This is a genomic window from Azospirillum soli (genome assembly GCF_017876165.1).
Classification (GTDB): domain Bacteria; phylum Pseudomonadota; class Alphaproteobacteria; order Azospirillales; family Azospirillaceae; genus Azospirillum; species Azospirillum soli.
This window is the reverse complement of record NZ_JAGINQ010000014.1, coordinates 114,283-170,006: the sequence shown is the minus strand read 5'-3', so window position 1 is coordinate 170,006 and position 55,724 is coordinate 114,283. Positions and strand designations below refer to the sequence as shown.

At 68.0% G+C, this 55,724-nt stretch carries 55 protein-coding genes (1 of these 55 running past the window's edge); 38 read left to right on the top strand and 17 right to left on the bottom strand.

The window, feature by feature from the left end:
* From J2852_RS21125 to tyrS, 9 genes are all read left to right on the top strand, one after another.
* Positions 1 to 568 carry the 3' portion of a Bug family tripartite tricarboxylate transporter substrate binding protein gene (locus J2852_RS21125; RefSeq protein ID WP_209879274.1) on the top strand. The gene continues 410 nt to the left of window position 1, outside the view, so only the last 568 of its 978 coding nucleotides appear in the window; its start codon lies off the left edge, out of view; the stop codon is at positions 566 to 568.
* A 70-nt stretch (positions 569 to 638) separates the two neighbouring features.
* A complete protein-coding gene (locus J2852_RS21120; RefSeq protein ID WP_209879271.1) occupies positions 639 to 1,121 on the top strand; it encodes a tripartite tricarboxylate transporter TctB family protein in 483 nt (160 codons plus the stop codon).
* 33 nt (positions 1,122 to 1,154) lie between these two features.
* Positions 1,155 to 2,684, top strand: a complete 1,530-nt coding sequence (locus J2852_RS21115; protein WP_209879268.1) for a tripartite tricarboxylate transporter permease — start codon at positions 1,155 to 1,157, stop codon at positions 2,682 to 2,684.
* A 20-nt stretch (positions 2,685 to 2,704) separates the two neighbouring features.
* On the top strand, positions 2,705 to 3,358 hold the full coding sequence (locus J2852_RS21110) for a TerC family protein (protein ID WP_209879265.1): 654 nt from the start codon (positions 2,705 to 2,707) through the stop codon (positions 3,356 to 3,358).
* 15 nt (positions 3,359 to 3,373) lie between these two features.
* Positions 3,374 to 4,204, top strand: a complete 831-nt coding sequence (locus J2852_RS21105; RefSeq protein WP_209879262.1) for a universal stress protein — start codon at positions 3,374 to 3,376, stop codon at positions 4,202 to 4,204.
* 23 nt (positions 4,205 to 4,227) lie between these two features.
* Complete coding sequence (locus J2852_RS21100) at positions 4,228 to 4,902, top strand: response regulator transcription factor (protein WP_209879259.1); 675 nt, start codon at positions 4,228 to 4,230, stop codon at positions 4,900 to 4,902.
* Positions 4,874 to 7,351, top strand: a complete 2,478-nt coding sequence (locus J2852_RS21095) for a sensor histidine kinase (RefSeq protein WP_209879342.1) — start codon at positions 4,874 to 4,876, stop codon at positions 7,349 to 7,351. The genes J2852_RS21100 and J2852_RS21095 overlap by 29 nt, the downstream gene beginning before the upstream one ends.
* Before the next feature lie 255 nt (positions 7,352 to 7,606).
* Entirely contained in the window at positions 7,607 to 8,476 is an 870-nt protein-coding gene (locus J2852_RS21090; RefSeq protein WP_343206793.1) for a transglycosylase SLT domain-containing protein, read from the top strand.
* Between the two features lie 226 nt (positions 8,477 to 8,702).
* Entirely contained in the window at positions 8,703 to 9,977 is a 1,275-nt protein-coding gene (gene tyrS / locus J2852_RS21085) for a tyrosine--tRNA ligase (RefSeq protein WP_209879253.1), read from the top strand.
* A 6-nt stretch (positions 9,978 to 9,983) separates the two neighbouring features.
* Here the strand turns inward: tyrS and J2852_RS21080 are convergent, their stop codons facing one another.
* The 4 genes from J2852_RS21080 to J2852_RS21065 all read right to left on the bottom strand — a co-directional run bounded on the left by J2852_RS21080 (position 9,984) and on the right by J2852_RS21065 (position 15,426).
* Positions 9,984 to 12,101, bottom strand: a complete 2,118-nt coding sequence (locus tag J2852_RS21080) for an ATP-binding protein (RefSeq protein WP_209879250.1) — start codon at positions 12,099 to 12,101, stop codon at positions 9,984 to 9,986.
* A gap of 6 nt (positions 12,102 to 12,107) precedes the next feature.
* A complete protein-coding gene (locus J2852_RS21075; RefSeq protein WP_209879248.1) occupies positions 12,108 to 13,127 on the bottom strand; it encodes a TRAP transporter substrate-binding protein in 1,020 nt (339 codons plus the stop codon).
* Positions 13,128 to 13,378: 251 nt separating this feature from the next.
* Positions 13,379 to 13,879: a c-type cytochrome gene (locus J2852_RS21070; RefSeq protein WP_209879245.1), complete on the bottom strand. Its 501-nt coding sequence runs from the start codon at positions 13,877 to 13,879 to the stop codon at positions 13,379 to 13,381.
* A 116-nt stretch (positions 13,880 to 13,995) separates the two neighbouring features.
* Positions 13,996 to 15,426, bottom strand: coding sequence for a tetratricopeptide repeat protein (locus tag J2852_RS21065; protein ID WP_209879242.1), 1,431 nt, complete (start codon positions 15,424 to 15,426; stop codon positions 13,996 to 13,998).
* A 157-nt stretch (positions 15,427 to 15,583) separates the two neighbouring features.
* Between J2852_RS21065 and J2852_RS21060 the strand changes: the two genes are divergently transcribed.
* A complete protein-coding gene (locus tag J2852_RS21060) occupies positions 15,584 to 15,802 on the top strand; it encodes a hypothetical protein (RefSeq protein WP_209879239.1) in 219 nt (72 codons plus the stop codon).
* Between the two features lie 8 nt (positions 15,803 to 15,810).
* Here the strand turns inward: J2852_RS21060 and J2852_RS21055 are convergent, their stop codons facing one another.
* Together J2852_RS21055 and J2852_RS21050 are read right to left on the bottom strand one after the other, a co-directional pair.
* Positions 15,811 to 16,461 (bottom strand): alpha/beta hydrolase, encoded by a 651-nt coding sequence (locus tag J2852_RS21055; protein WP_209879236.1) that lies wholly within the window; start codon positions 16,459 to 16,461, stop codon positions 15,811 to 15,813.
* A 99-nt stretch (positions 16,462 to 16,560) separates the two neighbouring features.
* On the bottom strand, positions 16,561 to 16,965 hold the full coding sequence (locus tag J2852_RS21050; RefSeq protein WP_209879233.1) for a four-helix bundle copper-binding protein: 405 nt from the start codon (positions 16,963 to 16,965) through the stop codon (positions 16,561 to 16,563).
* Positions 16,966 to 17,073: 108 nt separating this feature from the next.
* Here J2852_RS21050 and J2852_RS32260 point away from each other — a divergent pair, with 108 nt between their 5' ends.
* Both J2852_RS32260 and J2852_RS21045 read left to right on the top strand, forming a co-directional pair.
* On the top strand, positions 17,074 to 17,190 hold the full coding sequence (locus J2852_RS32260) for a hypothetical protein (protein ID WP_343206792.1): 117 nt from the start codon (positions 17,074 to 17,076) through the stop codon (positions 17,188 to 17,190).
* 374 nt (positions 17,191 to 17,564) lie between these two features.
* Complete coding sequence (locus J2852_RS21045) at positions 17,565 to 17,768, top strand: hypothetical protein (RefSeq protein WP_209879229.1); 204 nt, start codon at positions 17,565 to 17,567, stop codon at positions 17,766 to 17,768.
* A 136-nt stretch (positions 17,769 to 17,904) separates the two neighbouring features.
* Here J2852_RS21045 and J2852_RS21040 read toward each other — a convergent pair whose 3' ends face one another.
* Complete coding sequence (locus J2852_RS21040) at positions 17,905 to 18,561, bottom strand: XRE family transcriptional regulator (RefSeq protein WP_209879226.1); 657 nt, start codon at positions 18,559 to 18,561, stop codon at positions 17,905 to 17,907.
* Positions 18,562 to 18,725: 164 nt separating this feature from the next.
* Between J2852_RS21040 and J2852_RS21035 the strand changes: the two genes are divergently transcribed.
* The 16 genes from J2852_RS21035 (at position 18,726) to J2852_RS20960 (ending at position 33,367) form a co-directional block, all read left to right on the top strand.
* A complete protein-coding gene (locus J2852_RS21035; protein WP_209879222.1) occupies positions 18,726 to 19,553 on the top strand; it encodes a hypothetical protein in 828 nt (275 codons plus the stop codon).
* Positions 19,554 to 19,719: 166 nt separating this feature from the next.
* The gene (locus J2852_RS21030) at positions 19,720 to 20,361 is read left to right on the top strand and encodes a hypothetical protein (protein WP_209879219.1); all 642 of its coding nucleotides are present in this window, start codon (positions 19,720 to 19,722) and stop codon (positions 20,359 to 20,361) included.
* Between the two features lie 9 nt (positions 20,362 to 20,370).
* Entirely contained in the window at positions 20,371 to 20,550 is a 180-nt protein-coding gene (locus J2852_RS21025) for a DUF2635 domain-containing protein (protein ID WP_209879216.1), read from the top strand.
* A gap of 3 nt (positions 20,551 to 20,553) precedes the next feature.
* Entirely contained in the window at positions 20,554 to 22,044 is a 1,491-nt protein-coding gene (locus tag J2852_RS21020; RefSeq protein ID WP_209879214.1) for a phage tail sheath subtilisin-like domain-containing protein, read from the top strand.
* A 15-nt stretch (positions 22,045 to 22,059) separates the two neighbouring features.
* The gene (locus tag J2852_RS21015; protein WP_209879211.1) at positions 22,060 to 22,422 is read left to right on the top strand and encodes a phage tail tube protein; all 363 of its coding nucleotides are present in this window, start codon (positions 22,060 to 22,062) and stop codon (positions 22,420 to 22,422) included.
* On the top strand, positions 22,422 to 22,742 hold the full coding sequence (locus tag J2852_RS21010; protein ID WP_209879208.1) for a phage tail assembly protein: 321 nt from the start codon (positions 22,422 to 22,424) through the stop codon (positions 22,740 to 22,742). The genes J2852_RS21015 and J2852_RS21010 overlap by 1 nt, the downstream gene beginning before the upstream one ends.
* A gap of 188 nt (positions 22,743 to 22,930) precedes the next feature.
* On the top strand, positions 22,931 to 24,355 hold the full coding sequence (locus J2852_RS21005) for a hypothetical protein (RefSeq protein ID WP_209879205.1): 1,425 nt from the start codon (positions 22,931 to 22,933) through the stop codon (positions 24,353 to 24,355).
* A gap of 1 nt (position 24,356) precedes the next feature.
* Complete coding sequence (locus J2852_RS21000; protein ID WP_209879202.1) at positions 24,357 to 25,679, top strand: DNA circularization protein; 1,323 nt, start codon at positions 24,357 to 24,359, stop codon at positions 25,677 to 25,679.
* The gene (locus J2852_RS20995) at positions 25,676 to 26,746 is read left to right on the top strand and encodes a phage baseplate assembly protein (RefSeq protein WP_209879200.1); all 1,071 of its coding nucleotides are present in this window, start codon (positions 25,676 to 25,678) and stop codon (positions 26,744 to 26,746) included. Before J2852_RS21000 ends, J2852_RS20995 begins: the two co-directional genes overlap by 4 nt.
* Positions 26,746 to 27,240, top strand: coding sequence for a phage baseplate assembly protein V (locus J2852_RS20990; RefSeq protein ID WP_209879198.1), 495 nt, complete (start codon positions 26,746 to 26,748; stop codon positions 27,238 to 27,240). Before J2852_RS20995 ends, J2852_RS20990 begins: the two co-directional genes overlap by 1 nt.
* The gene (locus tag J2852_RS20985) at positions 27,237 to 28,151 is read left to right on the top strand and encodes a hypothetical protein (RefSeq protein WP_209879195.1); all 915 of its coding nucleotides are present in this window, start codon (positions 27,237 to 27,239) and stop codon (positions 28,149 to 28,151) included. Before J2852_RS20990 ends, J2852_RS20985 begins: the two co-directional genes overlap by 4 nt.
* Positions 28,152 to 28,319: 168 nt before the next feature.
* Positions 28,320 to 28,763 (top strand): phage GP46 family protein, encoded by a 444-nt coding sequence (locus J2852_RS20980; RefSeq protein ID WP_209879193.1) that lies wholly within the window; start codon positions 28,320 to 28,322, stop codon positions 28,761 to 28,763.
* Positions 28,756 to 29,811 carry a baseplate J/gp47 family protein gene (locus J2852_RS20975; protein WP_209879191.1) on the top strand — a complete coding sequence of 352 codons (1,056 nt, stop codon included), beginning with the start codon at positions 28,756 to 28,758 and terminating at the stop codon, positions 29,809 to 29,811. The genes J2852_RS20980 and J2852_RS20975 overlap by 8 nt, the downstream gene beginning before the upstream one ends.
* Positions 29,812 to 29,822: 11 nt before the next feature.
* Positions 29,823 to 31,127, top strand: a complete 1,305-nt coding sequence (locus J2852_RS20970) for a putative phage tail protein (protein ID WP_209879189.1) — start codon at positions 29,823 to 29,825, stop codon at positions 31,125 to 31,127.
* Positions 31,128 to 31,140: 13 nt separating this feature from the next.
* Complete coding sequence (locus tag J2852_RS20965) at positions 31,141 to 32,763, top strand: hypothetical protein (RefSeq protein WP_209879186.1); 1,623 nt, start codon at positions 31,141 to 31,143, stop codon at positions 32,761 to 32,763.
* Between the two features lie 13 nt (positions 32,764 to 32,776).
* Positions 32,777 to 33,367: a DUF4376 domain-containing protein gene (locus tag J2852_RS20960; protein ID WP_209879183.1), complete on the top strand. Its 591-nt coding sequence runs from the start codon at positions 32,777 to 32,779 to the stop codon at positions 33,365 to 33,367.
* Between the two features lie 38 nt (positions 33,368 to 33,405).
* On the opposite strand, the gene J2852_RS20955 is transcribed toward J2852_RS20960, so the two are convergent.
* Positions 33,406 to 33,990 (bottom strand): NAD(P)H-dependent oxidoreductase, encoded by a 585-nt coding sequence (locus J2852_RS20955; RefSeq protein WP_209879180.1) that lies wholly within the window; start codon positions 33,988 to 33,990, stop codon positions 33,406 to 33,408.
* A 167-nt stretch (positions 33,991 to 34,157) separates the two neighbouring features.
* Between J2852_RS20955 and J2852_RS20950 the strand changes: the two genes are divergently transcribed.
* The gene (locus J2852_RS20950; RefSeq protein ID WP_209879178.1) at positions 34,158 to 35,618 is read left to right on the top strand and encodes an FAD/NAD(P)-binding protein; all 1,461 of its coding nucleotides are present in this window, start codon (positions 34,158 to 34,160) and stop codon (positions 35,616 to 35,618) included.
* A gap of 103 nt (positions 35,619 to 35,721) precedes the next feature.
* Entirely contained in the window at positions 35,722 to 36,792 is a 1,071-nt protein-coding gene (locus tag J2852_RS20945) for a ParA family protein (protein ID WP_209879175.1), read from the top strand.
* A gap of 34 nt (positions 36,793 to 36,826) precedes the next feature.
* On the opposite strand, the gene J2852_RS20940 is transcribed toward J2852_RS20945, so the two are convergent.
* Positions 36,827 to 37,255, bottom strand: a complete 429-nt coding sequence (locus J2852_RS20940) for an Lrp/AsnC family transcriptional regulator (protein WP_209879172.1) — start codon at positions 37,253 to 37,255, stop codon at positions 36,827 to 36,829.
* Between the two features lie 137 nt (positions 37,256 to 37,392).
* Between J2852_RS20940 and rocF the strand changes: the two genes are divergently transcribed.
* The 3 genes from rocF to J2852_RS20925 are packed head-to-tail and all read left to right on the top strand — an operon-like array spanning position 37,393 to position 40,772.
* Positions 37,393 to 38,364 carry an arginase gene (gene rocF, locus J2852_RS20935; RefSeq protein WP_209879169.1) on the top strand — a complete coding sequence of 324 codons (972 nt, stop codon included), beginning with the start codon at positions 37,393 to 37,395 and terminating at the stop codon, positions 38,362 to 38,364.
* A 37-nt stretch (positions 38,365 to 38,401) separates the two neighbouring features.
* Complete coding sequence (gene rocD, locus J2852_RS20930) at positions 38,402 to 39,616, top strand: ornithine--oxo-acid transaminase (protein WP_209879166.1); 1,215 nt, start codon at positions 38,402 to 38,404, stop codon at positions 39,614 to 39,616.
* 40 nt (positions 39,617 to 39,656) lie between these two features.
* Positions 39,657 to 40,772, top strand: coding sequence for a succinylglutamate desuccinylase/aspartoacylase family protein (locus J2852_RS20925; protein ID WP_209879163.1), 1,116 nt, complete (start codon positions 39,657 to 39,659; stop codon positions 40,770 to 40,772).
* Positions 40,773 to 41,167: 395 nt separating this feature from the next.
* Here J2852_RS20925 and gabT read toward each other — a convergent pair whose 3' ends face one another.
* On the bottom strand, positions 41,168 to 42,454 hold the full coding sequence (gabT, locus tag J2852_RS20920; RefSeq protein WP_209879160.1) for a 4-aminobutyrate--2-oxoglutarate transaminase: 1,287 nt from the start codon (positions 42,452 to 42,454) through the stop codon (positions 41,168 to 41,170).
* Positions 42,455 to 42,492: 38 nt separating this feature from the next.
* Positions 42,493 to 43,953, bottom strand: a complete 1,461-nt coding sequence (locus J2852_RS20915; protein ID WP_209879157.1) for an NAD-dependent succinate-semialdehyde dehydrogenase — start codon at positions 43,951 to 43,953, stop codon at positions 42,493 to 42,495.
* A 170-nt stretch (positions 43,954 to 44,123) separates the two neighbouring features.
* Between J2852_RS20915 and J2852_RS20910 the strand changes: the two genes are divergently transcribed.
* Both J2852_RS20910 and J2852_RS20905 read left to right on the top strand, forming a co-directional pair.
* On the top strand, positions 44,124 to 44,693 hold the full coding sequence (locus J2852_RS20910; protein WP_209879339.1) for a cupin domain-containing protein: 570 nt from the start codon (positions 44,124 to 44,126) through the stop codon (positions 44,691 to 44,693).
* Positions 44,694 to 44,795: 102 nt separating this feature from the next.
* On the top strand, positions 44,796 to 45,782 hold the full coding sequence (locus tag J2852_RS20905) for a TRAP transporter substrate-binding protein (RefSeq protein WP_209879155.1): 987 nt from the start codon (positions 44,796 to 44,798) through the stop codon (positions 45,780 to 45,782).
* A gap of 49 nt (positions 45,783 to 45,831) precedes the next feature.
* On the opposite strand, the gene J2852_RS20900 is transcribed toward J2852_RS20905, so the two are convergent.
* From J2852_RS20900 to J2852_RS20880, 5 genes are all read right to left on the bottom strand, one after another.
* Positions 45,832 to 46,665 (bottom strand): ABC transporter permease, encoded by an 834-nt coding sequence (locus tag J2852_RS20900; RefSeq protein ID WP_209879152.1) that lies wholly within the window; start codon positions 46,663 to 46,665, stop codon positions 45,832 to 45,834.
* Entirely contained in the window at positions 46,662 to 47,924 is a 1,263-nt protein-coding gene (locus J2852_RS20895) for an ABC transporter permease (protein ID WP_209879149.1), read from the bottom strand. Before J2852_RS20895 ends, J2852_RS20900 begins: the two co-directional genes overlap by 4 nt.
* A gap of 164 nt (positions 47,925 to 48,088) precedes the next feature.
* Positions 48,089 to 49,135, bottom strand: a complete 1,047-nt coding sequence (locus J2852_RS20890; protein ID WP_209879146.1) for an ABC transporter substrate-binding protein — start codon at positions 49,133 to 49,135, stop codon at positions 48,089 to 48,091.
* Between the two features lie 62 nt (positions 49,136 to 49,197).
* Entirely contained in the window at positions 49,198 to 50,307 is a 1,110-nt protein-coding gene (locus J2852_RS20885) for an ABC transporter ATP-binding protein (protein WP_209879143.1), read from the bottom strand.
* Positions 50,308 to 50,570: 263 nt separating this feature from the next.
* Positions 50,571 to 51,500: a LysR substrate-binding domain-containing protein gene (locus tag J2852_RS20880; RefSeq protein ID WP_209879140.1), complete on the bottom strand. Its 930-nt coding sequence runs from the start codon at positions 51,498 to 51,500 to the stop codon at positions 50,571 to 50,573.
* 120 nt (positions 51,501 to 51,620) lie between these two features.
* Here J2852_RS20880 and J2852_RS20875 point away from each other — a divergent pair, with 120 nt between their 5' ends.
* The 3 genes from J2852_RS20875 to J2852_RS20865 all read left to right on the top strand — a co-directional run bounded on the left by J2852_RS20875 (position 51,621) and on the right by J2852_RS20865 (position 55,212).
* Positions 51,621 to 52,826 carry an acyl-CoA dehydrogenase gene (locus tag J2852_RS20875; protein WP_209879137.1) on the top strand — a complete coding sequence of 402 codons (1,206 nt, stop codon included), beginning with the start codon at positions 51,621 to 51,623 and terminating at the stop codon, positions 52,824 to 52,826.
* A 172-nt stretch (positions 52,827 to 52,998) separates the two neighbouring features.
* Complete coding sequence (locus tag J2852_RS20870) at positions 52,999 to 54,201, top strand: CaiB/BaiF CoA transferase family protein (protein WP_209879135.1); 1,203 nt, start codon at positions 52,999 to 53,001, stop codon at positions 54,199 to 54,201.
* A gap of 84 nt (positions 54,202 to 54,285) precedes the next feature.
* Positions 54,286 to 55,212: a DMT family transporter gene (locus J2852_RS20865; RefSeq protein ID WP_209879132.1), complete on the top strand. Its 927-nt coding sequence runs from the start codon at positions 54,286 to 54,288 to the stop codon at positions 55,210 to 55,212.
* Positions 55,213 to 55,243: 31 nt separating this feature from the next.
* On the opposite strand, the gene J2852_RS20860 is transcribed toward J2852_RS20865, so the two are convergent.
* Entirely contained in the window at positions 55,244 to 55,708 is a 465-nt protein-coding gene (locus J2852_RS20860) for a PRC-barrel domain-containing protein (RefSeq protein WP_209879129.1), read from the bottom strand.
* Positions 55,709 to 55,724 lie beyond the last annotated feature (16 nt).

Sequence of the window (55,724 nt, the reverse complement as noted above, 5' to 3'; positions counted from 1 at the left end):
CATCAAGACGTTCGACGACCTCATCAAGAAGTTCAAGGCCGACCCCGGTTCGGTCAGCTGGGGCGGCGGTTCGGCCGGCGGCAGCGACCAGATTCTGGCCGGCCTGATCGCCAAGGCGGTCGGCGTCGATCCGACCAAGGTCAACTACGTCGCCACGGCCGGCGGCGGCGAACTTCTGGCCTCCGCGCTCGGCGGGCATGTCACGCTGGGTATGGGCGGCTACAACGAGTTCGCCCCTCAGTTCCAGGCCGGCAAGCTGCGCGCCATCGCGGTGTCCGCGCCGCAACGTCTGCCGGGCACCGACACGCCGACCCTGAAGGAGCAGGGCGTAGACCTTGAGTTCGCGAACTGGCGAGCCGTCTTCGCCCCGGCCAACCTGAAGCCGGCCGAGCGCAAGGAGCTTGAGGAGGCCGTTGCCAAGACCGTCGCCAGCGACCAGTGGAAGCAGCTGCTGAAGCAGCGCGACTGGATCGACCTCTACCAGCCGCCCGAGCAGTTCGCCGCCTTCCTGAAGGAAGAGCGCGCCCGCATCGAAGGCACCCTGAAGGACATCGGGTTGGTGAAGTAACCAAAAACTCCCTCCCCCTCTCCCATCGGGGATGGGAGAGGGGGAGCCAAAACATCAGGGAGGACACCCGATGACCACGGGTCGGAGTTTGCGCATCGGCGAGGCGGTGCTTGGCGGCGGGCTGGTCGCGCTGGGCGGGTTGATCGCTTTCGAGACCTTCATAACGCCCACAGTCGGGCGGTCGGTCGTTGGTCCCGCCCTGTTTCCCTATCTGATCGCGGGCGGTCTGACGCTGGTCGGTCTGGCGATCCTGCGCGAAGCCTTTGCCGGCGCGATCGCCCACGCCGAGGGGCTGGAGATGGACGGCATGGCGGTCTTCCTCGTCGCCGCCGGCCTCGTCGTGGAATTCCTCGTGCTGGAGTTTCTCGGCTGGATCCCCGCCGCGACGCTGCTGTTCATGGCCGTGTCCCGCGCCTTCGGCAGCCGGCGCCTGTGGGTGGACGCGCTGTTCGGTCTGGCGCTGGCCGGGCTGACCTTCGTGGTCTTCAACTACGGGCTCGGCCTCAACCTGCCGGCCGGCAGCATCCTCGATCTGTTCGCCCCGGCCGAATAGTGGCCCGCCGAACACACGGAAAGCGATACGTCCATGGACACCCTCGCCGCTCTCGGCCACGGCTTCCTCGTGGCGCTCACGCCCTACAACCTGCTGTTCTCGGCGATCGGAGTCACGGTCGGCACCGCCGTCGGCGTGCTTCCCGGCATCGGCCCGGCGCTGACCGTGGCGCTGCTGCTGCCGGTCACCTACGGGCTGGAGCCGACCTCGGCCTTCATCATGTTCGCCGGCATCTATTACGGCGCCATGTACGGCGGCTCGACCACCTCGATCCTGCTGAACGCGCCGGGCGAGTCCGGCAGCATCGTCACCGCCATCGACGGCCACGCCATGGCGCGGCAGGGGCGCGGCGCACAGGCGCTGGCGACCGCCGCCATCGGTTCCTTCATCGCCGGCACCATCGGCACCGCCGCGCTGACCTTCGTGGCGCCGCTGATGGTCAAGCTGGCCCTGCTGTTCGGCCCGGCCGAGTATTTCGCTCTGATGGTGCTGGCGCTGACCACGGTGACCGCCGTGCTGGGCAATTCGCTGGCGCGCGGTCTGGCCAGCCTGTTCATCGGCCTTGCGCTGGGCCTCGTCGGCATCGACCTGCAAACGGGGCAGGCGCGGCTTGCCTTCGGCGTGCCGGAGCTGCTGGACGGCATCGACACCGTGGTCGTCGCGGTCGGTCTGTTCGCGGTTGGCGAGACGCTCTACGTCGCCTCCCGCCACCGGTTCGAGACGGAAGAGATCTACGCGCTGAAGGGCTCCAAGTGGATGAGCCGGGAGGACTGGTCGCGCTCCTGGAAGCCATGGCTGCGCGGCACGTTCCTGGGCTTCCCTATCGGCGCCCTGCCGGCCGGCGGCAGCGAGATCCCGACCTTCCTGTCCTACCTGATCGAAAAGCGCCTCGCCAAAAAGCCGGAGGAGTTCGGCAAGGGCGCCATCGAGGCCGTCGCCGGGCCGGAGGCCGCGAACAACGCGTCGGCTGCCGGCGTGCTGGCCCCGCTGCTGTCGCTGGGCCTGCCGACCTCGGCCACCGCCGCCATCATGCTGGCCGCCTTCCAGCAGTACGGGTTGCAGCCCGGCCCGACGCTGTTCGACAGCAACCCGGAGCTGGTCTGGGGCATGATCGCCAGCCTCTACGTCGGCAACGTGCTGCTGCTGGTGCTGAACCTGCCGCTGGTGGGATTCTGGGTGAAGCTGCTGCTGATCCCGCGCCCGTGGCTGTACGCCGGCATCCTGGTGTTCTCCAGCCTCGGCGCCTACACGCTGAACAACAACGTGGTCGATCTGGTCATCCTGTGGGTCATCGGTCTGCTCGGCTTCGGCATGCGCGTGCTGAACGTGCCGGTGGCGCCCTGCGTCGTCGGCCTGATCCTCGGTCCCCTGGCGGAGCAGCAGTTCCGCCGCGCGCTGGCCATCAGCCAGGGTGACGCGACCGTCTTCATCACCCACCCGATTTCGGCGGCGCTGCTGGGCATTGCCGTGCTGCTGGTGGTCGGACCGATGCTGCTGCGCCGTCGCCAGCGCAACGCCGAGGCGGCCGGCACGCCCCATTCCTCCAGCCATTCGACGGTTTGAGTTCAAGGACGGACAGGATTATGGAGAGCATGGATCTCTGGTCGCAGCTCGCGGCGCTGGGACAGGTCATCGCCATCGACCTCGTGCTGGCCGGCGACAACGCCATCGTGGTCGGCATGGCGGCGGCGGCCGTGCCGCTGGCGATGCGCCGCAAGGTCATCTTCTGGGGCATCGGGGCGGCCATCGCGCTGCGCATCTTCTTCGCGCTGATCACCACGCAGCTTCTCGCCATCATCGGCCTGACGCTGGCCGGCGGCGTGCTGCTGCTGTGGGTCTGCTGGAAGATGTTCCGCGAACTGCGTTCCCACGGCGAGGACGAGGTGGCCCCCGACGAGGCGCTGGCCGGCGCCGACTCCCCCGATCCGGCCCACGCCAAGAGCTTCGGCGCGGCCATCTGGCAGATCATCGTGGCCGACGTGTCCATGTCGCTCGACAACGTGCTGGCGGTGGCCGGTGCCGCGAAGGAGCACCCGACCATCCTGGTCATCGGCCTGCTGCTGTCGGTCGTGCTGATGGGTGCCGCGGCCAACATGATCGCGCACGTGCTGCACAAGCACCGCTGGATCGGCTGGTTCGGTCTGGCGATCATCACCTACGTGGCGCTCGACATGATCTGGCGCGGCGGCAATGAGGTTCTCACCCACGCCGGTCTCAGCCTTCCCTGGATTCTCTGACGGAGCGCCCTTTCCATGAAAAAGGTTCTTGTTCCCCTGACCGGACGCCCGCTGGACCGGCGCGCCGTCACTTCGGCCTTCCTGGTCGCCCAGCGCTTCGGCGCCCAGGTGGAGGGGCTCAGCGTCATGCCGCAGGTGGAAATCCGCACCTCCATCGAGAGCGCCGCCATCCCCGCCGCCCTGATGGAGCAGTTGGTTCGCATCGGTCAGGCCGATCAGGCCCAGGTGGTGGAGGGCGCGCGCCACCTGTTCGACGAGATCGCCGGCCGCTTCGCCGGTCTGACCGCCTCCTGGCGGCAGGCCACCGGCCCGCTGGCCGAGACCTTCAGCGAGGAGGCGCGTCTGGCCGACCTCGCGGTCATCGCCCAGGCGTCGGACGGCACCAACGCCATGGGTCCGGCGATCGAGGCGGCGCTGTTCGGCTCCGGCCGCCCGGTGCTGCTGGCGCCTTTGGCGGAGTCCACGTCGGTCGGCGGCGCGGTGGCGGTCGCCTGGGACGGCGGCTCGGCGGCGGCGCGGGCGGTCGGGGCGGCGCTGCCCGTCCTGCGCCGCGCGGAGAAGGTCGCGATCCTTTCCGCCGACAGCCCCGACGAGGGCCGCGCCGCCAATCCCGAACGGCTGTCCGAGTATCTGGCGATGCATGGAATCACCTCCACGGTGTGGAAAATTCCCGCATCCGGTCACGCCATCGCCAAGGCCCTGCTGGGCGCGGCGAAGGATGGCGGCTGCGACCTGCTGGTCATGGGCGCCTATGGTCACAGCCGCGTGCGGGAAATGGTGTGGGGCGGCGTGACGCTCAACGTGCTGCGCGAGCCGCCGCCGTTGCCCATTCTCATGGCACACTGAGCAGGCTCAACCGAGGGGCACCCATGCGCATTCTCGTCGTCGAAGACACCGAGGATCTCGCCGACGCCATCGTCCACCGGCTGCGCAAGCTGGGCTACGCCGTGGACTGGGTGGCGACCGGCGACGAGGCGGAGGAACTGCTGCGGCAGGAGGAGTACCAGCTTGTCCTGCTCGACATCATGCTGCCGGGCATCGACGGGCAGACCCTGCTGGCCAAGCTGCGCGGGCGGCGCAACCCCACGCCGGTGCTGGTGATGACCGCCCGGTCCCAGGTGGACGTGAAGATCGACCTGCTCGACCTCGGCGCCGATGATTTCATCGTCAAGCCCTTCGACCTCCGGGAGCTGGAGGCGCGCTGCCGCTCGCTGCTGCGGCGTTCCCACGGGATGGTGTCGTCCAAGGTGGCCTTCGGCAACCTGACCTTCGACACGGCGGCCAAGAAGGTCACCATCGGCGACCGCATGGTCGATCTCGGCGGGCGCGAATTCCGCCTGCTGGAGCTGTTCCTGACCAACCTCGACCGTGTCATGGCGAAGGAGGAGCTGATGGACCGCCTGTTCAGCCTCGAACAGTCCACGGCTCCGAACGCGATCGAGTTGTATGTTTCGCGTCTGCGCCGCAAGCTGGACGGTGCCTCGGTTGAGATACGGACGGTGCGGGGCCTTGGCTATGTGGCGGAACTTCGGCCGGCGGGGTAAAAGCTATTCCCTGCGGCGGCGCTTGCTGATCGGGCTGTTCGCGGCACTGGCGGTGCTGGCGGCGGTGCTGTACCTGTTCGTCGAGTCCTACGCCCGGCGCGCGGCCGACAGCGCCTTCGACCGGCTGCTGCTCGCCTCGGCCCTGTCCATCGCCGACACGGTGCGCGTGCAGGACGGCCGCTTTCAGGTCGATCTGCCCTATTCGGCCTTCGACATCCTGGCCATGGCCCGGCGCGACCGCATCTTCTACCGGATCTCGGCGCCGGACGGCACGCTCATCACCGGATATGACGACCTGCCGGTGGGCAAACCGCGCGGTGATGCCGCCGCCCCGCGTTTCGCCGACGCGAGCTACCGGGGCATGGCGCTGCGCGTCGCCGTGCTGACCCGCTTCGTCGCCCAGCCCGGCCTGTCCGGCCGCGTGACCATCGCCGTCGCCCAGACGCGGGAGGAGCGCAACGCGCTGGCCGGCGACATCCTGGTCAACGCCTTCCTGCCCATCGCTCTGGCCGTGCTGGCCGGGGCCGGGCTAATCTGGTTCGGCGTGCGCCGCGCGCTGGCCCCGCTGGGATCGCTGGAGCGGATCATCCGCGACCGCAACGCCCATGATCTGTCGCCCATCGCCATGCCTCCGCCGGAGGAGGTCTCTCAGCTCGTCCAGGCGATCAACCAGCTGATGGGGCGGCTGAAGACGAATCTCGACACCATGCAGATGTTCCTGGCCGACGCCGCGCACCAGATCCGCACCCCGCTGGCCAGCCTGCGGCTGCAAGCCGAGCTGGCCGCCGACGAGGAGGATCCCCAGGCGCTGCGCCGCATCGCCCTGCGCGTCCACCGCAACGCCGTGGAGGCGAGCCAACTGACCAGCCAGCTTCTCAACCACGCCATGGTCATGCACCGCAGCGAAGTGCTGGACCGCGAGCCCGTCGATCTCGGCGCTCTGATGATGCAGGTGGCCCAGCGCGCCCAGGCGGTGGCGGGAACCGCGATCCGGCTGGAGGTGGACGGCGCCGTCGTATCCCCGACCATTCAGGGCGACCCGATCACGCTGCGCGAGGCGCTGACCAACCTCGTGGACAACGCGGTGAAGTACGCCGGCCCGTCCGGTCCCATCGACGTCCGTCTGACTGCCGGCCCGGATGGGGAAGGACTGCGGGTCGAGATCGCCGACCATGGCCCCGGCATCCCCGACGGAGAAAAGGCCGCCGTGCTGGAACGCTTTGGCCGGGGCAGTTCCTCGACCGGGGTGAGCGGCAGCGGCCTGGGCCTTGCCATCGTGCGCTCGGTGGCGGAGGCGCACGGCGCCGCCCTTAGCCTGCTCGACCGCCCCGGCGGCGGCCTAATCGTCCGGCTGGACTTCCCCGTCACGGAGCCCGCCGCCCCGGCTTCCGCGCGCCCCGGCGCTGCCTATCCTGGTGCCGCCGTCTCCGTGGCCTTCGCCCTTCTGGCTCTCTTCTGGGGCACGACTGCCCAGGCCGGCTCCACGACCCTCTACCCGGCGCCCGGTGGCGAGCGGCTGCGCCTCAGCATCCTCGGCGCCACCGACCTTCCGGCCATGGAGCCGCTGATCCTCGACTTCCAGCAGACGCGGCCCGAGGTCGCCATCCACTACACCGACCTGAACTCGTCGGAGCTGTACACAGCCATCGCCGAGGGGCAGCGGACCGATGCCGACCTGCTGATCTCCTCGGCGGTCGATTTGCAGGTGAAGCTGGTCAACGACGGCCACACGCGCCCCCACAGGTCGGAGGTCACCGTGATGCTTCCGGATTGGGCCAACTGGCGCGACGAGGCGTTCGGCTTCACCTTCGAGCCGGCGGTGATCGTCTACAACCGCGCCCTGGTGCCGGAAACGGAGGTGCCGCATTCCCGTGACGCGCTGATCCGTCTGCTGCGCGAGAAGGGGGCCGATTACCGCCGCCGGGTCGCCACCTACGACGCCAGCTTCAGCGGCATCGGCTACCTGTTCGCCACCCAGGACTCCGTCCTGTTCAGCCAGTTCTGGCAGCTGGTGGCAATGCTGGGGCAGGTGGACGCGCGGCTGGCCTGCTGCACCGGCGACATTCTCGATCTGGTGGAACGGGGCGAGGTGCTGATCGCCTACAACATGCTGGGCTCCTACGCGAAGGCGCGGGCGGCAAGCGGCGCGCCCATCGGGATTGTCCTGCCGGAGGACTACACCCAGGTCATCTCCCGCGTCGCGGTCATCCCCCGTGCGGCGCCCCGGCCCGATCTGGCCGGCGACTTCATCGACTATCTTCTGTCCCCGCGCGGGCAGGGGGTGGTCGGCGGCCGTTCGGGCCTCTACGCTCTGTCGGCGGAACTGCGGAGCAAGTCCGGCGGCCCGCTCCAGCCCATCGCGCTCAGCCCGGCTCTGCTGGCCTTTCTGGACAAATCGAAGCGCGAGCGCTTTCTCCAGCAATGGGAAGCGGCCATTCATCTGCCTTGAGGCCGCCTGCCTGAGGCCAACCGCTCTGGGGCGAAGCCCACATACATGGGTTACCGGCCGCGAGAGCGATTGGTCACAACGCCGACCGTTTACGCCACCACGCGAATGTGCAATCGTCTGCCCGTCATCATCCGCCCCTTCTGACGGAACATGGACGGCATTGTGCGTCGCGTAAAATCGTTGACGGCTGCGGCCGTTTTGTCGCTCGGTCTTGTCGCGTGTGCCAGCGATCCCTCCTCAACCGGCTCGCGCAGCGTGGACATCGACGCCCATGTGGCGGAAGCGTCGCGCCGCTTCGGCATGCCCGAGCAATGGATCCGCGAGGTCATCCGCCAGGAAAGCGGCGGGCGCACCATGATGAACGGAAAGCCCATCGTCAGCCGGGCCGGCGCCATGGGCCTGATGCAGGTGATGCCCGGCACCTACGCGGAAATGCGGCGCAAGCACGGGCTCGGCCCCGATCCGCACAACCCGCGCGACAACATCCTGGCCGGCACCGCGTACCTGCGCGAGATGTACGACCTGTTCGGCTCCCCCGGCTTCCTCGGCGCCTACAACTGCGGTCCGGGCTGCTACGCCGACTATCTGGCTGGCAACCGCCGGCTGCCCGGCGAAACCCAGCGTTATCTCGTTGCGGTCGGCCCGCGCCTGGAAGGCGGCAGCGCCCCGAGCGGTTACGAGGTTGCCAGTGCGCCCGCTCCGGTCTACTCGGCCCCGGTGCCCGTCACCACCGTCGCCGCCCTGCCGCCGCCGGTTGCCCCGGCGCCCGCCGCCTCGGTGGTCGCCACGCCGCTGCCCGCGCCCACGCCGGTGTCCCGCCCCACCGTCGTCGCGTCCGCAGCCCCGATCCCAAGCCCGGCCACGCGCAGCGCGACCGGCGGCTGGACAGTGCAGCTCGGCGCCTTCCGCTCGCCCGACGACAGTGCCCGCATCATCGACCGCGCCCGCCGCTCGCTGCCCGGCGTGCTCGACCGGACGGAGCGGCTGGTGCAGGCCGTGGACACCCAGAACGGCCCGCTCTACCGCGCCCGCCTGACCGGCCTGACCCAGCAGGACGCCTCGGCCAGCTGCGCCAACCTGACCGGCATGGGCATGGCCTGCTTCGTCGTTCCGCCCGGAGCGTGATTGGCCTGGGCTTGATCGCTTGACTCGGGATCGCTTGACTCAAGGGGGCCGCATGCCTAGTTTGACGCCCATGACCGAGCGCACCCACCCGACCTGCGTCTATTATCCGCTGTCCTCATAGGGCGGCGCGTTCGGTTTTGACCTGATGAACATGCCGCCGCTTTCCGGCGGCATCGTTCGACAGCAGACCTCCGGAAGGCGGCTTTCCCTCCTGGAGTTCTGCAAGATGACATCCCTCCCGACCACGTCCGATCTGCCCCGGTCCGCCTTCCTGCGGACGCTGACCGAGCGCGGCTTTCTGAACCAGTGCAGCGATACCGCCGTGCTTGACGCCGCCCTGGAGCAGGGCGTGGTCCCCGCCTACATCGGCTTTGACGCGACGGCGGACAGCCTGCACGTCGGGCACCTGATGTCGATCATGACGCTGCGCTGGCTTCAGCGCTGCGGGCACAAGCCCATCGTGCTGATCGGCGGCGGCACAACCCGGATCGGCGACCCGAGCTTCCGCGACACCAGCCGCCCGATGCTGGACGACGCGCAGATCGCCGCCAACATGGCCGGCATCCGGCAGGTCTTCGCCAAGTACCTGACCTTCGGGGACGGCCCGACCGACGCGGTGATGGTCAACAACGCCGACTGGCTGGACGAGCTGCGCTACATCCCCCTGCTGCGCGACGTCGGCCGGCATTTCACCGTCAACCGCATGTTGAGCTTCGACAGCGTCAAGCTGCGGCTGGAGCGCGAGCAGCCGCTGACCTTCCTGGAGTTCAACTACATGATCCTCCAGGCCTTCGACTTCGTGGAGCTATCGCGGCGCTTCGGGTGCCGGTTGCAAATGGGCGGGTCGGACCAGTGGGGCAACATCGTCAACGGCATCGAACTCGGCCGCCGGATGGAGGGGCGGGACCTGTTCGGCCTGACCACCTCGCTGCTGACCACCGCGTCGGGCGCCAAGATGGGCAAGACCGCGTCCGGCGCCGTCTGGCTCAACGCCGACCGGCTGAGCCCCTGGGACTTCTGGCAGTTCTGGCGCAACACCGAGGACGCCGATGTCGGCCGCTTCCTGCGCCTGTTCACCGAACTGCCCCTGGACGAGATCGCCCGTCTGGAAGCCCTGGAGGGCGCCGGCATCAACGAGGCGAAGAAGGTCCTGGCGACCGAGGCCACCCGCCTGTGCCACGGCGCCGAGGCGGCGGCCCAGGCGGAAGAGACCGCCCGCCGCACCTTCGAAGACGGAGCGTTCGGCGACGGCCTGAACAGCGTGACCGTGTCGCACGCTGATTTGGAAACCGGCCTGCGCCTCGTCGATCTGCTCGTGGAGGCGGGGCTTGCCGAGTCCAAGGGGGCCGCGAAGCGGCTGATCCGCGACGCCGGGGCGCGCGTGAACGGCAACGTCGCCAGCGACGAGGCGGCCTTGGTCACCACCGCCGATCTGGACGGCGAAGGCCGGGTCCGGCTGTCCGCCGGGCGGAAGCGGCACGCGCTGCTGCGGTGCCGCTGAGGGGGCTCACCCAACGGTCCGCCATTGAGCGAGGGCGGCGTCGGGCAGGCGCCGCTCTGCCGGTAGGGTGGCGACGATGGTGGTCCCGCAACCGGGCTCGCTGGCGATGTCGAGCGAGCCCTGGTGCATCTTCATGATCGCCAGGCTGATCGGCAGCCCCAGCCCCGTGCCGCCGCGCTTGCGCGAGGCGGCGCTGTCCACCTGATAGAAGGGCTGGAAGACCTTCGACAGATGCTCGCCGGACACGCCCATGCCGGTGTCGGTCACCTCGACCCGCAAGGTCCCGTCCTCGTCCTCGCCGACCGCCACGCACACCCGGCCGCCGTCGTCGGTGAACTTCACGGCGTTGGAGACGAGGTTCAGCACCACCTGCCGGATCAGCCGTTCGTCGGCGCGCACCCGCAGCGGCTCGTCCGGGGCGGTCGTCCGAAGCGTCACGCCGCCCGCCCGCGCCTGTTCGCGCAGCATGCCGGCGGCGCGCAGGACCAGCCGGCCGAGGTCGCATTCCGACTCGTGCAGCGTCATCGCGCCGGCTTCCAGCTTCGACATGTCCAGCACGTCGTTGATGATCGCCAGCAGATGCTCGCCGCTCAGCCGGATGTCGCGGGCGTATTCGGCGCGCTCGACCTCCGTCCCGGCCCCGTCCTCCTCCAGCACCTGGGCGAAGCCGATGATGGCGTTCAGCGGGGTGCGCAGCTCATGGCTCATGTTGGACAGGAATTCGGACTTCGTGCGGTTGGCGCGCTCGGCGGCTTCCTTGGCGGCGGCCATCTGCGCCTCCGCCTGCTTGGCCGCCGTCACGTCGCGGTGCACGCTGACGAAGCCGCCGTCGGGCATCTTGGCCTGGGTGCTCTGCACCGTCCGGCCGGAAGGCAGCACCTGTTCGAACGGTACCGCCGCCTCATGCGCGCGCAGGCGCCATGCCGCCCAGGCCCGCCGCTCCGCCTCCGTCCCGTGCGGCAGGAGGACCGAGGACGCGCGCTCCGCCACCCGCTCGAACGGCATGCCGGGCACGATCAGATCGCGCAGGTAGGGGAAGATCTCCAGGTAGCGCCGGTTTGCCACCACCAGCCGGCGGTTGACGTCGTAGACGACGAAGCCCTCGCTCATGGAATCCAGCGCCTGCTCCAGCAGGTGTTTGGACCAGCTGAGTTCCGCCGCCGCCCGCTCCCGCCCGCGCAGGTACAGCACGCCCGCCGCCGCGGCGAGGATCAGGCCGAGTGCGATGCCGCCGGACACGGTCAGGATCGCCTGCCGCGTTTCCTTCCAGGCGGCCAGCGCCACGTCCTCCTCGATCTGTGCAACCAGAAGCAGGCCGTCGTACAGCGCCGACGTCGCGGCCGCGATCACCCGGCCCGAGCCGGACCGCTCGGATCCGAACCGATCCGGCACCAGAGCCCAGTCCCCGGTCAGCGCCAGCGTGCCGGTGGCCGGGGCCAGGACCTGGCCGATCCGCCGCGCGTCGTGCGGGTTGCTCACCAGCAGCCGCCCGTCCGTCCGCTCCACCGAGACGTGCAGGCCGGGAACCGAGGCTTCCGGCAGCACCAGCCGCGCGAGATTCGGCAGGGGCATCTCCGCCATCGCGACGACCGGCGTTCCGTGCATGGTGACCAGCCGGGCGGCGTAGAGCGACCATTCGCCGGTGTGCCGGTTGCGCATCGGCGTGCCGATTACCAGAACGCCGCGCCGGGCCGGGTCCTGCGCCGTGCGGATCAGATCCTGCGTGGGCGGCGGCTGCCGCGTCGCTTCCAGCCCGGACGCCAGCACCCGCCCGTCGGTCGCCACCACCATCATCTCGCGCACTAGGAAGCTCTGGTCCGACAGGGTGCGCAGGCTGCGGTTGGCGGTCGGTCCATCGCTGTGCCGCCCGTCGCTGTTTGGCCCGGTTCCCGCGTCGGGCAGGGTGACCAGCGTGTCCAGGCCGGCCAGCAGGGCGTCCACCTGGAGCAGGCCCCGGTTGATGTTCGCCGCTGCCCCGCCCAGCGCCCGCGTCACCGTCTGACCAGCGGCCGACAAGGCGTTGGCGTGTCCCCGCTCGACCAGCAGCCAGGTCGCCGCCGCCTGGAGCGTCAGCAGGCACACGGTGGCGAGCGCGATGACCACCACGGATCGTGATCGTTGCATGGCGGTCTACTCGCGCGGTGCGGGGATGGAGAGGAGGGGGCCGACGCTGCCGTTCCAGGCATCGGCGCAGGCGTTGCCGCAACGCGCCAGCCAACCCGGCAGGATCGCCGTCGCGATCAGGGTGCGCAGCCGGCCGGTGTCCTGCGGCGACAGCGGAACGCGCGTCATCCGCCCAGGACGCCCGTTGACGCAGCCGGGCTGCCCGGCGTTGCACACCAGCCCTTCCCCGGTTTCCCGCTCGGCGGCGTTCCAGACCTCCGCCTCCAGCCCGGCGATTTCCTGTTGAAGAAAGGCGCGCACCGAGGGGGGCAGAGCCTCCCACGCCCAGCCGTTGGCGGCGAAGATCGACACGCCCCAGCTGATGGCCATCTCGTGCACGTGGGTTGTCACCTCGTGCAGGCCGATGCTGTTCCCCGACATGGTGCCGGTGATGGCGCAATCGACGACGTTGCGCTGGATGGCGGGCACGACCTCCGCGAAGGGGGTGACGACGGGGATGGCGCCCAGCGCCTCGACCAGTTCGGCCTGCGCCACGCCGGAGGTGCGGATGCGCCGGGTCTTCAGGTCGTCCAGCCCCCGGAACGGCTGGCGGCAATAGAGGACCTGCGCCGGGTAGCTGTAGATCGCCAGCAGCTCCAGCCCGTAGCGTTCGCGCAGGAAGCGGCGGGCCTCCGGCCGGTAGGCGGCGACGGCCTTGCGCAGGGAGGCGAAGTCCGGGCTGACCAGCGGCAGGTCCATGGCGTTCAGCTCCGGATCCTCGGTCGCGAGGCTCAAAAGCACGGTGCCGAACTGAATGACGCCCAGGTTGAGCAGCCGCAGCATCTCCTGCCCCCGGATGCCGCTCTGGTCGAAGGCGGAAATCTCGGCGGTGACCCGGCCGCCGGACGCCCGCGCGATGCGCTGCGTCCAGAACGGGGCCTCAAGGCGTTTGTACAGGTTGATGCCGGCCAGCCCGCCGACGATCCGCAGCTTCGTTTCCGGAAGCTCCTCCCCGTGTGCGCGGGCGCCGGGCGCCCAACCGGTCAAGGCAAAGGCCAGGATGATCGTTATGCATGTGTGCAAAGGAAAGCGCATTCGCGCGCACCCAATCTCCCGGCTTTCACTGTTCGAAAGGATGGCATGAGACTGCCGAATTCTGAACACGACTTTTGGAAAACGGAACGGACTATGTGTCGCGGGATTCCTTTACCACCCATATCGCAGGATTTACCGACCCAGCCGAACGGGGTAGGTGGATCGGTTGGGTGGCCCGCCCCTGGTTCGGATTTGCGAAGAGGTCACTTGGGCATGGTAACGGCAAGGAAGGGGGCCGTTGGCGCCTCCGACGGGCCGGCGAGCACCGGTGCCGCGTGTTGAACCGGCGTGATGGTCTTCAGATAGGCGGCCAGCGCCTGCGCGTCGGCGTCGGTCAGCTTGCCGTAGCTGTGATAAGGCATCACCGGGGCCAGCACCCGCCCGTCCGGCCGGACGCCGGTGCGCACGGCCCGGATGATGTCGGTCTCGCTCCAGTTGCCCAGGCCCGTCTTGGTGTCCGGGGTCAGATTCGGCGGGTAGAAGGTGCCGAGGCCCGGAATTTGGAAGCCCACGGTCGATCCGGCGAGGAAGCGCTGCGGGTCCGGCTGGCCGGTCAGGGCGCCGGGGGTGTGGCAGCCGGTGCAGTCCATGATGGCGGCGAGATACTCGCCACGCTTCACATGTTCGTCGGCGGACGCCGGGGCGGCGAGGGCGATCAGCAAAAACGCGGCGGCGCTGGCGCCGGCAACCATGAAGCTGCGCATGGAACATCCTCTCCGGATCGGGGCAGGGGCCTTGGTTTTTTGGCCCTGGAATGTTCCGACTATGTGTTTCCGGCTTTTCCGCCGCCCTTACCGGAATTTTCCAAAATTTTCCGGGTCTATTCGGGCACTCCCGCCTTCCTCAACCCTTCTACGAAAACCTCGCAATGGGCGAAGCGGGCAAGGTTCCGGCGCAGAACGCCGAGGCGCAGCGTGGGGCCGATCCGGTTGCGGGCCGTGATGAACTCCTGCGCTTCCTCCAGCAGGCCCAGATGGCCGCAGCAGCTGATCAGGCTGTTGTAATGCCCGGCATAACCGGCGACCGAGGCGCGCAGGACGGGGAGCGCGTCCTCGAACCGATGCGACCCCAGCAGCGCCAGCCCGTGGATGGACGTGTAGAAGCCGGCGAAACTGTCGCGCGGGCTCATGCGCAGGGCGTGCCCCGTCTCGGCCACCGCCTCGTCGAACCGTCCGGCGCGCAGCAGCGCCCAGCCGAGCGCCGTGTGGCCCAGCGCGAAGCTGGGGTTGAGGTCCAGCGCCGCGCGCAGTTCCGCCAGCGCCCGGTCGTGCAGCCCCATGGTGCTGTGGCAGAGGCCGGAGACCATCCGCGCCCACGGGTCCGCCGGGTCGAAGGACTGGGCATCGTGGGCGTGCTCGGCCGCTCGGGCCAGCCCGCCGCATCGGTCCGGGGTCCAGCAGCAATGGGCCGCCCACCAGACGGACCAGCCGAGCAGGGCATGGGCGCGGGCGTAGCGGGGCTCCAGGGCGATGGCCCGGTGTAGGAGGTCCCGCGCCTCCGCATTCTGACGCTCGTCCACCTTGCTCAGCAGCCCCAGCGCCCGGACGACGAGGCCCCAGGCATCGACACTGTCCGGCGGCTTGCCGGAGGCCCGGAAGCCTTCTTCGGCGTAGAGGTACGGCTCCACTGCCGCGACCACGCGCTCGGTGATGTCGTCCTGCATGGCGAAGATGTCCTGAAGGTCGCGGTCGTAGCGTTCGGCCCAGATGTGCTTTCCGCTCTCCGCGTCGATCAGCTGGCCGGTGACGCGGATGCGCGGCCCCGCCGTGCGGACGCTGCCCTCCAGAACGTAGCGGACGCCCAGGTCGCGGGCGATGTGCCGGACGTCGGCGGCCCGGCCCTTGTAGACGAAGGTGGAATTGCGGGCGATGACGAACAGCCAGCGCAGGCGGGCCAGCGCGGTGATGATGTCTTCGGTGATGCCGTCGGCGACCGTGTCCTGGCCGGCATCGCCGCTCATGTTGGTGAAGGGCAGGACGGCGATGGACGGCTGGTCGCCCACGGCCGGGTTGCGCGGGGCCGAGGCGGTGTTCCCAGGCCGGGTGTTGTCGTTTTGTCCGTCAGGCGACCGGAGCGGCAGCTTGGTAAGGTGCTCGACGATGGCCAGCGTTCGGTCCGAATAGAGGCCGATCAGAAGCTTGTCGATGGTGGACTTGCCAAGCCTCGTCTTGAAGGCGAACTGCTCCCGCGACATCCGCTCGCGGGCGAGATAGTCCTTGATGGCCGCCGCTACGCGCTTCCTGTCCTGCAAATTCGCCCTCCACCGTCTGCGGAAGGTCGTTTTTCGAGGGGGAAGGATGACGGTCGTTTTCCGGAAAATCCAGGCATATTCCGGATAGAGGCGCGGAAACAATCCGGGTGTACACAAGAGGGTCGGACTGGTTTTCCCGCCCTCCGGAGGACTCGAGATGATGAATCAGATCGAAGCCGCCCAGATCGAAGCCGCAAGCCGCGCCCTGGCCGAATTGAACGCCGCTCCTCTTACGCCGGCCCTCTCGGGTTGCCCGGACTGCGGCACGGCGCACATGATCACGTCACCGTCCCCGCTCGGCCCCTGCCCCGACTGCGGGGCGGAGCTGAAGGTTCTGTCCCGGCCGCCCGCCGCCACCCCGCCGCTGCCATTTTGAAGATCGGCTCAGCCAGCGATTGCCCGCAGGAAAGCGGCGCCGGCCTGCGCTCCGGACGGCGTGATGGTGTGGCCGACGCCGGGCTCCACCCGCGTTTCGGCCGGAATGCCCGCCTGGACCAGAGCTTGGGCGGCGGTCTGCATCTCCTCCACGGGGATGACCGGGTCGGCCGTGCCGTGGATCAGCAGCACGCGCGTGCCGGTCGCGGCGCCGTCCGCTGCTGGGCGCCCGGACAGCCGCCCGGCGTAAGCCACCACCGCCAAGGGTTGCCAGCGGCCCGTCAGCACGGCGTCGAGGGACATGATGGAACCCTGCGAGAAGCCGACGAGGATCAGCGCTTCCGGCCCGACGCCGGCCCAGGCCAGCTCCTCGTTCAGCACGCGGTCGAAGGCAGGAACCGCCTCGGCCACGCGTTGCGGCCGGTTCGCCGGGGTGACGCCGTTGACGCTGAACCACTGCCGCCCTTGGGGGGCGAGGTCGAACGGCACGGGACCGTCCGGGAAGGCCATGGCGGCGTCGGGCAGCGCCGCCTGCCAGAGGCGGGCCAGCGGTTCCAGGTCGTCGCCGCTGCTGCCCACCCCGTGCAGGAACACCACAAGGCGCTTGGCAGTCTCGCCGGAGGCCGGCGGCAGCCGGTGCGGAAACGGTGGCTGGCTCATGTCCTTCCCTTCACGAAGCGGCCCTTCACGAAACGGTGGGCTGTCGTTATGAGGGCACAGTAGCCGCACCGGCGACCAAGCCGCCAAGCCCTTTTTCCTTTAGTGGCTCATGCTCTGCATCGCCTTGCGGCAGGCGTCCTCGCAGCTCCGGCAGGCTTCGGCGCAGATGCGGCAGTGTTCGTGCATCGTGGCGTGGGCCTCGCATTCCTCCGCGCACAGCCGGCAGGCGGTGGCGCAAGCCTCCAGCATCGCGCGGATCACTGCTTCGTTGGAGCCGCTGCGGCGGGTGGCGACGGCGCCGGTGGCCGCGCACACGTCGGCGCAGTCCATGTTCAGACGAATGCACTGGACCAGCTCGGCCACCATCGGTTCGCCCAGGCAGGCGTCGGCGCAGGTCGTGCAGGTCTGCGCGCAGTCGTAGCATTCCTCAATGCAGTGGATCAGCGCGTCGTTCGTGTTGCCGCGGACGTGCGGATGGGTGCTGATCATTTCCCTCGCGTGCATGGTCGAACTCCGTTTTTGGATGGACCGGCGTCCCTCGCGGGCGCTCTGCCGAGAACCAACAGGCGCGTCCCCGGTTGGTTCGTGCGGCTATAGCAGAGCGGGTTGCAGGTGGAGACGTCGGACGGCTGGATGGATCTGGAGCCGATCTCCGGCACCTTCGTGGTCAATGTGGGCGAACTGCTGGAACTGGCGACGGACGACTATTTCCGCGCTGACGTGCATTAGGTGCTGACGTGCATTAAAGCGGATATCGATCCGCTTTGGACCGCGACGGCGGTCCCGGCCGCACGTGCGGCCGAAGCCTGGCCAGCGAATGAGGCCATATGAATCTAAAGCGAATGCAAATTCGCTTTAGGTGGTGACTGTGCCGGTTGGCGAGGACCGCCTGTTGGTCGCCTTCTTCCTGGGCGCCCCGGTGGATGCCCGTGTGCCGGTGCTGGACCTGCCACCCGACCTCGCCGCCGAAGCGCGCGACCCGGAAAACCCCTACTACTGCGACGTGGGCGAGAACGCGCTGAAAGCCGCCTGCGCTCGCACCCCGACGTCGCTCAGCGGCACTATGCCGACCTTCTGCAAGCGTCCTGACGGAGACCCCGACCATGACCGCCGATATCTTCCGCATTCAGGCACCCGCCTCGATCCATCCCGAAACGCCGGCCATCCACGCGGCGACCACCGCCCATTCGCAGCCGTCGGGCGACGACCAGCTGCTGACCGGCGTTATCCCCCTGGTACGTCCGCCGAACTCGTCTGCCGCTCCATCCGGAAACGCCGTTACGCGCAACGCGACATCATTGATGTGACGCTTCTGGAGGTCGCGCTTTACGGTGGCGACGCGTCGCCTTGGAGGGCGATCCGAGGGCAGACGTTCGGGGGAGACAAGCCCTTTCCAGAATCCTTGCCTCACTCCAATTTCAGGATTTCATACCGAATGGTGTATTACGGCTCCTGCAGGCCGACGACGGTGTGCATGGCGTCCAGTTCTTCCGCCGGCACGGTGAATTCGCGGTCCATGGGCTGGTACTCGTGCAGCACCACGCCGCCGTCCTGGGTGCGGCGGACGAATTCCTTGATCAGCACGGCTTTGCTGCGTTTCACGACCACGACGCCGCTGCCCGGTGCCGGTGGCTTGTGCGGGTTGACGTGTAGGAGCTGCGCCGGCCGGAAGCGCGGCATCATGCTCTCGCCCACCACATACATGGCGTAAGGATCGCGGGCGTTCTTCAGGTAGTCGGGCTTGGCGATCCAGTCGATCGGCCCATCTTCCAGGAACATTTCCTGGTCGATGCCGCCCCGGCAGGCGGAGCGCACCGGCATTTGGGCGTAGGCGGGCGCGGCCATGGGCGTCCCCATGGGCGTCCGGGGCATGCCGGACGGTATGGTGCCGGCATGGGGCTGCGCGGGTTGGCTGGGGCCGCCCAGCAGGGCCTCGGGGTGAATGCCCAGATGGGGCGCCAAGCGGACCGCCCAATCGAGCGTCAGCTTCCGCTGCCCGTGTTCCAGCTTGTTGATCTGCGGCTGAGACGTGCCGGCCAACTCCGCAAGCCTTTCCTGGCTTAGGCCGGCGTTCTCCCGTGCCTTCCGCAAAGCGCTCATGCGCGCAGTCTCCCTTGTCCACGGGGCCGCATCATACCAGCCGGCATGAGCATGTCCATGCCGATCATTCCGCATTATTGCCAATCCGAATGGATTTATGATATTCCAATTGGAATGAATGCTCGTCGGATATCCACCGCGCGCTGCCATGGAGGAGACCTGAGATGCTGAAGGAAGCCACCACTCCCGATGTTGTGTCGCCGCGACGACGCAAGGCCGTGGACCTTGAAGCGCTGACCGTCTGGGCGATCCGCGACCAGAAGGCCGACAATGACGGCGTCTCCCTGCATTCCGCCGAGCGCGCGGCTCACCAGTCAATCCGCCAAGGCGGTCGTCTGCTGGCGGGCATGGAGCCGACCAGCTGGGGCACGGACAGTTGCGCTCGAATTGCGCAAATCGCGGCGGTTGGCGTGCGGGTTGACGGGGGTGGTCACGCGCGCGGCATCTCTGCCCGCATGCACCCCGACGCCGAAGCGGTGATGGCGGCGGTCAACCGCCTGAAGGACCGCCGCCGCCGTGGTCTGGTGCTGCATTACGCCCGGATCGGAGAGCGACCGGATTTCGAGACCGGGGAGTATCGGCTGATCGGCTTGCCAGCGGACTCCGGGGCCGGCCGGGGGAACAGCTGCAAGATTGTGGGTGAGTGGGAGGATACGCCGGAGCAGTCGGACATCGCTCACGCCTGGGTGGCGGCGGGCCGTTCGATTTTGGACCGCCGTGGCCGCAGCCTCATTGAACGGGCGGAGCGCGGATTTTTCTTTCGCCACGCTGAAGATGGCCGGCGTCAGGTTCTCTCCCGGTGGTGCCCGGTGATCGCGGAGCCGAGCTTGGAGGAAATCCGGGCCGTCAACGAGACCTACGCCGAATGGCATGCTGGCATGATGCGGCTGCTTGGTGAACTGCTGGATGTGACGCTGCGCGACCACCGTGTTACCGGCTTTCTGGCATCGGTGCAGCCATGGCGCAAAGAAAAGAGGTTGACAACATCCTGAAAAAAGGGGTAGACATTTCTCACCGCCCAAGTTGGGTGTTTGCAAAACCTCGCACGGTAACACCGGTGCGAGGTTTTTTCATTTTCGGTGATCTTCATCTTTGTAAAGCGATGCTTCCTGATTGGCATTTTGATGTCTCGCCAGGGGCCAAAAACCCGATCCGGAGATGATCGACTCCATCACCACCCCGCATTGGGCGGCCTTCGGGCCGCCCAATGCGTTTCCGAAGGCCGTTTGGCTCATGACACTGCCACGAGAAGACGCGCGGTCGGCCACGGTCGACTTGCTGAAGGACGCAACCACGGCCGGCGCGCGGGTGTACGCGACCCGCCTCATGCCGCCGGGCGATCCGGTCTATCCGCTCATCCTCGTCCACATCGATGATGAGGGCATGACCGCCAGCGGGATCGGCGTTCCGCAGTTCGCGCACGATCTCACGATCCTGATCGATGCGAGGATGCACGTCGACACGGCCAATCCGGCGGATTGCGAGAATGCGCTGGACCGCCTGTGCGAGGCGATCCTCAACCGCCTGCTCACCAGTCCCGATTGGGTCCGCCGGTTCGAGCGGATCGCCAGCATCAGGACCCGCATCTCCGTCATCAACCAGGGCGAGGCGACGCTGCTCACCGCCCTGATCGGCATCGGTGTGACGTTCCGGACCGTCTGGGAACCGATCGTTGCCGATGCCTTCGCCAGCGCCCACGTCGGCGTGGACGCCATTGACCCGTCCGACCCCAACCTCGCCAGCCCCGGCCCCGACGGGCGCCCGGAGGCGGGCGGCACCTTCCCCATTCCCACGACCTGAGAGGCACACATGTTCGTGAAGCCCAAGGCCGGGTTGCTCGTGCGCGACCCGGCCACCGGAGAGCCTTTGCCTGCTGTCGGGCGCGAGGTTTCCCAAGACCAGTACTGGATGCGCCGTCTCCAGGACGGCGATGTCGAAGAGGCGATGCCCGCCGCGCCGAAGCCCAACGTCCCTAAGAAGGGGTCCTGATCCATGGCCGTCAGCTTTTCCAACATCCCGGCCAACATCCGGGTGCCGCTGTTCTATGCCGAGGTGGATTCCAGCCAGGCCGGCTATTTCGTGCAGGATCAGCGGGCGCTTCTGATCGGTCAGATGCTGCCCGCCGGCACCGCCGCCGCCGGCATCCCCGTCCTGGTGTCGGGTGTCGATCAGGCGCGCGGCCTGTTCGGGGCCGGCTCCCTGCTGGCGCGCATGGTCGCGGCCTATCGCGCCAACGATGACTTCGGCGGGCTGTGGTGTCTGCCGCTGGCCGATGACGGTGCGGCGGTGGCCGCCACCGGCACCATTACGCTGACCGGTACCGCCACCGCCGCCGGCACGCTGTCCCTCTACATTGCCGGTCAGCTGGTCCGGCAGGGCGTGGCGTCGGGTGCCGCCGCCGCGACGGCCGCCACCGCTCTGGCCGCCACCATCAACGCCTCGGCGGACCTGCCCGTCACCGCCGCCGCAGTGAGCGCCACGGTGACCCTGACCGCCAAGAACAAGGGGGCGGCCGGCAACGACATCGACGTGCGACTGAACTACCGGGGGACCGCCGGTGGCGAGGCTCTGCCGACCGGCGTCGGTGTCACGTTCGTCGCCATGGCCGGCGGCACGGCCAATCCGTCGCTGGCTGCCGGGCTGGCCGCGCTGGGTGACGAGCCGTTCGACTTCATCGCCACGCCCTACACGGACACGGCGTCGCTGGACGCGCTCAAGCAGGCGATGGACGGCCAGACCGGCCGCTGGGCGTGGTCGAAGCAGATCTACGGCCACGTCTTCGGCGCCAAGCGCGGCACGGTGTCGGCCCTGTCCACCTTCGGCAACGGGCGCAACGACCCGCACGCCACGGTGCTGGGCTACAGCGACAGCCCGACGCCGCCGTGGGAGTGGGCCGCCGCGCTCGCCGCACAGGCGGCCAAGAGCTTGCGCATCGACCCGGCCCGACCGCTCCAGACGCTGCCGCTGGTGGGTGTTCTGGCCGCCCCGATGTCCAGCCGCTTCACCCTGGCGGAGCGGCAGATCCTGCTGTTCGACGGCATCGCCACGCACATGACGGGCACCGACGGCATCGTGCGCATCGAACGGGCCATCACGACCTACCAGACCAACGCCTTCGGCCAGCTGGACCCGTCCTACCTGGACGTGGAGACGCTTTTCACGCTCGCCACCATCCTGCGGCGCATGCGCAACGCCATCACGACCAAGTTCCCCCGGCACAAGCTGGCGAGCGACGGCACGCGGTTCGGCGATGGGCAGGCCATCGTCACGCCGAAGATCATCAAGGCGGAGCTGATCGCCGAGTATTCGGCGATGGAGCAGTTGGGTCTGGTGGAGAACATGCCGGCCTTCAAGGCCGCGCTGGTGGTCGAGCGCGACCCGACCGACCCCAACCGCATCAACGTCCTGTACCCGCCGGACCTCGTGAACCAGCTCCGCGTCTTCGCGGTGCTGGCGCAGTTCCGCCTCCAGTACTCGGCCTAAGGAGGGCCTGAATCCATGGAACGAACCATCGCGGGCGTCTGCTACCTCAAGGTGGACGGCAACCAGTACGCCCTGCGGGGCGGCCTGAAGGTCTCGCCCGACGACGTCCAGCGCGAGGGCGTGGCCGGTCTCGACGGCGTGCACGGCTACAAGGAGAAGCCGCGCGTGCCGTCCATCACGGCGAACATCACAGACACCGGCGGCCTGTCGCTGGAGGTGCTGCGCTCCATCACCGACGCCACCATTACTGCCGAGCTGGCCAACGGCAAGACCTACGTCCTGCGCAACGCCTGGACCAAGGCAGGGCATGAGTTGGACGCCGACGAAGGGCAGGTCGCCGTCACCTTCGAAGGCATGAAGTGCGAGGAGATGACGTGATGGTCGAAGCCGTCCGGAACGAGGTCACGCTGAAAAGGCCCATCAAGGCGCACGGCGACGAGGTGAGGACGCTGGTCTTCCGCGAGCCCGATGGCGACGACATCATCGTCTGCGGCTATCCGTTGCAGATGTCCGGCGACGGGCAGGGCACCTTCACCCCCCTGGCCGGTGTCATCGCCAAGTACATCGCGCGCCTGGGCAACATCCCGCCGTCGTCGGTCAAGTCCATGTCGGCGTCCGACTTCAACGCCTGCATGATGGCGATCCTCCCTTTTTTCGGGGAGGGGGATGCGACCCCGGTCCCGGACGGCGAGGACTGATCGAACGTTTCTTCGACGTGGCGTGGGCTTGGAAGATGCCGCCGTCCGAAATGCGTCGCCTGACCATCTCGGACCTGCTGCTCTTCGAGGCGCAGACCGCGCGCATCGGCGAAGAGCTGAAGCGGGCGCAGGGCGGCTGAACAGGCCGCCCTTTTTCTTGTGCCGCCTTTCTTTCCGCGAGGGTGACGATGACCGCATTCAACCTCAAGCCCATCATTTCGGTGGTGGACAAGGTCACCGGACCGATGAAGGCGATCAGCCGCGCCCTCGGCCGGATGGGTAAACTGGTCGGCGAGGTCGGCATCGAACCGGCTTTTTCCCTTGGCGCTCAGCACGCGATGATACCGGCGGCCGGTGCCGAGACGGGGACTGCGATTGCTGGGAAGGGCGAGGAGCTCTCCATTCCCATGGCTTTCGCGCGGCTGGGGGACGAGACACTCGGCCGATTGAGACACCTTCCGGGCACCGGCACGGCGGCGGCTTCGGTTGTGGCGGCCAAGCCGGCCACCTCCACCGGGAATGCGCCGAAAATGACGTCCCCCGTCAGAGCGCGTCCGGAGGGCGGTCGCCCGCCCGGCGTTCCGAAACTCGGTGTCACGAAACTTGGTGGCATCACGAACGAAGAGGCTGGGGCCGTTGTGCCGCTCCTCGGGCGCGTTTTGGGAGGTAGGGAAAACAAGGCCGAGTCATTCGGGAGCCTCGGCGGCAGCGCCATGGCGCTTACCCAAGCGATGCCGACGGTGAACCCCGCGACCGCGATGACGGTGCCCGCGATCATTGGGACGCTCGGCCAGCACCGGCTGCCTGCCGGTTCAAAGGAAGTCGTCCGCCCGCAGGGCGGCCGGGCGGTGCTGAACGGAGTGGCGGACCGCAAGACCATCAAGCTGTTCAACGGTTCGAAAGCGGTTCCGATGATCAAGGGGGATCGGGTGACCAGCCCGATGCCCTTCATTTCGCCGGGGTCCTTGGGCGGAAGCGTCGAGCATACAGAGGCTGTTGCTTGGCGGAATTCGGGACCGGTCCGGTTCACCCTTGCTTCGCACCGATCGGACCGCGCCGGTGGCCTGAAAACGGGTTGGGCCGGGGGACGGATTTACGACACTGCGGGAATGCCTTCCTCTTGGCTCGGCACCCGATGGAAAGCCGTCAAGGCGGTCTCCGACCGACTGACGGAGCGCCCGTCCGGCCTTCCCACAGGGGACGCCCGCGATCGCCGGAGCGATCGCCTTCACGGGTTCCCCGGCCTTGAGCCGGGTGGGGCGGTGGCCGGCATGCTGCGTAACGTCGCCCTGACCTTGCCGGCTTGGGGGCACGACACGCAAGCCCTGGCGGTGGCTGCCCGCCTCGGCGGAGCGTTGGAAGCCGCGGGGGCATCGGGGGGGGAGAGTACGCCGGGTGCGCCTGGGCGCCCTCACGCGGCCGGCATGCCGGCCGCGCCCGCCGTTAGTCCCGTTCTGGCGGCGGGCGACCGTGCCGTGACGCTGACCGGCGAAATGACGGTCTCATTCGAGGGCGCGCCGCCGGGTCTGTGCGTGGAGCCCCTCAAGACCAACCAACCGGACGTGGAGAGCAAGGTCCACGTCGGATACCGCTCGCTCGCGATGGGGACCTGACATGATCCCGTGGATCGACAATCTCCTGCCTGCCTTCTTCCGTGGCGTTCCCTTTTATGTCGAGCGCGACGACCTGATCGTGGGACGGCGTGTTCAACTTCACGAGTACCCGCAGCGCGACAAGCCCTACGCCGAGGATTTGGGCCGGGCCGCCCGCAAGTTCACCATCACCGGCTACGTCATCGGGCCGGGCTACATGACCCTCCGGGACCTGCTGCTGGGCGCGCTCGAAGCGCCGGGGCCAGGCTGTCTGGTGCATCCCCACTACGGCCCCATGATGGTGTTGGCCAAGGGGGAATGCAAAGTCACCCACAGCAAGGACGAGGGCGGCATGTGCCGCTTCTCGATGAGCTTCGTCGAGGCGAAGGACCTCGAACTGCCGTCGGTGACGAAGGACATGCCCGCCCTCCTGTGGCTTCGGCTGGATGCGCTGCAATCCCTGTCGATCGGTGATTTCTCGCGCAGCTTCCGGATTTTCGGATTTCCCGACCACGTCCTGGGCAGCGCCGGCCGGAATCTGACGGGGGTGGTGGAGCGGACGCACCCGACCGTCGCTCCCTACAACGCCGGCTGGGCGCTGCTTCTGCTGCGCCTGCTGGAAAGGCTCCGTGCCCTGCTTGGCGATCCGGAGGCCTTCGCCATCCTCGTCATGGGGCTGTTCGCGGCACTCGGCAGTGACGCGGCAAGCCGGGCCGCCGCCGAGGCGGCCGGCATCTCCGCGACGGACATCGCCGCCGTGAATGGGGTGGCGCTCTCCGCCGGAGGTGCGGCGGGCGGATACGTCACGGCGCCGATCGGGCGCGGCTATGGGGCCGGCGGCACGACGGCCCCGCCGATCCTGGCGCCGCTGGCCCGCATCGTCTCCTACGCCCCCGCGGCCGAGACCACCCCGGCATGGCCGGTCACGCCGTCGCGCCGGCAGCAAGCCGCCAACCGCGAGGCCATCGCCGCCCTGTTCCGTCGTGCCGCCCTGGTTCAGGCGGCCCGCGTGGTCGCGGCGGAGGACTGGCCGGTGCATGACGACGCCATCCAGGCTCGCGATGAACTGGCCGAACTGATCGACGCCGAAGCGGCGCGGCCGGATGTCCCCGATCCGCTGTTCCGGGCGCTGACCGACCTGCGCGCGGCGGTGGTCAACGGCATCACTGCGCGGGCGGCCGGGGCCGCGCGGCTTTCCACCGTCACCCCCAAGACCGTCCAGCCCGCCGTCGTTCTCGCCTACGACCTTTACGAGGACGCCGGGCGAGCCGGGGAAATCGTCACGCGAAACCGGGTCCGGCACCCCGGCTTCGTTCCGGTTCGCCCACTTACGGTGCTGTCATGAAAGACGTCGATAGCCGTGTCCATCTGGTTGTCGGCGGTGCCGACTACAGCGGATGGAAATCCGTCAGCATCACCGCCGGCATCGATCGGCAAGCCCGTGATTTCAAGCTCTCCGTCACCCACCGCTGGCCCGGTTCGGACGAGGTGCGCCGCGTCGCCCCCGGTGATGAGTGCAAGGTCTACATCGGGACGGATCTGGTGCTGACCGGGTATGTGGACAGCACGCCGATCATCTACGACAAGGACGCGGTGACCGTTGCCGTGAAGGGACGGAGCAAGACCGGCGATCTGGTGGACTGTTCGGCCGACCAAGAGCCCGGGCAGTGGAAGGATCGCACGATCAAGGGGATCGTGGAGGCCCTCGTCAAGCCCTTCAAAATCGATGTGGACGATAAGGCCAAGATCGAGGATTTGATACCCGATCACCAGCTGCAGCAGGGCGAGACGGTGTTCGAGAGCATCGACCGCCTGCTCCGGCTGCGCTCGTTGCTGTCCACCGATGACGCGGAGGGACGACTGGTCCTGACGCGGGCCGGTTCGGAGACGGCCTCGACCGATCTTGTGGTCGGCCGAAACATTCTGACCGGCAAGGCTGCACTCGACGCAGCGCAGCTGTATTCCAAGTACACCGTCAAGGGGCAACGGCCCGGCGGAGGCGACTGGTCGCGGGTCGAGGAGACTCACATCGACCTGACCGTCAAGCGGCTCCGTCCTCTCGTCATCGTCATGGACGGACAGCCGGACCACAACGCCGCCCGCGAACGGGTGAATTGGGAGCAGGCGTTCCGATACGGCAGGAGCCGTCAGGCCGTCTACACCGTGCAGGGCTGGCGGCAGGCGGACGGAAAGCTCTGGGTGCCGAACCAGCTGGTGCGCGTGAAGGACCCGATCATCGGCTTCGATGATGACTTCCTCATCACCGAGGTGACCTACGGCCTGTCGGACCTCGGCACCATCGCCACTCTGACGGTGGCTCCCAGAGAGGCGTACGATCTGAGGCTCAGCAAACCCAAGGGCAAGAACAGGGCGGAGGAAACCCTCGGTACGCCCAAGGTGGAGGTCAACTGATGGACGCCGGTGATTTCGGAAGGCTGGTCGCGCCGCTGAAGCGCTGTATCCAGATGATGCTGTCCCGCGCGATCGTCACCGCGGTCGAGGCCGGCAGGATGCAGGTGGTTCAGGTTAACCTGCTGGCCGGGGAAACCAAGGACGGGGTCGAACATTTCGAGCCTTATGGCTTTACGTCGCATCCGCATCCGGGCGCGGAAGCCGCTGTCGGCTTTCTCGGCGGCGACCGCAGTCATGGCATCGCGCTTGTGGTCGCGGACCGGCGCTACCGAATAGCTTCGTTGCAGCCGGGCGAGGTCGCGATCTTCACCGATGAAGATCAGGGCGGTGGGCATCGGGTGGTGATGCGGCGGGGCCGCGTCGTGGAGATTGCGTGCCGTGACCTGCATGTCGTCGCCGAGAACGACATCCGGCTTCAGGCCGGCGGCAGGATTATCGAGGTCAGCGCCAGCCACGTGGTGCAGACCGGCGACTACGAGGCTGTAAAGCGATGAGCTTCGGTCTGGCCGTCAGAAGCCTTGACGTCGCGGGAGGCGTCCAGCGTGCCGGCGCTGCGCCATGGTACCGTATCGATGGGCAACCCATCGTCGTCGAAGGTGATCCGGTCGAAGGGCATGGCCAAGATGCACACGGCGCTCCGGTCATGGTCGAGGGCGAAGCATGGTATCGGGTGGCCGGGCTGCCGGTGTGCCGGGAAGGGCATGCCGCCAGTTGCGGGCACGCGACGACGGGCCGAAGAGGATTTCGGCTGGCGGCGCTGGAGACCTCAACCTATGCCGATCTCGTCCCCCGCCAAGGCACCTACTTCTTCGGCGGCGCGGGCATGGCCGGGGACTATCTGGCCAACATGCTCCACGCCCTGAGGGCGACGGGGATCGGCAATTGCGCCCTTGGGAACCGTCACCGCTGGGAAATCGCTCCCGACTGGGGCGATGCGCCGCGCCGCATCGTCGACGCGGCAATCGGGGTGGAACTGCTGCGGCGGGGCGAAGCGCCGGGCATGCCCATGGGGATTGAGGATTACGGCACGTCAGGGGGGCAGTTCAACCTGATCGGCTATTCCTACGGTTCGCTTGTCGCCGCGCAGGTGGCGATCAAGTACGCCCGGCAGCACGCGGGGGTGGTTGATCATCTGGTCCTCATCGGATGTCCGATTTCAGCCTCCTTCCTGACGGAGTTACAGGGTGACTGGCGAATTCGCTCCCTGATCGTGATTGACCTCGTCAGGTACGGAGATCCGATCTATGCGGGCATGACCTATGGCGAATTGCTTCTTGCGGTGCCCACGCTTAACGCGCAACTGGGAGCAGGCACAGGCCATTTCTTCTACAGCGAGGAAGGGGAGGCTGGAAATGTGCGGCGGCGCGTTCTGGCGACCTATCTCCACCATCGGGGTCTTCGTTGACGACCTGCGGATAGCTCTGGCGGGCGCTCCGTACATGATGGTGATGGCGTGACTGATGGCGGTCGCTGTCAGGAACCCCGAAGCAAGAGAGCCTGTAAGCCGTTTCTTGTCTTTAGATTCCGCAATGCAAAGCCGCTCCCTCCGGGCGGCTTTTTTGATGGTGTCTCCATGACCTACTTCGCTTCTGACCTCTCCATCGTGATCGATGGGGAACGGGTCCCGCTTGCCCGCGCGCAGGCCGACCCGCTGCACCGTGCCGTCATCATCAGCCTGTTCACGTGGCGCCGGGCCGAGCCCGACGACGTGCTGCCCACCGACCAGCGGTACGGGTGGTGGGGCGACAGCCACGCCACCGTGCCGGGGGACCGCATCGGGTCCCGGCTGTGGCTGCTCAGCCGGGCGAAGCTCACGAAGGAGACCATCGCCCGCGCTCGCTACTACGGCGAGGAGGCGCTGGCCTGGCTGACGGCCGACGGCGTGGCCTCCCGTGTCGAGGTCGCCGCCGAACGTTTCGGGCTCGATGGGCTGGCCCTGTCCTGCCGCATCTGGCGCCATGACGGCCGCCCGGTAGACCTCCGTTTCTCCGACCTGTGGAAGGTTCTGAATGCCTGAGACCGGATTTGCCCGGCCGACCCTGCCGACGCTGGTCGAGCAGGTTCGCGCCGACCTTTTGGCGCGCCTCAGCCAGGACGAGGTGCTGCGCCGTTCGGATCTGGAGGTGCAGGCGCGCGTCCAGGCCGCCGCGCTCCACAGCCTTTATGGTTTCATTGACTACGTCGCGCGCCAGATTCTGCCGCCGACTGCCGACACCGACGTGCTGGAGCGGCACGCGGCGTGGTGGGGCATCGCCCGCAAGCCGGCGACGGCGGCCTCGGGCCTCACCACCCTGATGGCCGCCGAAGGCACGGTGATCCCCGCCGGAACGGTTCTGCAGCGGATCGGCGCCGGGGATTACCGCAGCGCGGCCGAGGCGGTCGCCTTGAGCGGGGTGGCCTCGGTCGAGGTCGAAGCGGCGTTCACCGGGACCCTCGGCAATCTGCCGGCCGGCGCGCGGCTTCAGCTTGTCAGCCCCATCGCCGGGGCGCAGGGCGTGGCCACGGTGGTGGAGGTTTCCGGCGGTGCCGACGCCGAGACCGATGCCGACCTCCTGGCCCGGCTTCAGGACCGTGTGCGGCAGCCGCCCCACGGCGGCAACCGGCACGATTATGAGGCCTGGGCGCTGGAGGTGCCGGGTGTCACCCGTGCCTGGGTGTACCGCCACCGGCAGGGACTCGGCACGGTCGGCATCGCTTTCGTGATGGACGGGCGTGTCAGCATCATCCCGACGCCGGACGAAGTGGCCGCCGTCCAGGCCTACATCGACGAGCGCCGCCCGGTGACGAGCGAAGCGGTGGTGTTCGCCCCGATCCCCGACCCGTTGAACCTGACGATCCGGGTGTCGCCTGACAGCACCGCCGTCCGCGAGGCGGTCGAGGCCGAACTAAGGGACTTCGTCGCGCGGGAGGCGGAACCCGGCGGCACGCTCCACCTGTCCCGCCTTCGCGAGGCGATCAGTTCGGCCGCCGGTGAGTTTCGTCACGAGCTGATCGCGCCGCTTGCCGAAGTGGTGGCGTCCGCCGGCCACATCGCCGTGCCCGGCGCGATCACATGGGTGCCGTGATGGGGGATGCCATGACCGGGAGTACCGTGATGCAGGCCACCGCCGGCGATTACTACGGCCTGCTGCTGGGCCTTCGACCGGTCGGCCCGGCGTGGCCCGAGGACGACAACCTGCTGCGCGGCGCTGCCGACGGGTTGGCCCGCCTGCACGCCCGAACGCTTCGCCTGATCGACGAGGCGGACCCGCGCACGACGGCGGAACTGCTGCCGGCGTGGGAGGCCTTCGCCGGCCTGCCGGACAGTTGCACCGCCGGCACGCGCCTGACGCTCGGCGAGCGGCGGTCGGCCCTGGTCGGGCGGCTCACCGCGCGGGGCGGCCAGTCACGCCGCTATTTCCAGGAGTTGGCGGCGGCCGTCGGTTTCCCGGACGCCACGGTGACGGAGTTCCGCCCGTTCCGGGTGGACAGCCGCTGCACCGACGCCATCAACCCGGACCCGTGGCGCTTCGCTTGGCTGCTCAGCGTTCCGGACGACGGTGGGCTGGCCGATTTCGACGCTGGCAGCCCTTGTACGTCGGCGGTGCGCGCCTGGGGGCGGCCGGTGCTGGAATGCGCCGTCCGCCGTGTGCAGCCCGCCCACGCCCATGTGTTTTTCGGGTACGGCACGGTCCCGCGTCCGGAACGTCCGGACGAGGATGAAGGAGATTTCGTCATGCCGCAGGCCGGCATCCCCCAGCAGTCCGTTGCCACGCTGTCGCAAGGGGGCGCGGCGGTCGTCACCGGCCGCGAGGTGGTGAGCGTTCGCGAGTTGACCGCCGCCCACTCCGCCACGCTCGCCACGCCTGAAGGGGCAATCTCGGGCGGGAGCGGCCTCGATTCGCAAAACAGCGCGGAGAGTGCCTTCGACGGCCGGTCGGACACGCTCTGGGCATCGCTGCAGACCGGCGCCGCCGTGGACGGGGTCGCCTGGATCGGACAGCGCTTCGCGACACCGCAGAGCATCCGCCGCATCGCCCTGCGGCAAGGGCGAGGCATGCCGCTGACCGGTTTTCTGCCGCAGTATTCCGACGACGGTGTGGCGTGGACGACCTGTCCGAAGACGGACGGTCAAGCTGGTCCGAACCTCACCATGACCATCGATTTGCTGGACGTCGGAGCGCACCTCTGGTGGCGTCTCCTCGCCGCGTCCTCCCCCCCGGACGGTTATCCGTGGGAGGTCGCCGACGTCCAGATGATGGCGCTACGCCCGGTCTATCGCCTGCTCGTCCCCGGCGTGGACTACGAGGTTCAGTCCACCACCGCCGATGGCGCGCAAAGCCTCACCGTGATCCGGCGCAAGGCCGGTTCGGCGGTGACGATCATGACAACGATCCTGTGATGGGAGCGCACCGATGCAACGCATCGACACACCGACGCGTGCCGAAAGCCTGTTCGGCGACGGCAAACACGGCTTTAAGGCGGGCAACCCCGCGACCGGCGAGCAAGCCACCGCGCTTGACGCCGGATGGTTCAACCGGGTGCAGGAAACCCTGGCGCACCCCATCGAGGCAGCCGGACTGACCTTGGAGGCGGGCGATCACGGCCAGCTGACCGAGGCGATTCGCCTGTTGTCGGCATCCGCTCTGGTGCGTCGGCCCATAAACACCGCGCCGGCCAATGGGGCGACAGGCGTGGGCGGAGCGCCGACGCTGACGGGCTCTCCTTATTATTCGCTCTATGGTGTAGCGCAGGCGGCGCGTCGGTTCCAAATTGCCACCGACGACGGTTTCACCGTCTTGGTGCTGGACGTCACCGTGCCCGCCCCGGCGGTGAGCTTCACGGTACCGTTCGGCACCCTTCAAGTCTCGACGCTCTATTACTGGCGGGTGTTCGATCAGGATGCCGATGGGGAATGGTCGGCGGCGTCGCAAGCCGGCACATTCATGACGGCCGCGACTTTCATCACTGTGTCCGCTCCGACGATCACCAGCCCGGCGGTCGGCACGTCGGTGGGCGTGACGCCGACGCTGACCAGCGGCGCCTTTGCGGCAACCGGCGGACCTGAAACCCATGCCGCTTCGCGCTGGCGGATCGCGACGGCGGCCGATCCGGCGTCGGTGATCTACGACAGCGGCCAGAACGCCACGGCGCTGACAAGCTACACCGTGCCCAGCGGCGTGCTCTCCATCGGTGTCACCTACCACGCGCAGGTGCTGCACGTTGGTGCCTTGGGCGGTACCAGCGCCTGGAGTCCCTGGCTTTCCTTCAAGACCATCGCGGCTTTCGGCGAACAGCTCTTCCTGACGTCGGGCACGTTCGTCTTCACGGTGCCGCCCGATGTTTATGAGGTGCACGCCACTGGCGTCGGTGGCGGCGGGGGCGGATCTGACGCGGGTGGCGGCGGCGGCGGCGGTTTGCGTTGGAAAAACAAAATCTCCGTCGTTCCTGGTCAGCAGATCCAGGTCACTGTCGGGACCGGCGGTGCGTTCAAGGCGGCCGGCGGAAGCACGAGCTTTGGAACCCACTTCACGGCCTATGGCGGCCAAGCGGGCAACGGTCTGACCGGTGGTGCGGGCGGCGATGGCCTTGGTGGCAGCGGCGGCAAGGGAGGGCGCGGCGGCAATGGCAAGTTATTCTCGACCACCTATCACGGCGCAGGTGGTGGTGGTGCCGCTGGCTATGACGGTGATGGTGGCCGGGGTGGCGACGTTACAGGCACCGAGTACAGCAACGCCGGCGAGCGCGGCTTTGCAGGAACGGGCGGCGGCGCGTCGGGTGGAGGTTGTGTGGGCTCAGGCGGACCGGGATGGGGCGGCGGTGGTGTCGGCCTGTACGGGAAGGGAGCATCGGGCGCGTCGGGGTTCTTGAATGGGCAGGCAGGCTCTGGTGGCAACCATGCCAGCTACGAGTTGAATGGCCCTGGTGGTGTCTGCGGCGGTGGGGCCGGTGGCTACAACTGGGGTAGTTCCAAGGGCGCTGACGGCGGGTTGCGCGTCAGCTGGGGCGTCGGTTCCGAAATTGTCGTCGGTCAATAAGGAGAGCTGAGCAATGAGCAAATGGGCACGTGTTCAGAACGGCCGCTTGGCGGAGTTCTCGACGAACAACCCGGCGGGCGGACGCTTTCCGGCCGAAGTCCAATGGGTCGAATTGACCAGCGATATGATCGCTTTCGCTGATTACGCCTACGAGCTTCGGTCTGACGGATCGGTGGCCCCTCCATCCATCGCATATCTGTTGGGCCAGCTCTTCGAGCGGGTTGGCGAACTGCGGTGGCGGAAGGAGATCGCTGGCGCGCCGCTGCCGGGCGGCGGCGCCTGCCCAAGCGACGACCGCACCAAGACGCTCGTCAACGGCGCCTACCGGCTGGCCGAAAAGGCTCCGACGCTGGTCCGGCGCTGGAAGACGGGACCGGGCGAATTCCAGGACTTTGACGCGGCGACCATCATGGCCATGGGTGATGCCATCGCCGGCCATGTCCAAGCCTGCATCGACCGTGAGTACGAAATCTGCTCGGCTCTGCGCATGGCTGCGGCAGCTCATCCGACCACGGCGGCGGCCGATGTCGAAGCCGTCCTCTCGGTCTTCCATGCGGAGGTGAAGCGGGGTTTCTTGCCTGTTCCCCAGGCGATGGCTTCCTAATTCTCCTCACGGCGGGGGCGGTGCCAACGGCAGCCGCCTCACGCCCCCAGTGCGCCGAGATCCCGCATCCTCTTCAACCACTTCCGCCGGGTCGCCTCGCTCGCGGTGCCGACCATGCCGAACAGGGTCTCCCGGACGGGCTTGATGCCCACGAAGCGGAGGATGTTGCGCTCCAGACCCTTCAGCCCGTGGGCGAAGTACCACCAGCGATAGACGAAGGCCGGCATTCCCATGGTCACCACCAGCCGGGCGGAGCGGCCGGTCAGCAGCAGCTTCGGCGTTCCCTTTTCCTGGTAGGCGAAGGCGACCCCGGGGCGCATCACCTGCTCCAGAAAGGCCTTCACCAGCGCCGGCATGGTGCCGAGCCAGAGCGGGAAGATGATCACGATGTGGTCGGCCGCCACGATGGCCTCCTGCGCCGGGCGCAGGGTTTCAGGGACGGGCTCATGCTCGAAGGCGGCCTGGGTGCGCAACAGGGGGAAATCGAGCGCCGCGAGGTCGATCCGCGTCACGGCGTGCCCGGCTTCCCGCGCGCCCTCGGCGTAGGCATCGGCGAGCGCCCGGCACAGGCGATTGGGATCGGGGTCGGGGTGCCCCTGAACAACGACGATCCGGCGAGACATAACGGTGCCTCCGGTGTGTTTCCGGTTCTCGATCCAGCCTGCCACGGCGCGCCGCGCGCCGCCATGACGTGCCTCAAGCATCAGCGGCGCAATTTTAATTTGCCGTGCCAGCAATTCGTTTCCGGTGTTATGGTGCCTGGGCGAGCGAGGCGGCACAGGGAACGGCAATGGTGGCTCCCATTCGGTCCAAGGCCATCCAGGCGAAGCAAAGCATCGCCATTGTCGGCGGCGGCTTCACCGGCAGCATCCTGGCGGCGCACCTTCTGCGTTGCGCGGACGGCCCGACGAGCGTCCACCTGATCGAGCGCGCGGCGGCGATCGGCACGGGCGTCGCCTATTCCACGCGGAACAGCGCCCATCTTCTGAACGTCCGCGCCAACAACATGAGTGCCTTTCCCGACGACCCCGGCCATTTCGTGCGCTGGCTGGGCACGCGCGACGGTCAAGACGAAGCCTCGGCGAGCGGTCACGCTTTCGTCTCCCGCGCCTGCTACGGTGCCTATGTCCAGGACGTGCTGGCCGAAGCGCGGGCGTCGGCCCCGCCGCACGTCACCCTGAACGTCGTCCGGGGCGAGGTCGTGGACGTGATGCCCAAGCCTAGCGCGGTGCATCTGCGGCTGGCCGCCGGGGTGTCGTTGCCGGTGGACAAGGTCGCCCTGTGCGTCGGCCACTTCCCGCCGTCGCCGCCGTCGATGGCCGCGCCGGAGGTGCTGAACTCCCATCGCTTCATCGGCGATCCGTGGGACCTGCCGGCCATCGCCGCCATCGATCCCGACGAGACGATCATGATCTTCGGCACCGGCCTGACCATGGTCGATACGGTGCTGACACTGACTGACCAGGGCCATCGCGGTCCCATCGTCGCGGTGTCGCGGCGCGGGCTGTTGCCGCTGGCCCATGAGGAAACCCACCCCTACAAATCCTTCCTGTGCCCGGACGTGATGCCGCGCACGGTGCTGGATGTGCTGATCGCGCTGAAGGCTGATGTCCAGCGCGCGCGGGCGGACGGGATCGGCTGGCGGTCGGTGTTCGACGCGTTGCGTCCCTACCATCACCGCATCTGGCGCTTCCTGCCGCTGGAGGAACGGCGCCGCTTCCTGCGCCACGCCCGTCCTTATTGGGAGGTGCACCGGCACCGCATGGCGCCGGAAGTGGCCACCCGCATCGAAGCGGCGCGGGCGAGCGGCCAGTTGACCGTCCGGGCCGGGCGGCTGCGTTCGCTGACGTTGATGGAGAACGGCATCGAGGCGGTGTTCGCGGAACGCGGCGGCGGGCCGGTGCGCAGCCTGCGCGTCGGCGCCGTCATCAACGCCGCCGGGCCGGAGTGCGACTACCAGCGCATCCGCCACCCGCTGGTGCGGGCTCTGCTGGACCGGGGGCTGGCCCGCCCGGACGCGCTTCGCCTTGGCCTCGACGTGACGGAGGACGGGGCGCTCATCGACGCCGACGGGTTGGTGTCGCGCCGTCTGTTCGCCTTCGGGCCGGCCGGCAAGGCGCCTTTCTGGGAGATGACGGCGGTTCCGGAACTGCGCAGCCAGTGCGCCCAGGCGGCGCGGCGTCTGGCCGGCGGCCCGGCGATGCCCCTCCCGCCGCTCTCCGTCCAATCGGAGGCGAGCCGCCGCGTGTGAGCGGAAGTGCGAAGCGGGGAGACTCGGCGGTTTCCGGTGTTATAGTGCGCCCTCGGCCCGGCGGCCGGGCGATTTTGCCGCACAACGACACAGCGGAACGGACATGCACAGCCACGAAGACGTCTTCGATTCCCCGGAGACGCGGCAGCCGATCATTCTGTCGGTGTACAATCAGAAGGGCGGCGTCGGGAAGACGACCACCTCGGTCAACCTTGCCCTGGCGCTGGCGGCGCTGGGCAAGAGCGTCGTCCTCATCGACTTCGACCCGCAGAGCAGCGCCACCAGCAACTTCCTGCTGAAGGGCAAGGCGAAGGTCGGCATCCACGACCTGCTGAACGAGGAGTCCTTCGTCGAGGACGCCGTCACGCCGACCGCCTTCGACGGGCTGTCGATGATCGTCGGTGCGCGCAAGCTCTACTCGCTGGAACACGCGCTGGACGGCAAGGGCGGGTCGCAACGCGGTCTGCGCCGGGCGCTGCACTTCTCGCGCAACCCGCCGGACTACGTCGTTATCGACTGCCCGCCGGCGCTGGGCCATCTGGCGGCCGGCGCGCTGGCGGCGTCGGACCGGCTGGTGCTTCCGGTCTTTCCGGGGCGTTACGCGCTGGACGGGCTGAAGCGCACCATGTCGGTGGTCGAGCACATCCAGAAGGGCATGAACCCCAACCTGTCGATCGCCGGCATCCTGATGCTGTCGATCACCAACGACGAGGTCGGCCGGGATTCCCTGACCCTGCTGCGCTCCGAATATCCGGACCTGATGTTCCGCACGGCCGTTCCCTACGACGTGGAGGTGGTGAAGGCCACCTACCGCCGCATGCCGGCCTCCATCTTCAGCCCGGAGGGGCGGACGACCACCCGCTTCCTGACGCTCGCCTACGAGGTCGTCAACGGCCGTGGCAAGAGCCCGACCGAGGAGGAGCTGAAGCCGGCCCTGGAGCGCATCCAGTCCTGGCACGACGCCACCGACGCCAGCTACGGCGCCCAGCGCGTGGCGGCCAGCGACGCCGATGATGCAACGGAAAGCGGCACGCGCCGCACGGCGGAACCGGCCAAGGGCCGGGGCGGGATGGCCGTGGTCGCAGCTATTATCGGCCTGATCGTCGGCTTCGCGCTGGGCGCCGCCGTCGGGCAGCCGATCCTGGGCGCGGTGCTGGCGGGCATCGGCGGGTAATTTGAGGAGGGCGGGTGCAAACGACACCCGCCCGCTACAGCACCGCCTTGCGCGCCGACAGCAGAATGCTGGTCTCGGTCGAGGCGATGCCGACGATCTGGCGGATGCGGCGCAGGGTGTCGTCGAACGCCTCCAGCGAGTCCGTTTCAATTTCAGCGACCACGTCCCAGCGCCCGTTGGTGGTGTAGAGCGTCCGCACCTCCGGAAAGCCGTGCAGGCGGGCGATCACCGCGTCGGCGGCGCGGCCTTCCACTTCGATCATGGTGATGGCGCGCACCGTGGCCGGGCGCACGTCCTTGCGCAGCAGCAGCGTGAAGCCGGCGATCACACCGCTTTCGACCAGCCGGTCGATGCGGGCGCGCACCGTGGCACGCGACACCTTCAGTTCGGCGGCGAGGCTGGCGACGGAGCGGCGCGCGTCCGCGCGCAGCATGGCCAGCAGGCGGTGGTCGAGATCGTCCATGCCGTTTTGATAAGTCGGATTGCGCAAACTGTCAAAATGGCTGCCGTTTGTTGGCACTTTTCGGGCTTTCTGTCGCCTTCGCCTCCCTCGATATTTGTCTCAAAGCGCTCAGCGCATGGCAGAGGGGAGAGACGCGCATGACTCGGTTCGTGGAGATCCTGGGCATTCCCATCGAGGCGGGGGCCGGTCATCCGGGGGCCGTGATGGGGCCGGCGGCGTTGCGCACGGCGGGGCTGGTCCGGGCGTTGCGCGATCTGGGGCATGAGGTGCGCGACCTCGGCGATCTCGTGCCGGAGCCGTCCAAGCCGGACCACAAGCCGGAACAATGGAACGCGAGCCCGGCGAACGCCGCGCGGCTGGCCGAGATCGCGGCTTGGTCGCGGGCGCTGGCCGACCGTTCCCATCGCATGATGCGGGATGGCGGCGTGCCGGTGTTCCTGGGCGGCGACCATAGCCTGTCCATGGGCTCGGTCACCGGCGTGGCGCGCCATTGCCGGGACGTGGGCAAGCCGCTGTTCGTGCTGTGGCTGGATGCGCATGCGGATTTCAACACGCCGGCCACCTCGCCGTCGGGGAACATGCACGGCATGCCGGTGGCCCTGCTGTGCGGCGAAGACGGGTTCGACGGGATTTTCCCGGACGATCAGCGGCCTCTGGTCGATCCCGCGCATGTGCATCTGTTCGGCATCCGCTCCGTGGACCCGGACGAGCGGCGTCTGCTGCGGGCGCGCGGTGTCGATGTGGTGGACATGCGCCTGATCGACGAGTTGGGCGTCGCGGTCCAGATGCGCCGCATCATCGAGCGGGTGAAGGCGGCCGGCGGGCATCTGCACGTCAGCCTGGACGTGGATTTCCTGGACCCGTCCATCGCGCCGGCCGTGGGCACGGCGGTGCTGGGCGGGGCGACCTACCGCGAGGCGCACCTGATCATGGAGATGCTGCACGACGCGGACATCGTCGGGTCGGTGGACGTGGTGGAGCTGAATCCCTTCCTCGACGAGCGGGGCAAGAGCGCCCTTCTTCTGGTCGATCTGGTGGCGAGCCTGTTCGGCCGCCGCATCATCGACCCGGCCGTCACCCAATCCCAGATCGGCGGGCAGGCTGTTTGAGCCGAGCCGTCTAAAATTTTAAACTGGAGAAAACGCCATGCAGCAGCTCGCCAACGATCTGATCGGCACCGAATCCCGCCTGGGCGCCCACAATTACAAGCCGCTGGACGTCGTGCTGTCGCGCGGGCTGGGGGTCTATGTCTGGGACGTAGACGGCAACCGTTATCTGGACTGCCTGTCGGCCTATTCGGCGGTCAACCAGGGGCACTGCCACCCGAAGATTCTGGAGGCAATGGTCGAGCAGGCGTCGAAGCTGACGCTGACCTCCCGCGCCTTCCGCAACGACCAGCTGGCGCTGTTCTACGAGGAACTGGCGGCGCTGACCGGCTCCCACAAGATCCTGCCCATGAACAGTGGGGCGGAGGCGGTGGAATCCGCCATCAAGACCGTCCGCAAGTGGGGGTACGAGGTCAAGGGCGTGCCGGAGAACCGGGCGGAGATCATCGTCTGCTCCGACAACTTCCACGGCCGCACCATCGCCATCGTCGGCTTCTCGACCGACCCGGACGCGCGCGGCGGCTTCGGGCCGTTCCCGAGCGGCTTCCGCACGGTGCGCTTCGGCGACGCCGAGGCGGTCGAGGCGGCGATGAACGAGAACACCGTCGCCGTGCTGCTGGAGCCGATCCAGGGCGAGGCCGGCGTCATCATTCCGCCCGCTGGCTATCTGCGCCGGGTACGCGAGCTGTGCAGCGCGCGCAACGTCGTGATGATCCTGGACGAGATTCAGACCGGCCTCGGCCGCACCGGCAAGCTGCTGGCCGAGGAGCATGAGGGTGTCGAGGCCGACGTGACGTTGATCGGCAAGGCCTTGTCCGGCGGCTTCTACCCGGTGTCGGCGGTTCTGTCGAATTCCGAGGTTCTGGGCGTGCTGAAGCCCGGCCAGCATGGCAGCACCTTCGGCGGCAACCCGCTGGCCTGCGCCGTGGCGCGTGCCGCCATGCGCGTGCTGGTCGAAGAGGGCATGATCGAGAACGCCGCCGTCCAGGGTGACTATTTCAAGGAGCAACTGGCGGGCATCCGCAGCAACCTCGTCCGCGAGGTGCGCGGGCGCGGGCTGATGCTGGCCGTGGAACTGCACCCGGAGGCCGGTGGGGCGCGCCGTTATTGCGAGGCGTTGCGCGCGCGTGGAGTGCTGGCGAAGGACACCCACGACCACACCATCCGCATCGCCCCGCCGCTGGTGATCACTCGCGAACAGGTTGACTGGGCGTTGGAGCAGTTCGATGCTGTGTTGACCGGCTTGCCTCAGTGATCGAGGCGCCGACACCAGCCTTCACCATTTCGGACCCGACATGCACACCGAAACCCTCGCCCTGCCCACGGCGACGCCGGGCACCCAGCGGACCTTGACCGTGCAGCGCTTCGGGACGCGGGGCGCGCGGCCCTGCGTCTACCTTCAAGCCTCGCTGCACGCCGACGAGATCCCGGCCATGCTGGTCGCCGACAAGCTGCGCCGCATCCTTGTGGAGTTGGAAGCGCAGGGACGGATCGTGGGCGAGGTGATCCTGGTGCCGGTCGCCAACCCCATCGGGCTGGCGCAGTCGGTGATGGGGGAGCCGGTCGGGCGGTTCGACCTCGCCGACGGCCGGAACTTCAACCGCGATTACGCCTATCTGACCGAGGCCGTGGCCGAGCGGGTCGCCGACCGGCTGGGCGCCGACGAAGCGGCCAACGCCGCCGCCATCCGCGCCGCGCTGGCCGAAGCCCTGGCGGAGCGCAAGCCGCAGACGGCGACGGAGCATCTGAAGCACGCGCTGCTCGGGCTGGCGGTCCAGGCCGACTATGTGCTGGACCTGCATTGCGACAACGAAGCGGTCATGCACCTCTACACCCTGACGCCCTCGGCGGAGGCTTTCGCGCCGCTGCAACGGCTGCTGGGCGCGCAGGCGGTGTTCCTCGCCACGAATTCCGGCGGCGATCCCTTCGACGAGGCGGGCAGCCGGCCGTGGAACGAGCTGCGCGAGCGCTGGCCGGACAAGGCCATCCCCTTCGGCTGCCATTCGGTGACGGTGGAACTGCGCGGACAGGCCGACGTGGAGCATGGCGTGGCGGAAGCGGACGCACAGGCCATCGCCGGCTTCCTCGTCCATGCCGGGGTTGTGACGGGCGAGCCGCCGGCCCTGCCGGACGCGCTCTGCGCGCCGACGCCGCTGGAGTCCGTCGAGCCGCTCACCGCGCCGGTCGGCGGGGTGCTGGTGTTTCACCGGAGGGTGGGCGAGCGGGTGGAGGTCGGCGAGGTGGTTGCCGATGTCGTGAACCCGGTGGATGGGACCGTCGCGCCGATCCGCACGGAATCGGCCGGGTTGCTGTTCGCCCGCATCGCCACGCGCTTCGTGGCGCCGGGCGGGCGGGTCGCCAAGGTCGCGGGGACGGCGCTGCGCCGTACCGGGCCGCTGCTGAGCGCGTGATCGTCTCTTGTGGTTGGGAGGGGGCGGTGAGCCCCCATCCTGGCAATCGCCTGAGGAGACGATCGTTTCGCAACAGGAAAGCCGTCATCCCCGCAAAAGCGGGGATCCGGAAGCGAGCGTCCGCGAGCCTTATGACTCATGTCGCCGCTGTCGCGGCTTTTTCTGGATCCCCGCCTGCGCGGGGATGACGGTGAGGAAACAGAACGCTCCAAGCGGAAATGTTTCACCAGACAGCCGTGCGCCCACGCGGGAATGACGGCTGCCTTATGGGAAACGACGACAGTCTCCGGATGCCATCACCCTGGGACCCGGCGCAGCGCCTTTCCACACAAAAGAAGCCCTCCTCCCTTGCGGGAGGAGGGCTTTTCAGTGAGGGGAACCGGTACAGAAAACGATCAGGCCGCGACCAGCTCTTCGAGCGAGCGCTCGATGATGTCCAGGCCCTCGTCGATCAGCGCGTCCGACGCGGTCAGCGGAACCAGGACGCGGATCACGTTGCCGTAGGTGCCGCAGGACAGCAGGACCAGGCCCTTTTCCGCCGCCTTGGCGACCAGCGCCTTGGTCAGCTCCGGCGCCGGCTCCTTGGTGGCGCGGTCCTTGACCAGCTCCATGGCGATCATGGCGCCGAGGTTGCGCACGTCGCCTATGGCCGACAGCGTGTTGCGCTGGGCCATGGCGCGGAAGCGGCCGGCGATCTTGTCGCCGATGGCCTGCGAGCGCTCGATCAGCTTCTCTTCCTCAATGACGTCCAGGACGGCGATGGCCGCCGTGGTCGCCAGCGGGTTGCCGGCGTAGGTGCCGCCGATGCCGCCGGGGATCGGGGCGTCCATCAGCTCCGCCTTGCCGGTGACGGCCGACAGCGGGAAGCCGCCGGCGAGGCTCTTCGCCATGGTCATCAGGTCGGGCTCGACGCCGGCATGCTCGATGGCGAACATCTTGCCGGTGCGGGCGAAGCCGGTCTGGATCTCATCAACGATGAAGACGATGCCGTGCTGGGTGCACAGCTGGCGGAGTGCCTGGAGGAACTCCGGCGGGGCCGCGTTGAAGCCGCCCTCGCCCTGCACGGGCTCGACGATGATGGCGGCGACGCGGCTCGGGTCCACGTCCGACTTGAACAGCAGATCCAGCGCCTTCAGGCTGTCCTCGACCGAAACGCCGCGATAGGCGTTGGGGAAGGGCGCGTGGTAGACCTCGGCCGGGAAGGGGCCGAAGCCGACCTTGTAGGGCACGACCTTGCCGGTCAGCGCCATCGCCAGCAGCGTGCGGCCGTGGAAGGCGCCGGAGAAGGCGACCACCGCCGGGCGGCCGGTGTGGGCGCGGGCGATCTTGATGGCGTTCTCCACCGCCTCGGCACCCGTCGTGAAGAAGGCGGTCTTCTTCGGCGAGGAGCCGGGGACCAGCGCGTTCAGACGCTCGGCCAGAGCCACGAAGGACTCGTACGGCGTGACCATCGCACAGGTGTGCGTGAAGCGGTCGAGCTGGGCCTTGACGGCCTCAACCACCTTCGGGTGGCGGTGGCCGGTGTTCAGAACGGCGATGCCGCCCGCGAAGTCGATGAAGCGGCGGCCCTCGACGTCCCACATCTCGGCGTTCTCGGCGCGGTCCACATAGACCGGCAGCATGTTGGCGAGGCCGCGCGGAACGGCGGCTTCGCGGCGCGCCTGGAAGGACTGGTTGCTCATGTCTCTAACCCCCAATGCAAATAGTCGTCGATGGGGCGTCAGGCGCCGAGGCCGACGCACAGGTACTTGATTTCGAGGAAGTCATCCATGCCGTACTTGGAGCCTTCGCGGCCGATGCCCGACTGCTTGATGCCGCCGAACGGCGCCACTTCGGTGGACAGGATGCCTTCGTTGATGGCGACCATGCCGTATTCCAGCTGCTCCGCCACGCGCCACACCCGGGCGATGTCCCGGCTGTAGAAGTAGGCGGCGAGGCCGAATTCGGTGTCGTTCGCCATGCGGATGGCCTCGGCCTCCGTCTCGAACTTGAACAGCGGGGCGACCGGGCCGAAGATCTCCTCGCGGGCCACGCGCATCTCGGTCGTGACGCCGGTCAGGATGGTCGGCTCGAAGAAGGTGCCGCCCAGCGCGTGGCGGTTGCCGCCGAGCGCGACCTTGGCGCCCTTGGCGACGGCGTCGCCCATCAGCTCCTCGACCTTGTCGATGGCTTGGGCGTTGATCATCGGGCCCTGGGTGACGCCGGTCTCCATGCCGTTGCCGACGCGGATCTGCTTGACCGCCTCGACCAGCTTGGCGGCGAAGGCGTCGTAAACGCCGGCCTGCACCAGCAGGCGGTTGGCGCACACGCAGGTCTGGCCGCTGTTGCGGTACTTCGACGCCAAAGCGCCCTTGACCGCCTCGTCCAGGTCGGCGTCGTCGAAGACGATGAAGGGCGCGTTGCCGCCCAGCTCCAGCGACACCTTCTTCACCGTGTCGGCCGACTGGCGCATCAGGATTTTGCCGACCTCGGTCGAGCCGGTGAAGGACAGCTTGCGCACGATCGGGTTGCCGGTCAGCTCGCCGCCGATGGCGACGGGGTCGGAGCCGGTGACGATGTTGAGCACGCCGGCCGGCACGCCGGCACGCTCCGCCAGCACGGCGAGCGCCAGAGCCGACAGCGGGGTGTCCTCGGCCGGCTTGACCACCACCGTGCAGCCGGCGGCGAGCGCCGGGGCGACCTTGCGGGTGATCATCGCGTTGGGGAAGTTCCAGGGCGTGATCGCCGCGACGACGCCGATCGGCTCCTTCAGGACGACGATGCGCTTGTTGCCGGCGAAGGTCGGGATGACGTCGCCGTAGACGCGCTTGCCCTCTTCGGCGAACCACTCGATGAAGCTGGCGCCGTAAGCCACCTCGCCGCGCGCTTCGGTCAGGGGCTTGCCCTGCTCCAGCGTCATCAGGACGGCGAGGTCCTCCTGCGCGGCCATGATCAGTTCGAACCAGCGGCGCAGGATGGCCGCACGCTCCTTGGCGGTCTTGGCGCGCCACGCCGGCAGGGCGGCGTCGGCGGCGTTGATGGCCTGCCGCGTCTCCTCGGCGCCGAGATCGGCGACCTTGGCGATCTCCTCGCCCGTGGCCGGGTTGGTCACCGTGAAGGACTTGCCGGAGAACGCGTCGCGCCACGCGCCGTTCACATAGGCCTGGGTTTGCAGAAGGCTCTGGTCGTTCAGCGACAGCATCTTTGTCCGCCTTGGATTGGAACGTGAGTTGAGCGTACCATGTTTAATAAATTAAACAACCCCAATCGGGTGTTGAGTTTTTGATGACGAAAACACGCGATTCCGGTATGGCTTCACATCAGGAAAAGCGGGGTCGGCTCATGGATTTGGATGCCGAGGATATCGACGCCATGGAATTCAATGTGGGCGCGCGTTTGAAGCAGGTGCGCGAAACGCACGGGCTGTCGCAGCGCCAGTTGGCGCAACGCGCGGGCGTCACCAACGGCACCATCTCCCTGATCGAGCAGAACCGGTGCAGCCCGTCGGTGTCGTCGCTGCGCAAGGTGCTGCAGGGCATCCCGATGACGCTGGCCGAGTTCTTCTCGTCCGACGACCTGCCGCCGCGCGAGCAGATCTTCTTCAAGAGCGGCGATCTGGTCGAGTTGACCAGCGTGCTGGTGAAGAACAAGGTCGGCTCCATCTCCTTCCGGCAGGTCGGCGATTTGCGCGGCCGCAACCTTCAGATCCTGCACGAGCGTTACGCGCCGGGCGCTGACACGGGGCGCACCATGCTCCAGCACGAGTCGGAGGAGGGCGGCATCGTCGTGAAGGGCCAGATCGAACTGACGGTCGGCGACCGCAAGGAAATCCTCGGCCCCGGCGACGCCTATCTGTTCGACAGCCGCATCCCCCACCGTTTCCGCAATCTGGGCGATGAGGAGTGCGAGCTGATCAGCGCCTGCACTCCGCCGTATCTGTAAACGGAACATTGCGGCCTTGCCGGCCGGTGCCCGATACGGTTTGCTTTCCTCGACGTGCACACAATCGCGGATCGAACAACCGCGCACAGCCGAGGAAACAGCATGCGCTTCGCACACAGCATAACGGCGTTCGTCCTGCTCGCCGTCACCGCGGCCCTTCCCGCGGCGGCCGATCCGGTCAAGCTCCGCATGGGCAATGAATATCCGGCGACCTCCATCACCGCCGAGGGCGACAGCTTTTTCGCCGACCGGGTGAAGGAGTTGACCGGGGGCGACGTGACCATCGAGACGGCCTTCGACGCCAAGCTCGGCAAGTCGGCCGATCTGTTCGCGGCGGTCGGCAAGGGCGAGGTCGATCTGGCCGACCCGTTCGCGGGCGCGCTGGACAAGGCCGATCCGCTGTTCCTGCTGTCGTCCCTGCCGTTCGTCGCGGTGTCGCCGACGCAGTCGCGCGCTCTGCTGGAGGCTGCCCGCCCGGAGTATGAGCGGGCGCTGGCGGCGCACAACCAGAAGCTTCTCTACGTCACCCCGTGGCCGCCGTCGGGCATCTGGGCCAAGAAGCCGGTGGACAATGTCGACGCCATGAAGGGCCTGCGCATCCGCACCTATGACAAGACCGGGGAGGACGTCTTCGCGCGTCTTGCCGCCGTGCCCGCCAGCATTTCCTTCGGCGACGCCGTGGCGAAGCTGCAAAGCGGCGAGATGGACGCGGCGCTGACCTCCGGCGACGGTGGTGCCGGGCGCAAGCTGTGGGATGTTCTGCCCCACTTCACCGAACTGAACTACGCCGCGCCGCTGAGCTTCGCGACGATCGGTTCGGCGGCTTGGGAGAAGCTGAACGAAGCGCAACGGAAGGCCATCCTCGATGCGGCGGCGGCCACGGAGCAGCGCCAGTGGCAGGTGGTTCAGGACCGTGTCGCCAAAAATTACGAAGCCATGCGCGGACACGGGATGACGATCACAGCGGGCTTGAGCGAGTCCTTCATCGGTGCTCTGCGCGCCGCGGCCAAACCGGCCGTTGCCGCCTGGGTGGAAAAGACCGGCGAGCGCGGCGCCCGCATCCTCGCCGACTACGAAAGCCGGCGCTGACGGACGGGAAGGGGGCCGGTCCGCGCGCCGGCCTCCTCCCGATCCCGGATCAACCGTTCACGTTCCCCTGAAGCTTCTCGTTGCGGCGGCGCAGCCATTCCAGCGTGGCGAGCAGCATCACGGAGATCGTCGTCAGGATCACCGCCACCGCCGTGATGGTCGGGCTGATGTTCTCGCGGATGCCGCTGAACATCTCGCGCGGCAGGGTGCGCTGCTCCGGCCCGGCCATGAACAGGACCACCACCACCTCGTCGAAGCTGGTCGCGAAGGCGAACAGCGCGCCCGACGCCAGACCCGGCAGGATCAGCGGCAGGATCACCCGCCAGAAGGTGTAGAGCGGCGAGGCGCCGAGCGAGGCCGACGCGCGCGCCAGATTCATGTCGAAACCCTGCAACGTGGCGCTGACCGTGATGACCACGAAGGGCGTCGCCAGCGCCGTGTGCGCCAGGATCAGGCCGGCGTAGCTGCCGGTCAGGCCCAGCGGCGCGAAGAAGAAGTAGAGGCCCACGGCGGTGATGACACCCGGGACGACCACGGGCGACAGCACGACGGCGAGGACCACCGTCTTGAACTTGCTCTTCCACTGCGCGAGGCCGAGTGCGGCCAGCGTGCCCAGCACCATCGACAGCGCGGTGGAGGCGACGCCGATGATGATGCTGTTCTTCAAGGACAGCATCCAGCGCGGCGAGTTCAGGAAATCCTCGTACCAGCGAAAGGAGACGCCCGGCAGCGGGTAGGTCAGATAGGCGCCGGAGCTGAAGGACAGCGGCATGATCGCCAGGATCGGCGCCATCAGGAAGACCAGCACCAGCGAGGCGACGACGACCGTCGAAAGCCAAGCGGCGCGCTGGCCGGGGGTGCGGGGGGCGTGGTTCTCGCTCAATTCTTCATCCCTCCCGTGGTCTGCTGGCCGTGCACCAGCTTTCCATAGACGACGGCCAGCACCAGCGTGGCGAGCAGCAGCACCGCACCCAGCGCGGAGGCAAGGCCCCAGTTGACGGTTTCCGTGGTGTAGAAGGCGATGAAGTAGCTGATCATCTGGTCGCCGGCACCGCCGACCAGGGCGGGCGTGATGTAGTAGCCGAGCGCCAGGATGAAGACGAGCAGGCCTCCCGCCCCGATGCCGGGCAGCGTCTGCGGCAGGTAGATGCGCAGGAAGGCGGTGACCGGCGGCGCGCCCAGCGACGCGGCGGCCCGCATGTAGGCCGGGGAAATGGACTTCATCACGCTGTAAAGCGGCAGGATCATGAAGGGCAGCAGCACGTGGGTCATCGCCACATAGACGCCGAAGCGGTTGTAGATCAGGCGCAGCGGCTCGTCGATGACGCCCAGCCAGCGCAGGCTGTCGTTCACGATGCCCTCGCTCTGCAGGATCACGATCCAGGCGCAGGTGCGCACCAGAAGCGAGGTCCAGAAGGGCAGCAGCACGAAGATCAGCAGCAGGTTCGACCGTCCCGCCGGCAGGTTGGCCAGCAGATAGGCGACCGGGAAGCCCAGCAGCAGGCACAGCGCCGTGACGCCGAAGCTGATGGTGAAGGTGCGGGCGAACACGTCGCGGTAGATGGACTGATCCTCGGGCGCCGCGACGACCTGGCCGTCCACGTTGCGCGTTAGGTCCAGCGAGGCCAGCAGGTAGAAGCTGGTGACCGGGCCGCTCGCCCCCTTGATCGCCGCCCAGCTGGAACGCTCGCCCCAGGCCGGGTTGATCTTGATGAGGGTATCCTTGGCGGTGCCGGGCTCCGGCGCGGTCTTCAGGTTGCGCGCGGTGCTGGTCAGGATGGTGCGGAAGCCGTTGACCGAATAGTTCAGCCGCTTGGCGGCGATGGCGACGGTGCCGGCGGCGCGCGCCGACTGGATATCGGCGGCCAGGGCCGCATACGCCTTCTCGTCCGGCAGATCCTTGCCGTCCCAGTTGGCGAGCGCCGAGACGGTGTGGGGCAGGACCTGCGGCACCTCCCAGTCGTCCACCGAGCGCCAGAGCATGCCGGCGATGGGACCGAGGAAGGTGAAGAGCAGGAAGACCAGGAGCGGCAGGACCAGCGCCAGCGCCTTGAACTGGCGGGCGCGTTCCGCACGCTTCAGGCGGCGCTTGAGCGACACTTCGGGCGGCCCTTCGGCGCCGGCGACGAACGCGGCTGTCATGGGTGGCCTATATTTTAGAAAAACGTTACCACGTCTTTGGAAAGACGGTCGAAAGCGGGCCCCCATCCCGACCTTCCCCCATGCTGCGCACGGGGGAAGGAGCTTTGTGTTCCCTCCCCCGCCGAAGGTGAGGGAGGGTTAGGGTGGGGGCTCGTCTCAGGCGCTTACTTCGCCGCCCACTTGTTGAAGCGCTCGGTCAGGCGGTCGATGTTCTCCAGCCAGAAGCCGGTGTTGATCTCCACCGCGTTCTTCAGGTTCTCCGGAGCGGTCGGGAGATCGGTGAGGACCGCCGGGGCCAGCTTCGCCGGGGCTTCCTTGTTGGAAGTACCGTAGGCGATGTTCTCCGACAGCTTGGCCTGGTTCTCGGCCTTGCCGACGAAGTCCAGGAACTTGTAGGCGGCGTCCTGGTTCGGGCTGCCCTTCAGGATGACCCAGCTGTCGATGGTGTAGAGCGCGCCGTTCCACACCATGCCGAAGTTCTTCTTCTCGGTCTTGTTGGCGGCGTCGATGCGGCCGTTGTAGACCGAGGTCATCGCCACTTCGCCCGAGGCGAGGAGCTGCGGCGGCTGGGCGCCGGCCTTCCACCAGACGATGTCGTTCTTGATGCTGTCGAGCTTCTTGAACGCGCGCTCCAGGCCCTCTTCGGTGCCCAGAACCTTGTAGACGTCGGCCGGGGCGACGCCGTCGGCCATCAGCGCGATCTCAAGGGTGGTCTTGGCGCCCTGGCGCAGGCCGCGCTTGCCCGGGAACTTCTTGGTGTCGAAGAAGTCGGCCCAGCTCTTCGGCGCGTCCTTGATCTTGTCCTTGTCGTAGCCGAGGACGAAGTCATAGACGATGGCGCCGACGCCGCAGGGATCGACCGTCTGCGGCAGGTAAGCCTGCTCGCCGCCGATCTTCGAATAGTTGATCTTCTCGAACAGGCCTTCCTCGCAACCGAGCGCCAGTTCCTCGCTCTCGACCTGGACCACGTCCCAGGTGGCCGCACCGCCCTGCACCTTGGCGCGCAGCACGCCGATGCCGCCGTCCCAGGACTCGTCGTTCATCGGAACGCCGGTCTTCTTGAACGGCTCGAAATAGACCTTCTTCTGCGCTTCCTGATAAGCGCCGCCCCACGACACGACGGTCAGGTCGCGGGCCTGAGCGGCGGAGGCCAGCGCGACGCCGGCGGTGAGAGTCGCAACGAACCCGAGTGCCACCTTAAGCTTCGACATCGTTCCCCGTTCCTTCTTTTCTCTATGGTTGCGTTGGGAGGTAGTGCGCCCTGTCGCACTGCTTAGACGGGATCGAGAGCCCGGCAGTCCTCGGGACGGAAGGTGATCGACACGGCCTGGCCGTGGCCGAGCGCGGCGTGGGCGCCGGGCGGCAGCTTGACCATGAACTCGCCGTTGCCGGCGACCTGCAGAATGGCCAGCGCGTGGTCGCCGAGGTAGATGGTGTCCTGCACCGTGGCGGGCAGGCGGTTCGGGCTGTCGGTCGCCTCGCCGTCCATCAGGATGGAGATGCGCTCCGGCCGGATCGACAGCGCGGTCGCCGCACCGCTGCCGGCCACGTTGACCGCTTGCGCCACGACCGATCCGCCGGCGGCCAGCGCCACGCGGCAGTAGCCCTGTTCGATATTCTCAACGCTTCCGTGCAGAACGTTGTTCTCGCCGATGAAGTTGGCGACGAAGCTGTTCACCGGGCGCTCGTACAGCGCGTCGGGCCGGTCGATCTGCTGCACGATGCCGTCGTTGAACACGGCGATGCGGTCCGACATGGTCAGCGCCTCGCTCTGGTCGTGGGTGACGTAGACGACGGTGATGCCCATCGTCTCGTGCAGGTGCTTGATCTCCAGCTGCATGTGCTCGCGCAGGCGCTTGTCCAGCGCGCCCAGCGGCTCGTCCATCAGCACCAGCTGCGGGTTGAAGACCAGCGCGCGGGCCAGCGCCACGCGCTGCTGCTGGCCGCCGGACAACTGGCCCGGCCGCCGGTGGGCGAGGTTCTCCAGCTTGATCATGCGCAGCGCCGCCTGCACGCGGTCCTTGATTTCCGCCTTCGGCGTCTTGCGGACGGTCAGCGGGAAGGCGACGTTCTCTTCGATGGTCAGGTGCGGGAACAGCGCGTAGTTCTGGAACACCATGCCGATGTCGCGCTTGTGCGGCGGCATGTTCTTGATCGGCCGGTCGGCCAGGAAAATCTCGCCGTGGGTCGGCACCTCGAACCCGGCCAGCATCATCAGCGTGGTCGTCTTGCCGGAGCCCGACGGGCCGAGCAGCGTCAGAAACTCGCCCTTCCGAATGTCGAGGTCGAGGTTCTTCACCACCAGATGCTCGCCGTCGTAGGTCTTCTGCACCCCGACGAACCGCACCAATGCCTGCGTCGACGCGACCATGCCGCCGTCCATACATCTCTCCCCGTCCGAGCGACGCGGCGCGGGGGTCAGGATCGGCTCAAGGGCCCCCGGCTCACGCCCGTTTGTCATGCCCCAGACGGTATACGCGTTTAATAAATTCGACAAGGCCGTTGCACATGTCCTGGTCAATCAAACGGCTTGCCGAATTATTGTGCAGGTGCGAAGGCGATGCCCGCGCTTTGCCCGCAAGTGTGCTCTTTCCTTAGACGGTTGAGAAGACCGACTTTGGGAGGGGCGGAGGGACGGGAGTACCGCTATTCGCCGAGTCGGGCCCCGAGTCCCGCCTCGATTTCCCTGACGATTCGGGCCACGAGATCCGTGAAGTTCCGCACCAGGGGCGACCTTTCGCCGCTGCGCTGGGCCAGCTGAAGCGTCGTGAAAGCGTCTTCGCGGTCGAGCGGACGGTACACGACCCCCTCCAGAGCCACCTGTCGCAGCTGTGCGGGAAGAATCGACACGCCCAGCCCGGCGGCGATCAGCCCAATGATCGTGAAGGCCTCGCGGGCGTCCTGCGTCACGTTGGGGCGGAATCCGGCGGTGGCGCACAGCGCGAAGACCTGCTCGTGCGTGCTGGTGCCGAAATCGGCGGGGTAGAAGACGAAGGGCTCGTCGCGCAACGCGGTCAGCGGAACGACATCCAGCGCGGCCAACGGATGGTCGGCGCGCATGACCGCCAGCAGCGGCTCGCGCACCACCGTGTGAAAGGCGAAGGCGGACGGGTCGGGGACGTTGCGCGGCTCCCGGATGAATCCGACGTCCAGCCGGTGCTCGGCGAGCGCCGTCAACTGTTGTTTGGAGGGAAGCTCGACCAGCGTCAGGTGCACGTCGGGGCGGGCGCGCCGGTAGGCGTCGATGATGCGCGGCACCACGGGCAGGGTGGGAGCGGCGGCGGTGAAGCCGACGCGCAGTTCCCCGACCTCGCCACGGGCGGCGCGGCGGGTCAGCACGACGGCGCGCTCGGCGCGGGCCAGGATCGCGCGCGCCTCGTCGAGCAGGAGCTGGCCGGGTTCGGTCAGTTCGACCCGGCGCTTGGTGCGTTCGAACAGGCGGGCGCCGAGTTCGGTTTCCAGCGCCTGGATCGACTGGCTGAGCGGCGGCTGCCCGATGCCGAGGCGCGCGGCGGCGCGGCTGAAATGCAGTTCTTCGGCGACGGCGACGAAGTGGCGGAGATGGCGCAGATCCATGGCGAACACTTATATGCAGGGCATATGAATATCGCCAAAGAAATGTATTTGATCCATGAAAGGGACTTTGCCAATTTTGGGCGCACAGGCACCTAGGTACGAGACATCGGGGAGTGAATCATGGCAGCCAAGACCGGGGCCGCGTCGGCCAAGCTCGCGTCGTTCAACTGGGAAGACCCGTTCCTGCTCGATGAGCAGCTGACGGAAGATGAGCGGATGATCCGCGACGCCGCGCGGGCCTACTGCCAGGAAAAGCTCCTGACGCGCGTGACCGAGGCGAACCGCCATGAGGTCTTCCACCGCGAGATCATGAACGAAATGGGCGAGCTGGGCTTCCTCGGCTCGACCATCGACGGCTACGGCTGCGCGGGCGTGAACTACGTCTCCTACGGCCTCGTCGCCCGTGAGGTGGAGCGGGTGGACAGCGGCTACCGCTCGGCCATGTCGGTGCAGTCCTCGCTGGTCATGCACCCGATCTACGCCTACGGCTCCGAGGAGCAGCGCCAGAAGTACCTGCCGAAGCTCGCCACCGGCGAGTGGGTCGGCTGCTTCGGCCTGACCGAGCCGGACGCCGGTTCCGACCCGGCCGGCATGAAGACCCGCGCCAAGTCGGTGGACGGCGGCTACATCCTGACCGGCTCGAAGATGTGGATCACCAACTCGCCCATCGCCGACGTGTTCGTCGTGTGGGCGAAGAATGACGCCGGCAAGATCACCGGCTTCGTGCTGGAAAAGGGCATGAAGGGCCTGTCCGCGCCGAAGATCGAGGGCAAGTTCTCGCTCCGCGCCTCGACCACCGGCGAGATCGTCATGGACGAGGTGTTCGTGCCGGAGGAGAACCGCCTGCCGAACATCGAGGGTCTGGCCGGTCCGTTCGGCTGCCTGAACCGGGCGCGCTACGGCATCGCCTGGGGCGCCATGGGTGCCGCCGAATTCTGCTTCCACGCCGCGCGCCAGTACCAGCTTGACCGCAAGCAGTTCGGCCGTCCGCTGGCCGCGAACCAGATCCCGCAGCTGAAGCTCGCCAACATGGAGACGGAGATCGCGCTGGGCCTTCAGGCCGCGCTGCGCGTCGGCCGCCTGATGGACGAGGGCAAGGCCGCGCCGGAGATGATCTCGCTCATCAAGCGCAACAACTGCGGCAAGGCCCTGGAGATCGCCCGCGTCGCCCGCGACATGCACGGTGGCAACGGCATCGCCGACGAGTTCCACGTGATCCGTCACGTCATGAACCTGGAGGCGGTGAACACCTACGAGGGCACGCACGACGTGCACGCCCTGATCCTTGGCCGCGCCATCACCGGGTTGCAGGCCTTCACGGGCTGACGGATCGCTCCCTCTCCCTTTCGGGGAGAGGGATATCCAAACCGCCTTTCTCTCGTCATTCCCGCGAAAGCGGGAATCCAGGGCATTTCGGCAACGTTCCGGTCTGCCCTGGATCCCCGCCTTCGCGGGGATGACGGATTAGTCTCTCCTGTGAAGAGAGTGGATGTCGATCATGCCCGGCCCCTTGTCCCACGTTCGCGTTCTGGAACTGTCCCGTGTGCTGGCCGGGCCGTGGGCGGCGCAGACGCTGGCCGACCTCGGGGCCGACGTCATCAAGGTCGAGCGGCCGGGCGCCGGTGACGACACCCGCGCCTGGGGACCGCCCTGGGCCGGGGACCAGTCGGCCTATTTCCTGTCCACCAACCGGGGCAAGCGGTCGATCACCATCGACTTCGAGAATCCGGAGGGTCAGGAGCTTGTGCGCAAGCTGGCCGCCCAGGCCGACGTGGTCATCGAAAACTTCAAGGTCGGCGGGCTGGTCAAGTACGGGCTCGATTACGAGAGCCTGAAGGCGATCAACCCGCGCCTCGTCTACTGCTCGATCACCGGCTTCGGGCAGGACGGGCCGTACGCCAAGCGTGCCGGCTACGACTTCATGATCCAGGGCATGGGCGGGCTGATGAGCATCACCGGCCTGCCGGACGGCGAGCCGGGCGCCGGGCCGGTCAAGGTCGGCGTCGCGGTGACCGACATCTTCACCGGCCTCTACGCCACCATCGGCGTGCTGGGGGCGCTCAACCACCGCGACCGGACGGGCGAGGGGCAGTGGGTGAACCTCGCGCTGCTCGACGTGCAGGTGGCGGTGCTGGCCAATCAGGCGATGAACTGCCTGGTCGGCGGCAAGCCGCCGCAGCGGCTCGGCAACGCGCATCCGAACATCGTGCCCTATCAGGCGTTCCCGACGCAGGACGGCTACATCATCCTGGCGGTCGGCAACGACGGGCAGTTCGCCAAATTCTGTCAGGTGGCCGGCCGGCCCGATCTGGCGGCGGACGAGCGCTACGCCACCAACCCCGCGCGCGTCGCCCACCGCAAGGAACTGGTACCGATCATCGAGGAACTGCTGACGCAACGCCCCAGCCGCGACTGGCTGGATGCGCTGGAAGCGGTCGGCGTGCCCTGCGGGCCGATCAACGATCTGGCCCAGGTCTTCGCCGATCCGCACGTGCAGGCCCGGCGCATCCACCAGGATTTGCCGCATCCGGACCTCGGCACCGTGCCGACGGTGGCGAGCCCCATCCGCTATTCCGCCACGCCCATCGAGCATGTGGTCGCTCCACCGACGCTCGGGCAGCACACGGACGCGGTGCTGGGCGAGGCGCTCGGCCTATGCGCGGCGGACATCGCGGCCCTGCGGGATAAGGGCGTGATCTGAGCGCCGACAAACGTTCATTGTGCTGGCTCCCACCCAACCCTCCCCCATCCTCGACGGGGGAGGGCTTTTTCTTGCCCATGGATCATGACACCCACTTCCGCCACCTCCGCCGCCGCTTCCGACAGCCGCATGGGCATCCTGATGATGCTGCTGGGCATGTCGCTGTTCACCGTCAACGACGCGCTGGGCAAGTGGCTGGTCAGCGAATATCCGGTCGCCATGCTGCTGGCGATCCGCAGCCTGTTCGGTGCGGTGCTGCTGGCCCCGATGATCTGGCGGGAGGGCGTGCGCGCCGTCTTCGCGGTGGACCGGCTGCCGTTGCATCTTCTGCGCGTCGGCTGCGTGACGGGGGAGGTCGCCTGCTTCTACTGGGCGGTGCGCGACCTGCCGCTCGCCAACGTCATGACCATCTACATGGCGGCGCCGCTGATCGTCACGGCGCTGTCGGTGCCGCTGCTCGGCGAGAAGGTCGGCTGGCGGCGCTGGGCGGCGGTGCTGGTGGGCTTCGTCGGCGTGGTGGTCGTGCTGAACCCCACCGGGCAGTTCGACCCGATCCCGTCGCTGGTGGCCCTGCTGGGGACGGTCATCTTCTCGTCCGGCATGATCATCACGCGGCTGCTGCGCCGGTCGAGCAACCTGACGCTGGTCAGCTTCCAGACCTTCGGCACGGGACTTCTCGGCGCCGCCGCGCTGCCCACGGTGTGGGTGCCGCCGCCGGGGCTGGATTTCGTCCTGCTGGGGGCCTTGGGAATCACGGCGCTGGCCGGGCACGCGGCGATGAACCGCTCGCTCCAGCTCAGCCCGGCGGCGGTGGTCGTGCCGTTCCAGTACGTGTCCATCGTGTGGGCGGTGGTGCTCGACCTTCTGGTCTGGGGCACGGCGCCGACGCTGCGCATCATGGCCGGCGCGCTGCTGATCATCGGCAGCGGGCTGTTCGTCTTCTACCGCGAACAGAGACTCAGCCGGGGCGCTGCGGCCGAGGCCAATTCCAGCCTCGGCCCAGCGGAATGACCATCACGGAATGATCATTGCGGAATGACCGTCACCGCAGCGGCTTGATGTCCGGATCGACGCCGGCGGCGGCCGGCACGTCGGGATCGTACTTCGGCTTTTCCTTCAACTGGTCGCGGGTGGCGTTGACCGTCACCTGCTTGCCGTCGAGGGAGACCTGCACGTCGCTCCACGGCACGGCCACCTGATTGGCGCCAAGGCCGGCCAGCGTGCCCCATTCCACGACCATGCCGGCCACCTTGCCGTCCGGGCGGACCAGCAGGTTTTCCACGTCGCCGACCTCCTGGCCCTGCGGGTCCTTCACCTTCTGGCCGATCAGATGCTCCAGCTGCCGGGCCATGGCGTTCTCGGCGTAGGGCTTGCGGGCGACGGCGGGGTCGCGCTTGGTGGTCAGGTCGGGGCTTTCGTGAATCTTGTCCGTTATCGATCCCTGCGCCCATCCGGCGGACGGCAGGGCGACGGCCAAGGCCGCCGCGACGGTTAGAACGAAGCGCATCGCTTTTCCCTCCACG

Bases quoted from the DNA above. Each gene is read 5' to 3' on its own strand.
- J2852_RS21035 (WP_209879222.1), top strand. From the start codon at position 18,726: ATGCTGAAGGAAGCCACCACTCCCGATGTTGTGTCGCCGCGACGACGC.
- J2852_RS21050 (WP_209879233.1), bottom strand. From the start codon at position 16,965: ATGCACGCGAGGGAAATGATCAGCACCCATCCGCACGTCCGCGGCAAC.
- J2852_RS21045 (WP_209879229.1), top strand. From the start codon at position 17,565: ATGACCGCCGATATCTTCCGCATTCAGGCACCCGCCTCGATCCATCCC.
- J2852_RS21005 (WP_209879205.1), top strand. From the start codon at position 22,931: ATGACCGCATTCAACCTCAAGCCCATCATTTCGGTGGTGGACAAGGTC.
- J2852_RS20915 (WP_209879157.1), bottom strand. From the start codon at position 43,953: ATGCTGTCGCTGAACGACCAGAGCCTTCTGCAAACCCAGGCCTATGTG.
- J2852_RS20895 (WP_209879149.1), bottom strand. From the start codon at position 47,924: ATGACAGCCGCGTTCGTCGCCGGCGCCGAAGGGCCGCCCGAAGTGTCG.
- J2852_RS21095 (WP_209879342.1), top strand. From the start codon at position 4,874: ATGTGGCGGAACTTCGGCCGGCGGGGTAAAAGCTATTCCCTGCGGCGG.
- J2852_RS21100 (WP_209879259.1), top strand. From the start codon at position 4,228: ATGCGCATTCTCGTCGTCGAAGACACCGAGGATCTCGCCGACGCCATC.
- J2852_RS21010 (WP_209879208.1), top strand. From the start codon at position 22,422: ATGGTCGAAGCCGTCCGGAACGAGGTCACGCTGAAAAGGCCCATCAAG.
- tyrS (WP_209879253.1), top strand. From the start codon at position 8,703: ATGACATCCCTCCCGACCACGTCCGATCTGCCCCGGTCCGCCTTCCTG.
- J2852_RS21020 (WP_209879214.1), top strand. From the start codon at position 20,554: ATGGCCGTCAGCTTTTCCAACATCCCGGCCAACATCCGGGTGCCGCTG.
- J2852_RS20865 (WP_209879132.1), top strand. From the start codon at position 54,286: ATGACACCCACTTCCGCCACCTCCGCCGCCGCTTCCGACAGCCGCATG.
- J2852_RS20985 (WP_209879195.1), top strand. From the start codon at position 27,237: ATGAGCTTCGGTCTGGCCGTCAGAAGCCTTGACGTCGCGGGAGGCGTC.
- J2852_RS20890 (WP_209879146.1), bottom strand. From the start codon at position 49,135: ATGTCGAAGCTTAAGGTGGCACTCGGGTTCGTTGCGACTCTCACCGCC.
- J2852_RS21110 (WP_209879265.1), top strand. From the start codon at position 2,705: ATGGAGAGCATGGATCTCTGGTCGCAGCTCGCGGCGCTGGGACAGGTC.
- J2852_RS21055 (WP_209879236.1), bottom strand. From the start codon at position 16,461: ATGAGCCAGCCACCGTTTCCGCACCGGCTGCCGCCGGCCTCCGGCGAG.
- J2852_RS20975 (WP_209879191.1), top strand. From the start codon at position 28,756: ATGCCTGAGACCGGATTTGCCCGGCCGACCCTGCCGACGCTGGTCGAG.
- J2852_RS20965 (WP_209879186.1), top strand. From the start codon at position 31,141: ATGCAACGCATCGACACACCGACGCGTGCCGAAAGCCTGTTCGGCGAC.
- J2852_RS21070 (WP_209879245.1), bottom strand. From the start codon at position 13,879: ATGCGCAGCTTCATGGTTGCCGGCGCCAGCGCCGCCGCGTTTTTGCTG.
- J2852_RS20955 (WP_209879180.1), bottom strand. From the start codon at position 33,990: ATGTCTCGCCGGATCGTCGTTGTTCAGGGGCACCCCGACCCCGATCCC.
- J2852_RS20940 (WP_209879172.1), bottom strand. From the start codon at position 37,255: ATGGACGATCTCGACCACCGCCTGCTGGCCATGCTGCGCGCGGACGCG.
- J2852_RS21060 (WP_209879239.1), top strand. From the start codon at position 15,584: ATGATGAATCAGATCGAAGCCGCCCAGATCGAAGCCGCAAGCCGCGCC.
- J2852_RS20950 (WP_209879178.1), top strand. From the start codon at position 34,158: ATGGTGGCTCCCATTCGGTCCAAGGCCATCCAGGCGAAGCAAAGCATC.
- J2852_RS20875 (WP_209879137.1), top strand. From the start codon at position 51,621: ATGGCAGCCAAGACCGGGGCCGCGTCGGCCAAGCTCGCGTCGTTCAAC.
- gabT (WP_209879160.1), bottom strand. From the start codon at position 42,454: ATGAGCAACCAGTCCTTCCAGGCGCGCCGCGAAGCCGCCGTTCCGCGC.
- J2852_RS21040 (WP_209879226.1), bottom strand. From the start codon at position 18,561: ATGAGCGCTTTGCGGAAGGCACGGGAGAACGCCGGCCTAAGCCAGGAA.
- rocF (WP_209879169.1), top strand. From the start codon at position 37,393: ATGACTCGGTTCGTGGAGATCCTGGGCATTCCCATCGAGGCGGGGGCC.
- rocD (WP_209879166.1), top strand. From the start codon at position 38,402: ATGCAGCAGCTCGCCAACGATCTGATCGGCACCGAATCCCGCCTGGGC.
- J2852_RS21025 (WP_209879216.1), top strand. From the start codon at position 20,371: ATGTTCGTGAAGCCCAAGGCCGGGTTGCTCGTGCGCGACCCGGCCACC.
- J2852_RS20960 (WP_209879183.1), top strand. From the start codon at position 32,777: ATGAGCAAATGGGCACGTGTTCAGAACGGCCGCTTGGCGGAGTTCTCG.
- J2852_RS20905 (WP_209879155.1), top strand. From the start codon at position 44,796: ATGCGCTTCGCACACAGCATAACGGCGTTCGTCCTGCTCGCCGTCACC.
- J2852_RS21105 (WP_209879262.1), top strand. From the start codon at position 3,374: ATGAAAAAGGTTCTTGTTCCCCTGACCGGACGCCCGCTGGACCGGCGC.
- J2852_RS21030 (WP_209879219.1), top strand. From the start codon at position 19,720: ATGATCGACTCCATCACCACCCCGCATTGGGCGGCCTTCGGGCCGCCC.
- J2852_RS21080 (WP_209879250.1), bottom strand. From the start codon at position 12,101: ATGCAACGATCACGATCCGTGGTGGTCATCGCGCTCGCCACCGTGTGC.
- J2852_RS20995 (WP_209879200.1), top strand. From the start codon at position 25,676: ATGAAAGACGTCGATAGCCGTGTCCATCTGGTTGTCGGCGGTGCCGAC.
- J2852_RS20860 (WP_209879129.1), bottom strand. From the start codon at position 55,708: ATGCGCTTCGTTCTAACCGTCGCGGCGGCCTTGGCCGTCGCCCTGCCG.
- J2852_RS20885 (WP_209879143.1), bottom strand. From the start codon at position 50,307: ATGGACGGCGGCATGGTCGCGTCGACGCAGGCATTGGTGCGGTTCGTC.
- J2852_RS20990 (WP_209879198.1), top strand. From the start codon at position 26,746: ATGGACGCCGGTGATTTCGGAAGGCTGGTCGCGCCGCTGAAGCGCTGT.
- J2852_RS21120 (WP_209879271.1), top strand. From the start codon at position 639: ATGACCACGGGTCGGAGTTTGCGCATCGGCGAGGCGGTGCTTGGCGGC.
- J2852_RS20880 (WP_209879140.1), bottom strand. From the start codon at position 51,500: ATGGATCTGCGCCATCTCCGCCACTTCGTCGCCGTCGCCGAAGAACTG.
- J2852_RS21015 (WP_209879211.1), top strand. From the start codon at position 22,060: ATGGAACGAACCATCGCGGGCGTCTGCTACCTCAAGGTGGACGGCAAC.
- J2852_RS20980 (WP_209879193.1), top strand. From the start codon at position 28,320: ATGACCTACTTCGCTTCTGACCTCTCCATCGTGATCGATGGGGAACGG.
- J2852_RS20970 (WP_209879189.1), top strand. From the start codon at position 29,823: ATGACCGGGAGTACCGTGATGCAGGCCACCGCCGGCGATTACTACGGC.
- J2852_RS20910 (WP_209879339.1), top strand. From the start codon at position 44,124: ATGGAATTCAATGTGGGCGCGCGTTTGAAGCAGGTGCGCGAAACGCAC.
- J2852_RS21115 (WP_209879268.1), top strand. From the start codon at position 1,155: ATGGACACCCTCGCCGCTCTCGGCCACGGCTTCCTCGTGGCGCTCACG.
- J2852_RS21000 (WP_209879202.1), top strand. From the start codon at position 24,357: ATGATCCCGTGGATCGACAATCTCCTGCCTGCCTTCTTCCGTGGCGTT.
- J2852_RS20870 (WP_209879135.1), top strand. From the start codon at position 52,999: ATGCCCGGCCCCTTGTCCCACGTTCGCGTTCTGGAACTGTCCCGTGTG.
- J2852_RS20945 (WP_209879175.1), top strand. From the start codon at position 35,722: ATGCACAGCCACGAAGACGTCTTCGATTCCCCGGAGACGCGGCAGCCG.
- J2852_RS20925 (WP_209879163.1), top strand. From the start codon at position 39,657: ATGCACACCGAAACCCTCGCCCTGCCCACGGCGACGCCGGGCACCCAG.